Consider the following 53,147-nt stretch of genomic DNA (forward strand, 5'->3'; position numbering starts at 1 on the left):
AGACCAACGACATCGCCGGCGACGGCACCACGACCGCGACCGTTCTGGCGCAGTCGATCGTTCAGGAAGGCCACAAGGCCGTTGCCGCCGGCATGAACCCGATGGACCTGAAGCGCGGCATCGATCTGGCCGTGACCGAAGTCGTCGCGGCCCTCGGCAAGGCTGCCAAGAAAATCAAGACCTCCGAGGAAGTCGCCCAGGTCGGCACGATCTCGGCCAATGGCGACGAGTCGGTCGGCGCCATGATCGCCGAAGCGATGCAGAAGGTCGGCAACGAAGGCGTCATCACGGTTGAAGAAGCCAAGACCGCCGAGACCGAGCTGGAAGTCGTCGAAGGCATGCAGTTCGACCGCGGCTATCTCTCGCCTTACTTCGTCACCAACGCCGACAAGATGGTTGCCGAGCTCGAGGACGTCTACATCCTCCTGCACGAGAAGAAGCTGTCCAACCTCCAGGCCATGCTGCCGGTTCTCGAAGCCGTCGTGCAGACCTCCAAGCCGCTGCTCATCATCTCGGAAGACGTCGAAGGCGAGGCCCTGGCCACGCTGGTCGTCAACAAGCTGCGTGGTGGCCTGAAGATCGCCGCCGTCAAGGCGCCGGGCTTCGGTGATCGCCGCAAGGCCATGCTGGAAGACATCGCCATCCTCACCGGCGGCCAGGTCATTTCGGAAGACCTCGGCATCAAGCTCGAGAACGTCGGCCTCAACATGCTCGGCCGCGCCAAGAAGGTGTCTATCTCCAAGGAGAACACCACCATCGTCGACGGCGCCGGCAAGAAGGCCGAGATCCAGGGCCGCGTTGCCCAGATCAAGCAGCAGATCGAAGAGACCACGTCGGACTACGACAAGGAGAAGCTGCAGGAACGTCTCGCCAAGCTGGCGGGCGGCGTTGCGGTGATCCGCGTCGGCGGCGCGACGGAAGTCGAAGTCAAGGAAAAGAAGGACCGCGTTGACGATGCGCTGAACGCGACCCGCGCGGCCGTGGAAGAAGGCATCGTTGCAGGCGGCGGCGTTGCCCTGCTGCGCGCTTCGGCCAACATCAAGGCCAACGGCGTCAATGCCGACCAGGCTGCCGGCATCAACATCGTTCGTCGTGCGCTGCAGGCTCCGGCCCGCCAGATCGCGTCGAACGCCGGTGCGGAAGCCTCGATCGTTGCCGGCAAGATCCTTGACAACAAGGGCGCCACCTTCGGCTACAACGCCCAGACCGGCGAGTATGGCGACATGATCGCCATGGGCATCGTCGACCCGGTCAAGGTCGTTCGCACGGCTCTCCAGGACGCGGCTTCGGTCGCCGGCCTGCTCGTCACCACCGAAGCCATGATCGCGGAGGCTCCGAAGAAGGAGTCGGCTGGCGGCGGCATGCCAGGCGGCATGGGCGGCGGCGGCATGGGCGGCATGGGCGGCATGGATTTCTAATCCAGCCTATCTGGCTTATGCATACGGAAAGGGCGCCGAAAGGCGCCCTTTTTGTTTGACAGGCACGGCGACCAGCGCCCGCAGACTTGTTCAGACGACGGCATGCGCATGTTGGCTTGCCTTGCCAGACAGCACCGCGCCTTCAACCAGCGCCGCGACCTCATCGGCTACCGCCTGCAACGGCGCGCGGTCGCGGGTGGCGCGGGCGATCACCATCAGCCCTTCCAGCGAGGATTCGACCAGCAACGCCAGGGCATGCGCGCGGCGCTCGGGCACCCCTGCCCTGATGAAAGTCTGTTGCAGCAGACCTATCCATTGCTCGAAGGCCGACCGGCACAGTTCGGCTAGTTCCGGCACGTCCGTCGGCGAATCCAGCACGACGGGCGCGACCGGACAGCCCAGCGAAAACTCGTTTTCCTCCAGCATGCGTCCGACCGACTGATAGATGTGATGGACGGCCACTGCCGGATCGCTCTCGGCGGCCAACGCTTCGCCCAGCCGTTTTGTCACGTCGGCGACGCTGTCCCGCGTCACCTCGATGACCAGTTGGTCCTTGCCGCCCGGAAAATGGAAATAAAGCGAGCCGCGCGGGGCACCACTGGCACCGAGAATGTCGTTAAGCGAGGTGCCGTGATAGCCGCGCTGCCTGAGCAGCAGCGCCGTCGTCTCGAGTATGCGGGTGCGGGTGTCGTTCGCCATGTCAGCCTCTGTCAGCAGTGGCCATTATAGGGCTTGCGAAAAATATGACAACCGGTCTATATAATATGTAGATCGGTCTATATACACGAGAGTGATCAATGCGCAGCTATCGTATCGAAGGGTTTGGTCGAACCGAATCCCTAGTGATGCGCGACGAGGCGCGGCCGGAACCGAAACGGCACGAGATCGTGGTGCGCGTTCGCGCCACCTCGCTCAACCGCCGCGACACGATGATCCTCAACGGCTCCTATCCGCTGACACCGTGCCAGGGCGTTGTGCCGCTGAGTGACGGCGCCGGAGAAATCGTCGCTGTCGGCGGTGCCGTCACCCGCTTTGCCGTCGGCGACCGCGTCACCGGCAGCTACTTCGCCCGCTGGATCGGTGGCCGCATCAATGCCGGACTGATCGACCAGCTCGGCTGTACGCTGGACGGGATGCTGACTGAGTATGCCGTGCTCGACGAGCAATGGGCGGTGCGGCTGCCCGATCATCTCAGTTGGCAAGAGGCAGCGACGCTGAGCTGCGCCGGCGTGACAGCCTGGAACGCCGTGACGGCGGCCGGGATTCTCAAGCCCGGCCAATGGGTTCTGGTTATCGGCTCGGGTGGCGTGTCGCTGTTTGCGTTGCAGTTCGCCAAGCTCGCGGGCTGCCGCGTCGTGGCGGTCACCTCGCGAGCCGGGAAGGCCGACAGGCTGCGGGCGCTGGGCGCCGACCTCGTTGTCTCCAGCACCGACACGCCGGAATGGGGCGGCTGGGTGAGCGAGCAGACAGGCGGTATCGATCTCGTCATCGAAACCGGCGGACCGCCCACCTTTGCACAATCTCTGATTGCCAGCACGCTTTATGGGCACATCGTGCTGCTGACACTGCAGGACGCCAAAGGCAGATCGATCGAGATGCCGGCAGCGCTTTACCAGCGCAGCCTCGCCACCATCAGCCGCCTGTTCGTCGGCAGTCGCAGCAACCTCGAGGCGATGCTGCGCGCCGTCGAAGCACGTCGCCTGAAGCCGGTCGTCGACAAGGTCTTCCCCTTTGCCGAAGCCCCCGAAGCGTATCGCTACTTCCAGCAGGGCGATGTGTTCGGAAAGGTCGTCATCGACGGCGCCTGACTCGTTTGCCCTTTCAACCCCAAACCAGGAGAACGACCATGACCATCCGTGAAGCTTCCGCAGAATGGCAAGGCACGCTAAAGGAAGGTTCGGGCCGCTTGCGGCTCGGCAGCGGCGTCTTCGAAGGCGCCTATTCCTTTCCGTCGCGGTTCGAGAACGGTCCTGGCACGAATCCGGAAGAGCTGATTGCGGCGGCCCATGCAGGCTGCTTCTCGATGGCGCTTACCGCCATCCTGGGCAGCGAAGGGCACACGCCCGCCAGCATCCGCACGGTGGCCAAAGTGCATCTCGGCGCAACCACGGCCGGTCCGACGATCACCCGCATCGAACTCGAAACGGAAGCCGACATCGCCGGCATAACGCCAGAGGATTTTGAGCGGCTGGCGCAGAAGGCCAAGGCGGTCTGCCTCGTCTCGCGGGCTCTAGCCGGCGTCGCCACCATCACGCTGAGGGCCAGCCTCGTCGACTAGCGATCATTGAGAAACGGAAGGAGATAAGTCCATGACCCAGGAAATCATCATCGACGTCACCACGGCCAAGCGCTCCGGCGATACGGCCGAAATCATGCGGCGCTATAACGACGTGTTCCAGCATCACGATCCCTCCGCGCTGGAGGACCTTTTGGCCGAAGACTGCGTCATCGAGAACACGACACCGGCACCGGACGGCGCCCGCCGCATCGGCAAGGCTGCCTGCGTCGAATTGTGGTCGACGATCGCCACCGCGCCCGGCACGCGCTTCGAGCTCGAAGAGACGTTCGTCGCCGGCGACCGCGCGACCATCCGCTGGCGTTTCTGGATGGCCGACGGCAATTCCATCCGCGGCGTTAACCTGATGCGCGTCGCGGATGGGGCGATCGTCGAGGCGATGGGCTACGTCAAAGGATAGCCGCGCCCGGTCTTTCCTACCTGTCCGCCAGCGCCAGTTTGGCGCCGAGCATGACGAAGGCGCCGGCGAACGTGCGGCGCATCCAGGTCAGCACCATCGGCCGCGACACGACATGGCTGCGGATCGAGGCGGCGAAGATGCCGTAACCGACGAAGACGACGAAGGTCAGCAGCATGAAGACGCTCGAGAGTTCGAGCATCTTGGCGAATGCGTTCGGTTCGGTGGTGCTGACGAATTGCGGCAGGAAGGCAAAGAAGAAGATCGACAGTTTCGGGTTGAGGATGTTGATCAGGATGCCGGAGGTGATGACTTTGGCTGCCGAGCGGGGTGCTACGCTTTCATCGACGCTCAAGCCGCCCTTCTCCTTCAGCGTGTTCCAGGCCATGTAGAGGAGATAGGCGACGCCAAGATACTTCAGGGTCTCGAAGGCGACAGCACTTGTGTGCAGCAGCGCCGCCAGACCGGTGATGGCGGCGGCCATATGCGGGATGATGCCGAGCGTGCAGCCGAAAGCGGCAATGATCGAGGCGCGCACCCCGCGCGAAAGCCCGGCGCTCAGCGTGTAGAGAACGCCGGTGCCGGGCGAAGCCACGACGATCAGCGACGTCAACAGGAATTCGATGCTCATGGATCCTCCAACGCCCTGCCCGGCGCGGAACGTATCGGGAGCTGTGGGGATGAGCAAGCGGGGTGAGCGTAATCTCCCCCTCAAGGGGGGAGATGGGTCAGCGGCATCCCGTGCGCCTTGCGCGCCATCAGGCAATCGTCGCCGCCAGGCATGCAGGCGCGGCAGACGTCGGGGCGGATCTCGTAAATGCCGCAGGCCGTGTGCTTGCCGACCTCGCCGGTCAGCGCCATACAGCGCACGCCCTCGCAACGCATGCCGGACAGGTTGGCCGCCACGAACTTTTCCGGAATCCGATCGAGCTGCGCATCGTCCTCGGTCGAAAAGCGCGGCCATTCGGCCGAATAGGAGCAGCAGGCGCCACAGCTCTGGCAGTCGAAAATTGCGACTGGTCCGGCTTCTTCAGCCAGGCCGGCGGGCGCAATCGAGGGATAACCGGCATCTCGGGGCAAGGCGCTATTTCTTCTTGCCCGCCTTGCCCTTCGATGCTTCCGCTGGCGACTTGAACAGGTCGGTCGCGGCCTCAGCGGCCTTCGGCGCTGCAGCGGGCTTGGCCGGCTTTGCGGCGGCAGCCGGTGCTGCCGGCTGGTCTTTGGCAGAAAACTTTATGGCCATGTCAGTCCTCGTCGGAAAAACGCGATGATGGTGCGCGCGGATTGCGCAAGCGGCCGATCAGCGCCGAGACCGCCGTGATGTTCATTTCCTCGGGCGACCAGTTCCTCGCCTCGGCGATGTGATGCGGCGCCAGCTCGCGATGCGTGCTGCCGCTATAGGCGGCATCCTGGTAGGTCATCCGCTCCTGGGTCTTCTTGTCCTCACGGACATATTCGATCAGGTAGTTCGGGGCCTCGGCGCGGCCGCGCACGCCGACGCGCACCTGGGCGTCGCCATGTGCGCGCTTGCAGCGCTCGAGCTTTTCCAGCACGCGGCGGACATATTCGACCGGCTTGTCCAGGCCTTCGACCATGGACGCAATGGTCGAATCGGCATCGATCGGTTTAGGCGGTACGCGCTTGGTAGCCATCAGCGTTTGCCTGCCCGCTTCGGCAACGCCGCAAGGGCCGCCGCCGCTGCCATCTCGTCGGCTTCCTTTTCCTTGCGCAGTTCGCGCAAGCGCGCGGTCTTGGCTTCGCGAGCCTCGCTGACGGCATCGCGCTCGGACAGGATGCGGTTGAGCGACATCGACTGGGTTTGCGTCTTGCTGAACAGCGACACGGCCTGGTCGGCGGTCTTCGATTGAGTGGTCAAAACTTTCTCCTGTCGGGAGCCTGGTGCCGATAGAGCGAGACCGGTCTTCGGTCACAACCAAAGCAATACGGCATCGGAGCAATACGGGCGGCTCAGATTGCTGGAGCGTCCCTTAGCACGTTCCGGCCGGCGTGCAGCGCACTTTTCGCGGCATGGCACGCAAAATGAAAAAGGCCAGGCACCGCCTGACCTTCCATGGAAAGCGCCGCGCATCCAGTTGGATGCGCAAGGCACTCCTCTCAGCCTTTCGTCGGTGCCAGTACATCCGTGGTCACCGGAAGGCCGATTTCGTATCAGGCCGCCTTCAACTGATCGGCGGACATCTTGCCCGACTTGCTGTCGCGGGTCATCTCGTAGCCGAGCTTCTGGCCCTCGACGATGTCACGCATGCCGGCGCGCTCTACGGCCGAAATGTGGACGAAAACGTCGGCGGAGCCGTCGTCAGGCTGAATAAAACCAAAACCTTTGGTGGCGTTGAACCATTTCACTGTGCCGGTGGCCATGAAGAACCCTTTCCCTGGCAAATATTCGTTCACCATTGTGCGACTGCACAACAGCGTTTGTCTCGATTTTTGATGGGGAAGTTCGTCAAAGGCGCGCATGCGTGCGCGGATAACAAAAGTCGGTCAAACAAATATCGACGTATTCCTTGTAGACGTCTTTTGATGCCGAGTCAATTTCTGGTTTTCCCGCAGATGGAATTCAACCTGGGGATGCCGGGTGCATGAGGCCTCAACTGGCCAGCTGCCGCGGCGGAAGGCGCGCGTAAAAAAATGCATCAGGCCTGGAACCAATTCCAAGCCGGCGCATTTCTATGGTGCCAGCAATTTGGAGAGAAATCTCAAGAATGCTGGCAAAAGGACGCCTCCCGCACATTAAATGGTGCGAGAGGCGTTCTTGTATGTGCCGGGCTTTTTCGTCTGCGTTCGACCGCCTGTCTTAGACCCTCTCCCGGGTCATCGTGATCGCCGGCGGCTGGACAGAGTTCGCTTGCACCGCGCGGCGGGCGGCCTGGAATTGCTCTCGGGATGTCGTCAAGTCGACCTATTCGTCCGGGCCGGGTTCCGGCCACGTCTCCTTCGCCGCTTCCGCATACCAGTGCCGCATTGCCGGCGTTGCCAGCACGGCATCGACATAGGCGCGTGTATCCGGCGCCAGTTCGCCGCCATAGGTGTCGAACCGGGTGACGACCGGCGCGTACATGGCATCGGCCGCGGTGAAATGACCGAACAGGAACGGACCGCCCTTGCCGTATTGTTCCCGGCACCGGCGCCAGATCGTTTCGATCCGTGCCCGCTGGAGCTCGCCTTCGGCGTCGAGCGGCTTATGCCCCTTTGGCCGGCGCAAATTCATCGGCCAGCCATAGCGCACGTCACGAAAGCCGGAATGCATCTCGGTCGCCACCGAGCGGGCCAAGGCACGGGCGCCGATATCCTCGGGCCAGAGCTTTTTCTGCGGAAACAGGTCGGCCAGATATTCAAGAATGGCAAGGGTTTCCCAGACGATCCTGCCATTGTGATTCAGGATCGGCACAAGGCCGGTTGGCGACACTTTCGCCAGATTGGCAAAGGTCTCGGGCGTGCGCAGGCGCACAAAACCTTCCTCGAACGGGATCTCCAGATGCTTCATCGCCACCCATGGCCTCAGCGACCACGACGAAAAACACTTGTTGGCGATGATGAGCGTGAATTCGGCCAAGACGGTCTCCCCAAAATTTTCGTCACACTAGCCACACGATGAGACGGCGGCAAAGCGTTTCGGCGACCATATAAGCGACCAATGCGACGATGACCGGTAGCACAGGGAACCTATGCCACGCCTGCCCGTTTGCCTCCTGCAAATGAAATTCCAGGAGATGCAAAGATGGTGAGCAAGGATCAGGTCGCTGGCGTTGCCAGGCAAACCGAGGCCGAAGGCACGGCCGACAAGATCGCCGGCAAGGTGCAGAAAGCCTATGGCGACGTGAAGGACAAGGTCAACAAGGCGCTCTGATCCGATCATTGCAGGCAATGAGAAGGCGGCTCAAGGCCGCCTTTTTCTTGAGAGTCGTCAGAAGGTCAGCTTCTTGCTGAAGGCATTGGTGAACTTGACCTCGCCATGGTCACCGGTGGCCTCGCCCAGCACCACGTCCATGGCCTCGCTGGTTACCCTCGCCAGCGCGAAGCCACCCATATAGGCCGCCTTCGGCTTGAACAGGTCGAGACCGTCGCTGTTGTAGATCATCGGCACTTCGTGCTGGTGGCCGTGAAAGACGGCAATGACATTGTAGCCCTTCAGCGCCGCCAGCAGCGCCTGCCGGTCAGCTTCGCTCCACCAATGCGGCGCGCCTGTGCCATCATCGTCAAACGTGCGTTTGGCCGGGTCCCAGCGTTCGACCGAAAATGTGTCCCAGCCATAGTGCTGGAACAGGATGACCGGACGGCCGTCGGCGGCGTAGGTCGCCAGATCCTGCTTCAGCCACGGCAGGCTGCTCACCGCGCCATGGCCGGTGTCACCGGCAAAGCGATGCGTCTGGATGAGATGCAGGCCACCCCAGTCCCAGGAATAACAGTCGGTGTCGACATCGTATTCGGTGGCCGGCACCGGCGGCTTGAAGAACACGCCCGGGCGGTGGTTGACCTCGACATAGTCGCGCAGCTCACGCCGGTACCAGTCGACGTGGGGCGGCGAGCCGTTCTGGTCGAGATCGTGATTGCCGAGCCCGACATAGACCGGCATGTGCACGCGATCCGGGCCGACGCCCTGGCTGTAGCGCTGGCTGAATTGCAAAAGCTGCGTGCCTTCGCTGGGCTCGGTGATCTGGCCGCCGCCATCGTCGGTGATGTCGCCGCCAACGACGAGGCCGAGCGGCGCATCGATGCGGCTGCCGGCCGAACGCAAGCCTGTGGCAACGCCGTCGATCTCGGCCGGCCATTGCCGGTCGGCCAAGCCATTGAGAGCCGCGACATTGCGCAACAGCGCGGCGTCGGTCTTGCCTTCCTGCAGGCAATTGGGGCTCAGGCCGCTCGCCATGCGACAGGCATGGACATCGGCGATGAACAGGAAATTCGCGTCGATCGGCTGGATGCGCTTTCCGGTCTGGCCGATAGCGGCGCGCGGCAACAGGCCAGCCATGGCAAGGCCGGCTGCCTGTGCGAGGAAATTGCGCCGGGTCGAGATGCGATTCATGGTCTGAGTTTCAGCACAGCCGGCGCCCTGCCGTCCAGTTGCCACGCGTAGCAGGTCGACACAGCATTGTAGCTCTGGCATTTTTTCCGCTCCGGTGCTCAGTGCGCGGGCAGAGGAGGATGTCATGAAAGTTGCTTCGATAGGCATGGTGCTGGCTGGCTTGCTGCCGGCGGGTGTGGTGCATGCCGCCGATTGCATCGACGCAAGATCGGCCAAGGCCGGCTTCGTGCTGGAAATGCCCGGCATCCGCAGTGAGTTTCGGCCGGCGGCCGGCGGCATGATCTCCGTCGCCAACACCTACCAATCGCAATCGCCGCAGACACAGTTCCTCTTCGCCGGCCTGGTCGAAGTGTTTCGCGACAGCGATACCGGACGGGTGGCGACGATCCCGTTTTCCGATCTGCGAAAACTGTTTCCGCTGAAGACGGGAGCAAAGAGCACGATTGAATTCGTCGAGCTGTCGCCGAACAAGCAGCCGAAGAGCACCAAGACGCTGAGCCTGGTCGTGAAGGGCAAGGAGACGTTCAGCGTCGGCGGCTGCAAATACAGCGTACTGGCCGTCAAGGAGACGTTCAAGAACCGGGCCGGCGAGACGCTGGACACATTCACCGCGCTCTATGCGCCAGACCTGCAAGCGGCTCTCGCCCGGCGCTACGACGAAGGCACCAGCGCTGAATCGGTGAATGGTTACGAGACGATCAAGCCGCTTGCCAACTAGGAAGCGGCCTTCCGCCTCAAGGTTTTCCCGGCCGCAGGAGAACCCTGCGACGCCGCTTCGCTCCACCGGGGAATGGCGGCGTTGGGCTGGCCTCAAGTTCGGCCAGGCAATCGCGCAACACACTCGCATCCTGCGACGTCTTGGCCATCGACATGGCGCCGGAATAGGCAGCGATGACGAGTGCCGCAAAGCGCTCGGGATCAGTGCCCCGCTCTCTTCCCGCCTGCTGGTCGGCGCGCACCTTGTCGGCGATCGCCTGCCGCCACCCTGCAAAGATACCGGCCAAAGCGAGGCGGAAGTCCGGATCGGCGAGCGACAATTCATGCGCAAGATTGTTGAGCGGGCAGCCGTGCACGAAACCTTGCTGCTCCAGCTCAGCCGCCACCGCTTCGAACACCGCGCGCACGCCTTCGCGCGCCGAACCCGCCGCCCGTACGGGCGTGATCCAGGTCTCGTCGAGGGCGGCAGCCACCCGCTCCTCGATCACCGCCAAGGCGAGCGCCTTCTTGGTCGGGAAATGGTGATGCAGCGCGCCGCCGGTGACACCGGCCGCCGCCATCAGTTCGCCAAGGGCGGAGGCGTGATAGCCGCGCGTCTGGAACGACGCTTCGGCGACATCGAGCACCTTGTTGCGCAGGCCTTCGGGATCGTTGGTGCGTTTTCGCGGTGGCCCTTTTTGGACCTGAGCAATCTCTGCTGACATTTGCGAACGATAGCAGATTGACAAAACAGGACAACCGGTCTGTTTTATAAACCGGATGATCATCCTGTTTTGGAGACGACACAATGACCGTGCCCCTGAATGTGCCTGCAACAGCCAGTCTGCGCGCCTCACCGGTCGTCGAGTTGCGGCAATACACGCTGAAACCCGGCCGGCGCGAGACGCTGATCGACATTTTCGACAGTCGGTTCATCGAAGGCCAGGAAGATGCCGGGATGACCATCATCGGCCAGTTTCGCGACCTCGACCGACCCGACATGTTTGTCTGGCTGCGCGGTTTTGACGACATGGCCGCGCGGAAGGAGGCGCTCACCGCCTTCTATGACGGGCCGATGTGGGCGGCGCACCGCGATGCCGCCAATGCGACGATGATCGATTCCGACGATGTGCTGCTCTTGAAGCCGGCATGGCCAAGCGCCGGGTTCGACCTGTCGGGCTCCCAGCGAGGCGCTCTGGCGGAGCATGGAAAGCCAAGCGCACACAATCGCTTGACCGGGATCGTTGTCATCCAGATTCATCATCTGCGGCCCGGCGCCGAGGCCGATTTCGCCGGCAGCTTCGAAAGGGATGTCGTTTCGCTCCTTACCGCCGGCGGAAGATTGCTCGGCGCCTTCATCTCCGAACACGCCGAAAACAGCTTTCCCCGCCTGCCAGTGCGCCTGGGCGAAAACGTCTTCATCGCCATCACAGGTTTCGACAGTGTCGAAGCGCATGCCCACCAGGAAGCAGCGCTTGCCGCCTCGCCTCGGTGGCAAGCATTTCGCGAAGCGATCGATATGACCAGACCGACCGAAACCTTGCGCCTCTCGCCGACGTCGCAATCGCTGCTGCGGTAGTGGATCGGCACGCAGCCAACCGAAGTTCATACTGTGTGATAGACTGATGGCTTGACTGCGGCGGCCGGCATGCGGTGCTGTGCCGGAGCGGGCGGCGTGACCAGCGGGATCGTTCGATGAGACTTGGCCTTCCATGAGACTTGACCTTCGATGAGACTTTCTGGCAAGCGGGCGCTGGTCACCGGCGGTTCGGACGGGATTGGTCTGGCGATCTCGGAGGCGTTTGCGCGTGAAGGCGCCGATGTACTGATCGTCGGTCGCGATACCGGCAGGCTGGAGGCGGCGCGAAACGCGCTTGCCGCGACGGCCATCGGTGGCGCCACGATCGAAACGCTGTCGGCCGACCTCGCCACCAGCGCTGGTATTGATGCCGTCGTCGCGCATGTGCAGCAATCCGAACGGCCGCTCGACATCCTCGTCAACAATGCCGGCGTCGCCTATCTCGTGTCGTTCGAGACCGTCACCGAAGACCAGTTCCAGCAATCCTTCGCGCTCAATGTAACAGCGGCGTTCTTCCTCACGCAGCGACTGCTGCCGCATTTCGGGGCGAGCACGTCGGTCATCAACATCTCGTCCTACTTCGCCAACAAGATGATCCCGAACCGGCCGTCTAGCCTGTATTCCCTGTCCAAGGGCGCGCTGAATTCGCTGACCAAATCGTTGGCCTTCGAGCTCGGACCGCACGGCATCAGGGTCAATGCGATCGCGCCCGGCACGGTCGACACCGCCATGCGGCGCAAGTCGATCGAAAACCTGTCGGCTGCGGCGCAGGCGGAGCTCAAGACCTATGTCCAGCGCAGCTACCCGCTCGGCCGTATCGGCCAGACCAATGACCTTGCCGGCATCGCGGTCTACCTCGCCAGCGACGAGGCGGCCTGGACCAGCGGTGGCATTTTTGCCGTAGACGGCAGCTATACGGCCGGCTGATGTTCGACTCTCTTCAACCCGCGACGCTTGACCAAAGCCCCAATCCGACGTCTGTCTGAAGATCGAGCAATGTTTGCGACATTCGTGGTGCCATGCCGTCAAACGATCCACTGGTTCTTTTCTACTCGACCGTCTTCGGCAAGCCTGTCGACACAGCATCGATAAGGTGTGAGCTGCCCGGCCGCTGGACAACGGACAAAAGCCGGATTTCCGAGGCAGCGGCAGTCGTCTTTCATCTTCCGGACTTTCGCGAAATCGGCGATGCCTACAAATATCCCGGCCAGTATTGGGTGGCCAGGTCGATGGAATGCGGCCAGAACTACAGGCGCACCGCCGACCCGGAGTTCACGCGGCACTTCGACATCACCATGACGCATGAAACGCGATCCGATGTCTGGACGCCCTATCTGCCGCCCGCCAGTTGGTGGAAGGAAACGCTGGCCAGACCGATCATGCCGAAGACGGAGACAGCGTCGATCGCGCTCTTCCAATCGGCCGGCACGAATTCCAGCAGACGGGTCGATCTGGCGACCGAACTGACGCGCTACATCAAGATCGATTCCTATGGCCGCTACCTCAACAATCGGTCGGTCGCAGGCCCCGATCTCGGCCCGAAAACCAAGATAGAGACCATCGCGCGGCACAAATTCTGCTTCGCCATGGAGAACGCGATCGAGACCGACTATGTCACGGAAAAAATCTATGACGCCTTCATGGCCGGCACGGTGCCGATCTACCTCGGTGCGCCGAATGTGGATGAGTTCGTGCCGACGCACTCTTATGTCGACGCTGGCGCCTTCGCCAACGCCGGGGAGCTCGCAGCTTACCTCCGGCACCTGATCGAGACGCCGCAGGACTACGAGGCCTACTTCGCCTGGCGCGCAATGCCATTGCCCGACCACCTCGTCAAACGCATGCAGATGCTGGAAACACCCGTCTTGTGCAGGCTGATGAAGCTGTTGCACCAGCGGCTGGACGAGCGGAAGAGCCCGCCATCCGGGCGGCGAACGCTTCCCTTCGGCCGCATGTCTTACTTCAGGACAAAGTTGCGCCGCTGGCAGAAAAAGGTTCCGCGTTGACGAGGCAAAACCCTCAACCGATGTTTGCCTGCGGCCATCTAACCGATTTGCATCCTTAACCGCCGCAATCTCTGCTTGAAGGCCATTGTGCAACGCGATACGCCGTTGCCGAATTCGATCGTCGGAGAGACCCGTGACCGCTGCCAGGACCAGAACCGAAAACGACACGTTCGGCCCCATCGAGGTTGCCGCCGACCGTTATTGGGGCGCGCAGGCGCAGCGTTCCCTGGGCAATTTCAAGATTGGCTGGGAAAAGCAGCCGGCCTCGATCGTGCGCGCGCTGGGCATCGTCAAGCGGGCGGCAGCGGAAGCCAATATGGAGCTGAAGCGGCTCGATCCCTCGGTCGGCAAAGCCATCATCGAGGCCGCGCAAGAGGTCATCGACGGCAAGCTCAACGACCATTTCCCGCTGGTCGTCTGGCAGACCGGCTCGGGCACGCAGTCCAACATGAACGCCAACGAGGTGATCTCCAACCGGGCGATCGAACTTCTGGGCGGCGTCATGGGCTCGAAGAAGCCGGTGCATCCCAACGACCACGTCAATATGAGCCAGTCGTCGAACGACACCTATCCGACGGCCATGCACATCGCCTGCGCCGAGCGCATCGTGCACGATCTGATCCCGGCGCTACACCATCTGCACAAGGCGCTCGACGCAAAGGCCCGCGCCTTCAACCATATCATCAAGATCGGCCGCACCCACACGCAGGACGCCACTCCCCTCACGCTGGGTCAGGAATTTTCGGGCTATGCGGCGCAAGTGGCATCCTCGATCAAGCGCATCGAGATGACCCTGCCCGGCTTGCAGGAGCTGGCGCAGGGCGGCACCGCCGTGGGCACCGGCCTCAATGCGCCGGTCGGCTTTGCCGAAAAGGTGGCCGACCGCATCGCCGCCATCACCGGCATCGCCTTCGTGACCGCGCCGAACAAGTTCGAGGCGCTTGCAGCCCACGATTCCATGGTGTTCTCGCATGGCGCGATCAACGCGGCCGCCGCAGCACTCTTCAAGATCGCCAACGACATCCGCTTCCTCGGATCCGGCCCGCGCTCGGGCCTCGGCGAACTGTCGCTGCCGGAAAACGAGCCGGGCTCCTCGATCATGCCGGGCAAGGTCAACCCGACCCAGTGCGAGGCGATGACGCAGGTCTGCGTGCAGGTCTTCGGCAACAACGCCTCGCTGACCTTCGCCGGCAGCCAGGGCCATTTCGAGCTCAATGTCTACAACCCTCTGATGGCCTACAATTTCCTGCAGTCGGTGCAGCTGCTCGCCGATGCCTCGATCTCCTTCACCGACAATTGCGTCGTTGGCATCGAGGCGCGCGAGGACAACATCAAGGCGGCACTCGACCGCTCACTTATGTTGGTGACGGCGCTTGCGCCCACAATCGGCTACGACAATGCCGCCAAGATCGCCAAGACCGCGCACAAGAAAGGCACCACCTTGCGCGAGGAAGCGCTGGCGACCGGGCTGGTCAGCGAGGCCGATTACGACCGGCTGGTGCGGCCGGAGGACATGACCCATCCAGGATAAGCGATTCCGGGGAAGTGCGTAGCGCTTCCCCTTGAGGAACTGCGTCGCCAGATGCCAGGGATTTGGTGGCGGGAGAATTTGCTCCCACTTCGCCATTGCCCGACATGAATTTCGCGTCCCCAGCCCGATCACCAAAATGTGCGCACTGTGAACAATGTGTCGCCCGATAGACGGCTTTGGTGAACAGTCGGCTTACTCTACTTGATGGGTCATTCAACCCTATCTGGAGTACCGCCATGACCATCAGCTCTTCCACCGCAGGCGCCGGCACCGCGTCCAACAGCTCCACCACCATCCTGCTCGGCCGCATCCTGCTCGCCGCCATCTTCCTGCTTTCCGGTTTCGGCAAGCTCACCGCGATCGCCGGCACTGCTGGTTACTTCGGCAGCCTCGGCCTGCCGCTGCCGACCGTGACGGCCATTGTCGTCGGCCTGATCGAACTCGTCGGCGGTCTCGCCATCCTCGTCGGCTTCCAGACGCGGATCGTCGCCTGGGTGCTGGCCATCTTCACCGTAGCCACCGGTCTGGTTGCCCATATGAACTGGGCCGATCAGATGCAGATGATCAACTTCCTCAAGAACCTCGCCATTACTGGCGGTTTCCTCGTGCTGGCCTCCTCGGGCGCCGGCGCCTATTCGATCGACGCCAAGCGCGGCTGAACCGTCTCGAAATAGCTGGAACAAGAAGGCGGCGCGGAATTTTCCGCGCCGCTTTTTCGTTATCTGTCTAGCCACGCATCCCGAATTACCTCCATTTCTGCTAGGATCGGGACGTACGGAGGAGGAACAGAGCCACCCGGCCCTGCCCTTCGGCATCGGAGGTACGGCATGCCCCGCGACGTATTGCTTCTGCTTTCCAGGCTGCTGCTCGCCGCCCTGTTCGTTCCTTCCGGCTACCACGCGCTTGCCGACATTGCCGGCACGACCGGCTACTTCTCCGGCCTCGGCCTGCCACTGCCGGCGCTGGCCGCCTGGGGAACGGGCCTGTTCGAGCTGATCGCCGGCCTCTTGATCCTGGTCGGCTTTCAGACACCGCTGGTCGCGCTGCTGCTTGCCGCCTTCTGCATCGCCGCCGGTTCAATCGGCCACTACGGCCAGGGCGGCGACGACCCGATGCTCGCCTTCCTGCACCAGCAGATGCTGATGAAGGACATCGCCATCGCCGGCGGCTTCCTGGCGCTGGCCATGGCTGGTGCCGGCGCCTGGTCGATCGATGGACGAATGGCTGCTGGCCGCGCCTGAAGCTTACTTCACCGATACGCTGGGTCCGCCCTCGACCGCCAGCACCAGCCGGCGGTTGGTGACCCGCGCCAGTTGCGCCAGGCGCCCGGCCGGGCGCTCGCCGTAAAGATCGGAAAGTGCTGCCGGCAGCACCAGCGCCAGCGTACCGTTACCGCGGTTTTCCCATTTCAGCCGCGGCATGACCCCAGGCATTGCCGCGGTCAGCAGGTAGACGACGCGCAGCATCGCCGCCAGCACGCGGGCCCGCTCCAGATAGCGCGGCGTCGCCAGTCCGCGGATTTCCGGCGCTGCCTCGTTGAACACACCCTCGTGGCGGAACAGGCCGACCAGCGCCAGGAAGGCGCGACCGGGATGGTCTACGCCGATGAAGGAGGCGTGGGCGATGATGTTGAGCGACTGCTTGCCGCGATATTCCGGGTGCGCGCGCCAGCCGATATCGGCCAGCAGGCAGGCGGCATGGCGATAGCGTGCCTCGTCCTCGGTCTCGTCGATGCCGAAAGCGGCAAAGGCTCTGCCCGTCCATTCGACAAGCTCATGGGCATGGGTGACCGAGCGCGAGCGCAGCTGGGCCAACTCCTCCGAAGCCGAGATCAGCGGATCGGCCTTCTGCTCGGCCGCACCCAGCAGCGAATAGAGAAAGCCCTCGCGCACGCCGAGCGCCGAGACGATGATCTTCGACGGCTGCATGGCCGCCATGATTTCCTGGAGCACGATGGCGCCATAGGGCAGCAACGAGCGGCGGTTCTTGGAGACGCCCTCTATACCCCTGACCTTCTCGATCTCGGCTTTCGCGACCTGCTTGAGGAAGTTCGCCGCACTGTCGGCGCTGATTTCGTAGTGGTGCATGACACCGAGCGGATAGTTGCTCATTTCCATGTGCAGCCGGGCAAGATTTCGCCAGGTGCCGCCGACCGCATAGAAGGCCCTGCCCTGCCCGCCCTTCAAGAGCTTCGCCCGCGCCAGTTCCTCGCGCGCGATCTTTGCCGCCTGGGCAAGCGAGTTCTTCGCCATGTCCTGCAGGCGCAGGCCGCCAAGCGGCAGCGTGATGCCGTCGCCGATCGCCTCACCGTTGACGTCGATCAGTTCCAGGCTGCCGCCGCCAAGGTCGCCGGCAATGCCGTTGGCCGGGTGGAAGCCGGAAATGACGCCGAGCGCCGAATAGTGGGCTTCCTGGCGGCCGCTCAGTACCCGGATCTCGGTCTTGAGCACGTCTTCGGCGCGGTGAATGAAGTCGGGGCCGTTGACCGCCTCGCGAGCGGCGGCGGTGGCCAGCACATATATATGCTCGGCGCCGACTTGATCTGAAAGGGCGCGGAACCGCCGAAACTCCTCCATCGAGCGCGTTACCGCCTCGGGATCGAGCTTGCCGGTCGAAACGATGCCGCGGCCGAGGCCGGCCAGCATCTTTTCGTTGAACAGCGTGGTCGGCGAACGCGCCAGCCCTTCATAGATGACAAGGCGGATCGAGTTCGAGCCGATGTCGATGATGGACAGCGGTCGGCGATCCTGAAGCCGGCCCTGGGAAGTTGCAATCATCAGCCGGACGCTGCAGCGTTTTTCTTGCGGCGCTTGAACTGCGCGATGCGCTTGGGCGCATGCGACTTCAGCGCATCGCCCCGTCCGGACAGGCTAGGATTGGTCATGAAATATTCCTGCGCGTTGAACGGTTCCTCACCCTCCTCCAGCACCACGCGCCGGGAGGTTCCGTCAGCCAATACGTCGAAACTTTGCTGGTTGTCCATGATGTTGCCCAGCATGATCTGGCCAAGTATCTGTTCATGCACAGTTGGATTGGTGATCGGCACCATGGTCTCGACACGGCGGTCGAGATTGCGCGGCATCAGGTCGGCCGAGGAGATGTAGACGATCGCCTCGTCCGAGGGCAGGCCATGGCCGTTGCCGAAGCAATAGATGCGACTGTGTTCGAGGAAACGGCCGACGATCGACTTGACCCTGATGTTTTCCGACAGGCCCGGCACCTGCGGCCGCAGGCAGCAGATGCCGCGCACGACGAGGTCGACCTCGACGCCGGCGCGGCTGGCGTCATAGAGCGCGTCGATGATGTTGGGATCGACGAGCGCATTCATCTTCATCCAGATGCGCGCCGGCCGGCCAGCCAGGGCATAGGCGATCTCATCGGCAATGTGCTTCAGGATGCGGCTGCGCAGCGTAAACGGCGAGATCGCAATCCGCATCTCGTCGGTCGGCTCGGCATAGCCGGTGATGAAGTTGAACAGTTGGGCGACGTCGCGGGCAATCGTCGGATCGGTGGTGAAGAAGGACAGGTCGGTGTAGATGCGCGCGGTGACCGGATGATAGTTGCCGGTGCCCAGATGCACATAGTTGCGCAGCTTGCCGTCTTCCCTCCGCACCACCAGCGACATTTTCGCGTGCGTCTTCAGTTCGAGGAAACCGAACACGACCTGGACGCCGGCGCGCTCGAGATCGCGCGCCCAGCGGATGTTGGCTTCCTCGTCGAAGCGCGCCTTGAGCTCGACCAGGGCGGTCACCGACTTGCCGGCCTCGGCGGCATCGACCAGCGCGCGCACGATCGGGCTGTCGTTGGAGGTGCGGTAGAGCGTCTGCTTGATCGCGACCACTTCCGGATCGGCCATCGCCTGGCGCAGGAACTGCACCACCACGTCGAAGGATTCATAGGGGTGATGGACGACGATGTCCTTCTCGCGGATGGCCGCGAAACAATCGCCGCCATGTTCGCGGATGCGCTCGGGAAAGCGCGGATTGTAGGGCCTGAACTTGAGGTCGTCGCGCGGCACGGCGACGATCTCGGAAATCTGGCTGAGCGCCAGCGGGCCGGTCAAAACGCTGATGCGGCTCGAAGAGACGCCAAGCTCGCCTGCAACGAAGTCGCGCAACTCGCCGGGCATCAACTTGTCGAATTCGATGCGGATGACCGAACCGCGGCGGCGGCGCTTCAGCGCCGTCTCGAACAGGCGCACGAGGTCCTCGGACTCCTCCTCGACCTCGATATCGCTGTCCCGGATGATGCGGAAGGTGCCGGAGCCCTTGACCTCGTAGCCGGGGAACAGCTTGCCGATATAGAGGCCGACCGCCTCCTCGAGCGGAATGAAGCGGACGTGCTGCTTGCGGTCGGGCAGGCGGATGAAGCGCTTCAGTGCCACCGGCAGGCGCAGAAGCGCGCTCATCTCCTCGCCATTCTTGCGATGGCGCAACTGCAGCGCCATCGAGAAGCCGAGATTGGGAATGAACGGGAATGGATGCGCCGGGTCGATCGACAGCGGGGTCAGCACCGGGAACACCTGGTCCTGGAAATGGTCTTCCAACCAGACCTTCTCGTCCTTGGTCAATGCATCGCGGGTGATGCTCTCAATGCCTTCCTTGTTGAGCAGCAGCATCAGCGCCGACAGGCTGTTCTGCTGGTCCTCCTGCAGCCGCTCGACCTCGCGCAAAAGCTGTTCGAGCTGCTGCTCGGGCGTGCGCCCGTCGGGGCTCTTGAGCGCGATGCCTTCGCGCACCTGGCCGGCAAGGCCCGCGACGCGAACCATGAAGAATTCATCGAGATTGGCGGCCGAGATCGACAGGAAACGGACACGTTCGAGCAGCGGATGGTGCTCGTTTTGCGATTCCTCGAGAACGCGCCGGTTGAACTGCAGCCAGGAGAATTCGCGGTTGACGAAACGGTCGGGATTGCCGCCCTCGGGGCTCGCCACCTCGATGTTGATGAATTCGCTCTGCACCGGCTTCAGTTCATTCATGGTTTCCTGCCTGCAACCGTTCCTTTTGGAGCACCGCATATGCCGAGATGGCCATGGACGCTCTAACATCAATTTGTAACGCGTGATCCGTCGCGGAATCGCTCGGCTTCCGGGGTCATGCGCTTAACCGGCTCAACTTATCCTCTGCCAGCCTTTTGCGACAGTTTCATTTCATCGATCTTGCAAACAGAGCTGTTATGATCCAGATGCAGACGAGACTGCGTTAAGGAGACGATGATGGCAGGCGGTTCCATTCCCCATTTCCAGAACGATGCCGGCCATCCGGCGATCGACATCGGTGTCAGGGAATTCATGTGCACCGGCGCCAACCCACCTTTCGATCATCCACACGTGTTTCTCGACATGGGCGACGACAATGAAAAGGTCTGCCCTTATTGCTCGACGCTCTACCGCTATTCGGCGAAGCTGAAGGCGACGGAAACCCAGCCGCCCGGCTGCCTCTATATCGACCAGGCCGCCTGATCTTCCGCGGCAAAGCGCCGATGGAAGACGTCAGGTCCCGGCAGGTCATAATCGCCGGGGCTGGCGTCGCCGGGTTGACGGCTGCCCTCGCCTTCGCCGAACGCGGGTATCCGATAAAACTGTTGGAACAGGCGTCGCGGCTCGAAGCGGCCGGCGCCGGCATCCAGCTTTCGCCCAACGCAACGCGCATTCTTCGAAAACTCGGCGTGCTCGACCGGCTGCTGCCGGCGGCCTTGCGGCCGGAAGCGGTGGCGCTGAAGGACGCGGCGACGCTGCGCGAACTGGCGCGGGTGCCACTTGGGCAAGCGGCCGAAGCGCGCTGGCAGGCGCCGTATCTTGTTGCCCACCGCGCCGATCTGCAGGCGGCACTGCTGGCGCAAGTCGCAGAACAGCCTGGGGTTGAGCTCGTCACCGGCGCGCGGGTCACAGGTATCGCCGTCAACGCGCAAGATGTTGCCGTGACCGCCGAGGTGGATGGCCGCGCGATCGAGGCACGCGGCCGGCTCCTGGTCGGCGCCGATGGCGTCTGGTCATCGGTTCGGGCGCAGCTTACGAGTAAGGAACCGGCTTTCGGCAAAAGCCGCTTCTCGGGCGAACTCGCCTGGCGGGCCACAGTTGCGGCCGAGAGTGCCGCCGGAGAAGCCTTTGCCGCCATCGCCGCCGCCGACTGCGTCACCACGTTCCTGCACCCCGGCTTCCACATGGTCGCCTATCCCGTCAGCGAAGGTCGCGCCTTCAATCTCGCCGCCTTCACCAAGGGCGAGCGCATTGCGGAGAGCTGGTCGGGCCATGCCGACCCAGCTGTTCTCGACGGCGCCGCGCGCGGCACAGCGCCGGGCCTGGCGAAGCTTGTGGCGCTGGCCGGCCCCTGGACGGCGTTTCCGATCCATACCGTCGAACAAACGCGGTGGACGAGCCCGCAAGGCATCGCGCTGATCGGCGACGCCGCGCATGCGATGACGCCGTTTGCGGCACAAGGTGCGGCCATGGCGATCGAAGACGCAGCCACGCTTGCCGCCATCGTTGCCGATTTCCCTGCCGATCTGGCTGGGAGTTTACAGATCTGGGAGAACCTGCGGCGGCCCCGTGTCGCAAAGGCCGCACGTCGCGGCGCCGTCAACCGCCTGGCCTGGCATGCTGCGGGGCCGGTGGCGTTGGCGCGCAACCTGTTCCTGAAGATGCGCTCCCCGGAAAAGCTCGCGGCCGATTTGGACTGGCTCTATGGGTGGGAGCCGCAGAAAATCATCCGGCGCTAGACGTCGTCGGGATGCCTACCGTTTTCAGCTAATTGTAAAGCCGCATCGACAGGCTGAGCGACATCGGCAGCGGGTTCCACCAGCCGGTGCGAAGGCCGGCGGTGCGCAGACCCGCAGCCGTCCAGGTGTTGCAGCCGACCAGCGCGTTGAAATGGCCGTTCGCCTCGTAGAAGCGGTCAAAGCTGGAATAGGCTGCGTTCTCGATGACGATCGGACCGTTCGGCCCTTGCTGGAAATTCGCGTCGATGTAATCGAGCAGTGCCGCAAAACGCTTCTCATCAATGTCGAAGCCGGTGACATCAGGGTGCGGTTCGGCGATGGCGCCCGCGATATCGACATGCATGACCGAGGCATCCAGGGTCAGTGCTTTGAGCACCGGCACTGCTCTCAGCTCAGACCAGCTCGGCGTCTCCAGATAGAAGGCGCGGCCACCCCAGCCAAAGACGATGTAGCGCACCTCGGGAGCGTCCGCGGGGATGCCGGCATCGACCAGAAAACGAAAACGCTGGCGCACGGCATCATCGACGGGAATGGCGATGTCGGTGTGGATCGGGTTCTTCAGCACCAGAATGTGACGCGTGCCCTCACCCGCAGCGGCCGCCGGCCAGAGCGGGCGCGGCACCAAAGTGCCGAGTGTTGCGGCAAGCACGCCCGCGACAACCAGCATGGCCAGGAAACGCAGGGCTTTTCTCATGCGGCGGCTTTGCGGTCTCCCCGCGTCATCGTCCGGCCCCAGATAGCAAAAAAGCCCGGCCGCATTGCGCCCGGGCTCTTCTGGTTTGAATGAAAATGCTCAGTGCAGGATCTGTGACAAGAAGAGCTTGGTGCGCTCATGGCGCGGATGGTCGAAGAACTCGGCCGGTGTGTTCTGTTCGACGATCTGGCCCTGATCCATGAAGATCACCCGGTTGGCGACCTTGCGGGCAAAGCCCATCTCGTGGGTGACGCACAGCATGGTCATGCCTTCCTCGGCAAGGCCCACCATCGTTTCCAGCACTTCCTTGATCATTTCGGGATCAAGCGCCGAGGTCGGCTCGTCGAACAGCATGATGCGCGGGTTCATGCACAGCGAACGCGCGATCGCCACGCGCTGCTGCTGGCCGCCCGACAGCTGGCCCGGATATTTGTTGGCCTGCTCCGGGATTTTCACGCGCTTGAGGAAATGCATGGCGATTTCCTCGGCCTGCTTCTTCGGCGTCTTGCGCACCCAGATCGGCGCCAGCGTGCAGTTCTCCAGGATGGTCAGGTGGGGGAACAGGTTGAAGTGCTGGAACACCATGCCGACCTCGCGGCGCACCTCGTCGATCTTTTTGAGATCGTTGGTCAGTTCCTTGCCATCGACGATGATCTTTCCCTTCTGGTGTTCCTCCAGCCGGTTGATGCAGCGGATCATGGTCGACTTGCCGGAGCCCGAGGGGCCGCAGATGACGATGCGCTCGCCGCGCATCACCTTCAGGTTGATGTCCTTCAGCACATGGAACTCGCCATACCATTTGTGCATGCCGATGATGTCGATGGCGACATCGGTGGCCGAGATGTGCATCTTCTTGGCGTCGACCTTGATCTCTTCGGCGCTGACGGCGTTTTCTATGGCCATGGCAGGTTCCCCTTTTTGTTCTTAGCGTTTGTGGCCGGTGTCGAGCCGGCGTTCCGTGTACATCGAATAGCGCGACATGCCGAAGCAGAACAGCCAGAAGACGAAGGCTGCGAAGATCAGGCCCGACTTGGTGGTCTGCGGCGTCGCCCAGTTGGGATCGGAGAAGTTCTGCTTGACGACACCAAGCAGGTCGAACATCGAGATGATGATAACCAGGCTGGTATCCTTGAACATGCCGATGAAGGTGTTGACGATGCCGGGTATGACCAGCTTCAGCGCTTGCGGCAGCACGATCAGCACCATCTTCTGCCAGTAGCCGAGGCCGAGCGAATCCGCGCCTTCATACTGACCCTTGGGGATGGCCTGCAGGCCGCCGCGCACCACTTCAGCCATATAGGCAGCGGCAAACAACGAAACGCCGATCAACGCCCTCAGGTACTTGTCGAAGGAAACGCCCGGGGGCAGGAACAGCGGCAGCATGACGCTGGCAAAGAACAGAACAGTGATCAGCGGGATGCCGCGAACGAACTCGATGAAGATCACGCACAGCATCTTGACGATCGGCATCTTCGAGCGCCGACCGAGCGCCAGCACGATGCCCATCGGCAGCGACACGGCAATGCCGACGAAAGACAGGCTCAGCGTCACCAACAGGCCGCCCCACAGCTGCGTCTCGACATGCGGCAGACCGAACATGCCGCCGACCAGCAGCACGAAGGCAACGATCGGCAGCACCAGGAAGAGCAGGATGGCGTTCAGCCCCTTGCGCGGCACGCGCGGGATCAGCAGCGGCACCAGCAGCGCCACGAACAGGATGGCGACCAGGATCGGCCGCCAGCGCTCTTCGATCGGATAGCGGCCGAGCATGAATTGGCCGAACTTGGCGTTGACGAAGGCCCAGCAGGCGCCGGACCAGCCGTCGGGCTGAATGCCGCCTTGCGCCGCCGTGGCGCATACAGTGCGATCCGGCCCCACCCACTGGGCGCTGATGAATGCCCAGTTGATGATTGGCGGCAGGATCATCACCACCAGTGCGATACCCAGGACGGTCAGGATGACGTCGCCCACCGAGCCGACCAGGTTCTTGCGAACCCAGGCGACAGGCCCACGCACACCAGCCGGCGCTTGTTGCGCCAGCGCCATTTCGGTCCGCACCCAGGCGGTATCATGTTTCTGCATGGCCGTTACCTCTCCACCAGCGCCATTCTGGCGTTGACCACGTTCATGACTGCCGAGGTCACCAGGCTGATGACGAGATAAACCACCATCATGATCAGCACGCCCTCGACCGCCTGACCCGTCTGGTTCAGCACGGTGCCGGCTGTCGCCGTCAGGTCGGGATATCCGATGGCGATGGCCAGCGACGAGTTCTTGGTCAGGTTGAGATACTGGCTGGTCAGCGGCGGGATGACGATGCGCATGGCTTGCGGGACGACGACTAGCCGCAGGATCGATCCCGGCCGCAGCCCCAGCGCTCCTGCCGCCTCGGTCTGGCCCTTGCTGACGCCGAGAATGCCAGCGCGCACGATCTCGGCGATGAAGGCCGCCGTGTAGCAGGACAGTGCCAGATAGAGGGACAGGAACTCCGGCTTGACCTGGAAACCGCCGGTCAGGTTGAAAGTCGATTGCTTCGGGAAATCGAAGGTCAGCGGAAAACCGCTCAGCACATAGGCGAGCAAAGGCAGGCCGACGATCAGCGCCAGCGAGGTCCAGAACACGGGAAACTGCTGACCGGTCGCCATCTGTCGCTGACGTGCCGTGCGGGCGACGAACCATGCCATGGCGATGCCGACAAGCAAGGCGACCAGGATCAGCCAGGAGCCGTCGCCCCAGATGGCGCGTGGGAGATAGAAGCCGCGCTGGTTGAGAAAAGAACCGAACGGCAGGTTGATGCTTTCGCGCACCACGGGCAAGACCGCCAGCACGCCCGAATACCAGAAGAAGATCACCAGCAGCGGCGGGATGTTGCGGAAAACCTCGACATAGACCGTGCAGATCTTGCGGATCAGCCAGTTGTGGGACAAGCGGCCGATGCCGATGACGAAGCCGATGATGGTCGCGGTGATGATGCCGGCGCCGGCGACGATGAGGGTGTTGATCAGCCCGACGACAATGGCACGGCCGTAAGTGCTGTCCGAGCTATAAACGATGGCGCTTTCGGAGATGTCGAAGCCGGCGCGGCTTTTGAGGAAGCCGAAACCGGAAGCAATGTGCAGGCGCTGCAGATTCTCGATGACATTGTGGACGATCCACCAGACGCCCGCCACCAGCAGGATGACAACCACCGCCTGGAAGAAAACCCCGCGGACTTTTGGATCGTTGATGAAGGAACCTCGGCTCGGCTCCTCGCGAAGAACTTCCTGCGACGCCATTGGACTTTCCCCTGGAAAGAGAAACCGGAAGGCAGACGATCTGCCTTCCGGATCACATTTCGATCAGCGGATCGGCGGAGCGTATTGCAGGCCGCCCTTGGTCCACAGCGCATTGATGCCGCGCGCGATCTTCAGCGGGCTGCCGGTGCCGACATTGCGCTCGAACATCTCACCGTAATTGCCGACGGCCTTGACGATGTTGACGACCCAGTCATTGCTCACGCCGAGATCGGTGCCGATCTTGGTTTCGGCTTCCTGACCGAGCACGCGCTTGATCTCGGGATTGTCCGAGTTCTTCATCTCTTCGACATTGGCCTGGGTGATGCCCAGTTCCTCGGCCTGCAACAGCGCGAAGTAGGTCCACTTGACGATGTGGTACCACTGGTCGTCACCCTGGCGCACGGCCGGGCCGAGCGGCTCCTTGGAAATGATCTCGGGCAGCACGACATGATCAGCCGGCGCGCTGAGCGTCAGGCGGATACCGTAGAGGCCCGACTGGTCGGTGGTGTAGACGTCGCAGCGGCCGGCGTCATAGGCGGCGTTGACCTCGTCCAGCTTTTCGAAGACGACCGGATTGTATTCCATCTTGTTCGCCTTGAAGTAGTCGGCGAGGTTGAGCTCGGTGGTGGTGCCGCTCTGCACGCAGACCGCCGCGCCCGAAAGCTGCAGCGCCGAATTGACGCCCGGCAGTTTCTTGGCGTTGATCATGAAGCCCTGGCCGTCATAATAGGTGACGCCGACGAAGTTCAGGCCAAGCGCGGTATCGCGGTTGATGGTCCAGGTGGTGTTGCGCGACAGGATGTCGACTTCGCCCGACTGCAGCGCGGTGAAGCGCTCCTTGGCGCTGAGCGGGGTGAACTTGACCTTGGTGCCGTCACCGAAGACGGCGGCCGCGACGGCGCGGCAGAAATCCACATCGATGCCCTTCCATTCACCCTTGTCGTCAGGCGCGGCGAAGCCGGCAAGACCGGTGTTGGTGCCGCACTGGATGAAGCCTTTCGCCTTGACGTCGTCGAGCGTGCTCGCCGACGCGGCCGAAGCCATAAATCCGAGAGCGGCGGCTCCAAGGATGCCAATTGCAATGTGTCTCATAACCCACAGACCCTTTTCTGTTTTCAGGTAAACCCTGATCCTCAGGCAAATCCTGATCTTTTTCCCGTGTGAACCCGGCTCCCATCCGGTGCATTCCGGAACCCCGCGTCGTAACCGACGCCCGGCCCCTCCCATTCACGAACTGCATCGAAGGCGATTATTCCTGTGAGGTCAAGGGAAATGACCGATTCACGACAGCTTTGAAAAGCAATTGCCGCGAATGCCTGAAATGCACACAAGAGCACCAGGAAATCGGCAACCCGTGCAAACAAGTCAGTCAAAAAAGCAGCCGCACAAGTTCATGGCTTCAGGCAGATTTCGCCGTCACTTAGCTATGCTTTGTTGGAGGCGCGAACCCATGGATTGGCCCATGTAAACCCCACCGCTTGGCGGACCCACGGCTGTTGCGCAGGCTTTGCCGCCGCCTTATGGCTGATCTCCTGACATCCTTTGACAGGCGGCAAACCATGACGACAGACGGCAGCGAACTGGGCATAAACACGCGGCTTGCCCATTCCGGCAACAATCCGCACGACTATTTCGGCTTCGTCAATCCGCCGGTCGTGCATGCCTCGACCGTGCTTTACCCCAACGCGACGACGATGGCGGCGCGCAGCCAGAAATACACCTACGGCACGCGCGGTACGCCGACCACCGACGCACTGGCGCATGCGATCGACGCGCTGGAAGGCTCGGCCGGCACCATAATCGTGCCGTCGGGCCTGGCGGCGGTGACGATCCCATTGCTGGCTTTCCTGTCGGCGGGCGATCACGTCCTGATCGTCGATTCGGTCTATCACCCGACGCGCAATTTCGCCGATACGATGCTGAAGCGGCTGGGCGTCGAGGTCGAGTATTACGACCCGCATGCCGGCGCCGGCATCGCCAAGCTGATCAAGCCCAACACCAAGGTCGTGCTCACGGAATCGCCGGCCTCAAACACCTTCGAGGTGCAGGATGTGCCGGCCATCGCCAAGGCAGCGCACGCGGCCGGCGCCATCGTCATGATGGACAACACCTGGGCGACGCCGCTCTATTTCCGCCCGCTCGACCATGGCGTCGATATCTCGATCCATGCGGCGACAAAGTACCCGGCCGGCCATTCCGACGTGCTGCTGGGCACGGTGTCGGCCAATGCCGACTGCTGGAAGCAGCTTTGCGAGACGTTCTACACGATGGGCTGCTGCGCCGGCCCAGACGACGTCTACCAGGTGCTGCGCGGCCTGCGCACGATGGGTGTGCGGCTCGATCACCACCAGAAGAGCGCGCTTGCCATCGCCGCCTGGCTGGAAGGCCAGCCCGGCGTAGCGCGCGTGCTGCACCCCGCGATCCCCAGCCATCCCGACCATGCCGTGTGGAAGCGCGACTTTTCCGGCTCGAGTGGCATCTTTTCCATCGTTCTCAAGGGCGGCGGCCAGAAGCAGCAGCACGCCTTCCTCGATGCACTGAAGATCTTCGGCCTCGGCTATTCCTGGGGCGGCTATGAGAGCCTTGCCGTGCCGGTCTTCCTCGGCGACCGCATCGTCGCCAAAGGCCCCTATGACGGCCCGCTCATCCGCCTGCAGATCGGGCTCGAGGATGTCGAGGACCTCAAGGCCGATATCCTGCGGGGACTGACCGCTGCCGCAGCTGCCTGAGCGGCAGCCTGCCGCGCCGAATCCGCAAACCGGCAAGGGACTGAAAAGACTGGCCACGAGGCTTATGAGACGCTCGATGTCGCAAAGCCGCTCATTGCCTCATCGCGCGCAATGTTATTTCCCCAATACGCGCTTTTTCGGATTGGATTGACTTTCAAAGTCGACAGTCGAGCGTCATTTCAGAGCGCTTCGAGCCGAACTTTCCGCTATTCCCGAGCTTGCCATGGCCTTTCGTCTCTTTGTTCCCATTCTCGCAGGCGCGACGCTGCGCGAGCGCATCATCGCTTGTATCGGCGCGATGATCGGGATCGCGCTGACCGGCGCGATTGGCGGGCTAGTGTTGGGCAGCGGCCCGCATGTGCCGCTGCTGGTGGCCCCGATGGGCGCGTCGGCGGTGTTGCTTTTCGCGGTGCCGGCGAGCCCGCTGGCGCAGCCGTGGTCGATCATCGGCGGCAATACTCTATCCGCGCTGGTCGGCGTGATCGTCGCGCATTTCGTGCACGAGCCTGTCCTGGCCGCCGGCATCGCCGTGGCGTTGGCGATCGCCACCATGTCGTTCGCGCGCTGCCTGCATCCGCCGGGCGGGGCAGCGGCGCTGACGGCGGTGTTCGGCGGACCGGCCGTGACCAGCGCCGGCTTCCTGTTTCCCTTCGTGCCGGTGGCGCTGAACTCGATGGTGCTGGTGGCGCTCGGCTACGGGTTCCACAGGCTGTCGCGACGCAGCTACCCGCACAGGCCCACGCCTGCCGCCAACAGCCACGGAACGGCAGACCCGCCGGCCGTGCAGCGCGTGGGCTTCCGGCCCGAGGACGTCGATGCCGCACTCAGCACATTGGACGAGACCTTCGACATCGACCGTGGCGATCTCGAACGGCTGCTGCGCCAGGTCGAACTGCAGGCGATGGTACGCTCGCACCGGACGTTGCTTTGCGCCGACATCATGTCCCGCGATGTGGTGTCGGTGCCTGAACAGGCCTCGGTCGACGAAGCCCGGCAGCAACTCCTCGATCACAATATCCGTACCTTGCCGGTGATCGACGCAGAGGCGAAGCTGGTTGGCACCGTTGGCCTGCGCGAGTTGACGAAGGCCACCGACACGGTGAAGGGGGTCATGTCGAATGCCGGAACCGCCTCGCCCGACACACCGGCGATGAGCCTGCTTCCCGTGCTCACCGACGGACGCAGCCATGCCGTGGTCATCATCGACAGCGAGCGGCGCATCCTCGGCCTGATCACGCAGACCGATCTCCTGGCCGCAGCGGCACGGGTGCAGGCGGCAGACAAAGGACTGGCAGCGGCCTAGTATAGGCGGCTTTAGGCAGACTGGCAGAAACAAGCCGGGAACCTTTCCCTGGCCTGCGAGTCCAATGTCCAGGCCAAGCATCTGTCTGGAGGTCCGGTCACGATGAACAAGTTTGCAATACAAGCCGCGGCATCCGACACTGTGTCAGGCGACATGGCGCTGGTGCGCCGGGCGATGGCGCGCGAGGCCGGCGCCTTCCGCGCCATTGTCAAGACGCACAACCAGCGTCTCTACCGCATCGCCCGCGGCGTGGTGCGCAATGACGCGGAGGCCGAGGACATCGTCCAGGAGGCCTACGTCAGGGCCTTCGCCAGTCTAGGCGCCTTTCGCGGCGATGCCTTGCTGTCGACCTGGCTGTCGCGCATCGTTATTAACGAGGCGCTGGGCCGGCTGCGCAAGTCCAAACGCCTGGTTTCGATGCCAGAAAATCCGGAAGCGCAGATCATCCGCTTCCCTTTGAACGCAAGTGATTGGAACTCAGGCGACGATCCGGAGCGGACAATGGCGCAGCGGCAGATTCTCGGGCTTGTCGAACGGGCGACCGACAGCCTTCCCGATGTTTACCGCACCGTCTTCGTGGCGCGTGTCATCGAAGGGCTGAGCATTGAGGAGACTGCTGATCTTCTCGGCGTCAAGCCAGAGACCGTCAAGACCAGGCTGCACCGCGCCCGCGGGCTTTTGCGCAAGGCGCTGGACGACGAGATCGGCCCGGTGCTGCTCGATGCCTTCCCCTTCGCCGGCAGGCGCTGCCAGCGGCTGACCGAGACGGTCATGAAAAGGCTTGGTTTCAAGGACTGAGGTGGCCGAGCCAGACACCCTTTTCTGGGAACGTTTCGCGCTCCGCGGCATCCAATCATCGTCAACCCAGATGAAGCCCGCTGCCATTCGGATCCGGGCCAAGGAGATGCCATGTTTACCCGACAGACTGTTGCCCTCGCCACCCTGCTCCTCATCGGCGTCACGCCACTGGCGCAGGCGGCCGACAAACCGACCGATCCGCAGATAGCCCATATCGCTTATACCGCCGATATAATCGATATCGAAGCCGCCAAGTTGGCAATCGAGAAGTCGAAGACCAAAGAGGTTGTCGATTTTGCCAACGACATGGTGCGCGACCACGAAGCCGTGAACGTTCAGGCGCTCGACCTGGTCAAAAAGCTGAATGTCACGCCTGAGGACAATGCCACCAGCCAGGCGCTGGCCAAGGCGGCCGCCGACGAACGGGCCAAGCTCGCCAAGCTTGAGGGCGCCGAATTCGACAAGGCCTATGTCGAGAACGAGGTTGCCTATCACAAGCAGGTCAATGGAGCGCTAGAAACCCTGCTGATCCCGTCGGCTCAGAATGCCGAGTTGAAGAGCCTGCTGGAGACCGGCCTGAAGATATTCCAGGGCCACGAACAGCATGCCGAACATGTCGCCGGCATGCTGAAGTAAGAGCAGGAGCATGTCGAAACGACTTCTGTGGATTGCAGTGGCGCTCACCATCGGTATCGTCCCGGTGCAAGCCGAAACCATCCAGGTCACCATCGACAAGCTGGCGTTCTGGCCGACGAATGTCGAGGCTAAGGTTGGCGACACGATTGAGTGGGTGAACAAGGACGCGTTCACCCACACGGCGACGGTCAAAGGCGGTTGGGAGGTGATGATCCTGCCCAAGAAGACGGCCAGCCGCACGCTGACGGCAGCCGACACCGTCGACTATTTCTGCCGCTTTCACCCCAATATGAAAGGGCATCTGACAGTGTCGCCTTAACGCGATCCTGCAGGCAGGTCGTGCTCCAGCGCGACCCGCCTCGCCTCGTCCGGCCGCGTGATATGCGTCCACGAGCCGTCATGGCCTGGCTCTCGGCGCTGGATCCAGGCATCCAGCCCTTCGCGCAGATCGGCTGTCGAGGCCATGCGGGCAAACTGCTCGGCCTCGACCAGCAAACCCTCCGCTATGCTTTGGTTGAGGCCGCGCGCCACTGCGGTGAGAATCGAGGCAATTGCTGCCGGCGAGTGTCTGACGATGCGTCGAGCGAGATCGAGCGCGGCCGGTATCAGCTGCTCATGCGGCACCACCTCGTTGACCAAGCCGAGTTCGAGGGCGCGCGGCGGCGGAAACCAATCGCCGGTCAACAGCAACTCCAGCGCATGCTTGCGTCCGGCCAGCCTCGGCAGCCGCTGCGTGCCGCCGAAGGCAGGCAGCATTGCGAGGTTGATCTCAGGTTTGGCGAACAAGGCGCGGTCGCTGGCGATGGCGAGCGGCACGGCTTCGGTGATCTCGCAGCCGCCGCCAAAAGCGATGCCGTTGACTGCGGCGATGACCGGCTTGCGGAAGGCTTCCAGCCTTGCCGTCAGCCGCTGTCCGCGCATGACGAAATCGCGCAAGGCGACATCAGCGCCATTGGCCACACTGCCCGAGAATTCATGGATGTCGCCGCCGGCGGAGAAGGCGCGCTCTCCTGCTCCGGTGAGGATGATGGCGCGGATGGCATCGTCTATCTCCATCGCATCCAGGAGCGCAAGCAAACGATCGATCAACGCATAGTTCAATGCGTTGAGTTTTTGGGGGCGATTGAGTGTGAGGATGGCGATCCCATTGCGGGCTTCGACAAGCACAAGCTCGGTCATGTCTCTTCCCTTCCCTGCATTTATCATCGGAAAGGATCAGGCTTTCGATTGTATGTATATTCACTAGTCGGTATACTTGATGGATGAGCGAAGCACCGATCCCCACCCGCAAACGCATTGTCGATGCCGCAACGAAGCTGTTCTATGCCGAAGGGATCGGCCGTGTCAGCGTCGATGCCGTGGCTGAAAAAGCTGGGCTCACCAAGCGCACGCTCTACTATCACTTCAAGAGCAAGGACGATCTGATCGCCGCCTATCTCGACGGTCGCGACCAGCCGAACATCAGGCAGATGGCCGGTTGGTTCGAGGCAGCCGACGGTGATGTCGAGCGCAAGGTCGAAGCGATCTTCACCAATCTGGCGCAGGTGGCGAAGAATCCGAAATGGAAAGGCTGCGGCTTTCTGCGCACGGCAGCCGAACTCGCTTCAATGCCCGGACATCCCGCCGTCAAGGCCGGGTCACGGCACAAGAAGAATTTCGAGACCTGGCTGACCGGTGAGCTCTCCGGCCACGGCGTCGCAGAGCCGCAGACCCTGGCGCGCGAAATCGTGCTTTTGATGGACGGCGCCTTCTCGATCATGCTGATCCACCGCAACCCCGACTATGTCGAGGCGGCGGGACATGCCGCTGCAACGCTGGTTCGGGCACGGTCGGGACGAAACACCGGCTCCTAAAAGCCAGCCGCCAGCCAGGCCGTGCCGGCAGCAAGGGTCAGCAGCGTCAACGGCAGGCCGACCTTGAAGAAGGCTGTGAAGGACAGCTGTTTGCCAGCGGCCCGCGCCTGTTCGGCGACGATCAAATTGGCGACCGAGCCGAGCAAGGTGAAGTTGCCTGCCAGCGTCGAACTCATGGCAACCACCAGCCAGGCCCGCTCGGGGTTTTCAAGGCCGGGTATGAACGGCCTCAGCGCCAGTACCGCCGGAACATTGCTCATGATGTTGGAAAGCACAGCCGTAAAGCCGGACAGCCGCCAGACGTCGTCCAGGCCAAGGTTCCTGGCGGAAGCGATCATATCAGGCGTGAGCAGTGTTTTCTCGGCGCCAGCGACCACAATGAACAGGCCGGCGAACATGAACAGCAGCGGCCCGTCTATCTCACGGTAGATTCGTGCGGGCTTGATAGCGCGGGTGAGCAGCAGGATGGCGCCGCCGATGAGTGCTGCCTTGGCAACCGCAACGCCGGCGAAGAACGCGACCGCCAGGCCGAGGCAGACAATGACCGCCTTCAGCACCTGTCCGGGCAGCATGCGGCCGCGATAGACTTCCGGGCTGAGTTCGGCACTGCGCGCGAATTCGCTGCGGTAGACGATGCGCACGATGACGATGACGGCGACGAGGCCGAACAGGGCAACCGGCGCAAGCGCGGTCGAAAAGGCCGGATAGGAAATTCCCGACAGCGCGCCGATGACCATGTTCTGCGGGTTGCCGGTGATGGTAGCGACGCTGCCGCAGTTGGACGCGGTGGCGGTAGCGATCAGATAGGGAATGGGATTGCGGTTGATGACACGGGTGACGTGGACGACAATTGGCGCCATGACCAGGCAGATCGCGTCGTTGACCAGAAACGCCGACAGGACGCCGGTGAGGAGCGTCACCATCACCAGAAGTATGAACGGCGCGTGCGCATGCTCGATAGCGTAGGCGCCGAGGGCCCGGAAGGCACCCGAGACCTTCAAATGTGCAACGACGATCATCATACCGAGCAGCAGCGTGATGGTGTCGAAATTGATGGCGCGATAGGCGTCTTCCATACTGAGCGCGCCGATGGCGATCATCGCCGCACCGCCGAGCAAGGCGATCCCTGCCCGGTCGAGACGCAGGCCCGGGATGCGGCCGATGGCAACGCCGGCATAGGTCAGGATGAGGATCAGCAATGCCGCGGCGCCCATCGATGTCATGGCAGACCATTCCTGTTCAAACGAACCGACGCCGGAATGGATTGTTCCCGCTCAGGCATTGGCCGCGCAGCTTTAACGCCGCTCCAGCAAAGCGAAAGCGCCTATGATCATCCGGATGTGAAAATCGGTGGGCAAAATCACGGGCCGATCGACGCCGGGAGCGGCCGGAACATTGTCCTGACAACGGCCGAGATTGCGAATGAGACAAGCGCTGTGGCCTGCCGCGGCCCGACATTTCCATTCGCGAAGCTTCGCTGTTGCCAAGGTCATGGATTATATAATTAAATTCTAATTTATCCTTTTCGGGTATGGATAGCTTAGCCGTATTTCGGCCTTGGGGTTTTCAGATGGTCCTTGAGAGGGAATGCCGCGTTTCGGAGAACGACACCTTACTTACGCGCCCGATGGAATGTTCGCGTTGCCAAGGAGCCCGCAAGGTCTTTGTCTGCGCCCGGTGGATGAGTTCGAATGGCCATTGCTGCCCCGGAGGAACACACCGGCTCAGCTGCCCAGGTCACAGTGTCGCGTGCCTGGAGTGCGGCGGACGGGACTCGTGAGCTGATTTGAAAACGATCCCGACAAGGTTGGCGTGAGACGTCCAGCATGTTCCGTTTCGGCGTGCCGGTGCGCAAATCTCGCGGAAACGAAAAAAGCCGGCCCCGGCGAACCGGAGCGGGCTTACAGCCATAGCGCTAAGTGTCCCGGCGCGAGCAGGCCGCGAGCGTTTTCCGCTACACGGCCGCATATAACTGATGACGGCACTTCCAGACGAGGCGATCGATGGTTGGTCGCCGCCGGATTACTCGCCCGACTGTGCGTCGCCATTGGCGCTGCTGCTCAGAATTCCAAAGTCCTGCGACTTTGTTCCTTGTCCAGCAGTCAGGAATCCATCCGCATCCAGGCCGCGCCGCAGCAATTCCCGCACTGCCGCGGACCGGCTTGGCATGCGCTTTTCGAAGCGCCAGTTTTCCAAGGCAGCCAATTCCTCGGCTGTCAGCATGATCTGCAATCGCTCCGGTCGTTCCAGATCGGCCATTTTGCGCTCCAACCGCCGGGACCAAAATAAGACGAGTTAGTATGTGCCTCAGGAACAGTATAATTAGTACTGTCCGCATAGCGCGTCAAGAGCGGCTGATTGGCAACCGACATTCAAGACCAACGATGCGAACGAAGCGTCGATTGCACAACCCTCATCATCTACTAACTAATTGATTTATTTGTGTATATTTACGATTTTGCTTGCCATCCGATATTGGTGGGCGCATGTTGATCAAGAAGGACAAACGGCTCCTGAAAGGGAGGGGTTCCATGCGATACGGATATTCAGCTCAGCTGCGGGAGGATCTCAATTCACGGGTCCTGGCGGCCCTACGATCCCGCGGAATGGTCAACATCGCTAGTGTGGCAGAGGACGTGCGAACGCATAATTTGGACGAGAACGTCGCTCTTGAGGACGTCGAGCGGCTCGTGATGCAAGTGGCCCAACTCTATGGCGCGGCGATGGAACTCGACGGCCTGACTGCCGTCGAGGCGGGGAGATTCACCCCGCATGCGGACGATCCGCGCGAACTGCATGGCATCGACAGGTGCGACTCCGTCAGTGGCCAGGCTGCGCCACCTACCATATGGAAGGATAAGCGCGTGCGCGGAGAGCGCGAGCCGCTTTAATCCGCTACAATATCGGCGAAAGAGGTTTGGACGGAGGCCAACGGCGCTTCGAGAGTCCAGACTACACCGTCTTCTTTGAACTCCAACAGTCCGGTGCCGCTGAGAGCCAGTGGCGCAACCCGCTTAAGCACAACAGAGCCGAAACCACGGCGCGCAATTACGCCCAGGCGCGGCCCGTCCAGCTCACACCATATCAGACGAAAGATTTCGGCGCCGTTGGCTGCCCGTATCACGTCCCATTCGACTTCGACTCGTCCGCCGTGGCGCGAAAGTGCTCCGTGCTTTGCCGAATTGGTGGCCAGCTCGTGGAAGGCGATGCCGAGATACTGGACGGCATTTGGCTGAAGTGTGATCGCTGGTCCAGCCATCGACAGGCGATCCTGCGCCGCAAAAGCGTTGAGTTGCGCTTTGATCAAGTCGCCAACGGTGGCGCCGCGCCATTCAGCGTCGACCAGGAGATCATGGGATTGCGAAAGCGCCGAGATGCGCTCTCGCACCTGCTCTAGAAAAATCGCCGGCGTGCCAGCCGATTTGCTGGTCTCGCGGATCATCGAAATGATGACCGAATATTGGTTCTTCACGCGATGGTTGACTTCACGCATAAGCAGGCGGATACGCCGCTCGCTTTCCTTGTGAGAGCTGATGTCGCGGGCGATCTTGGAAGCGCCGATGATACGCCCGATGCCATCGCGGATCGGCGAGATGGTCAGCGAGACCGGGATGGGGGTGCCGCCCTTGCGCAAGCGAATGGTCTCGTATGTCGGCACGCGCTCTCCGGCACGTATGCGGGAGATGATCGAGGTCTCCTCGCCGAGACGGTCAGGCGGAATGAGCATTGTCACCGGCCGGCCGATTGCCTCGGAGGGCGTGTAGCCGAACAAATGTTCCGCCGCATCGTTCCAGCTGGTGATGATGCCGTTGATGTCTTTCGAAACGATCGCGTCCATGGACGATTCGACAATCGCGGCCAGTCGCATTCGCGCCTCGTCGGCCTGCGTCTGCATGCGCAGATCGAGCAGCGTGTTGATGGCGCCGACAACCTGACCCGATTCGTTGCGAAGCAGGCGGGGGTAAGCCCTGAACGGAATGAGTTCGCCATCTGGCTGCTCCGCAATTGCCTGGCCCCACGGAATATCGCGTTCTTCCAGCATGGAAACCGCCATTGGGCACTCGCCATGCGCCATCGGCCGGCCGTCGAAATGACGGAGCTTCCACGAGCCGCACCACAGGTCTGTGCCAATAACCGGCTTATGTCCCCACAGATCGGCCGCGGCATCGTTGAAGAATGTGATACGGCCCTGTCTGTCGATGGTGTAGACAGCGACCGGGAGCGCCCGCATCAGATCGGCGGAGGGAAATCCCGCAATTCCTGCCTCCATTTGTTGGATGGAGTCCGCATGTTCCCCTGCCACGTAATCCCCTGTCTGTTCGATTTTCAACGGCCTACATCGACCACTGAATGCGCGCGAGAGGTTTCGGTTCCAGCCCGACACCAACTCTGGTCTCGGCGGCGGCAATTGTGGCCGCCGGAGCAATGTTGCGGCCGTGCTTTCGAACCATCCCCTTCGCGCTGACAGGAACCAATCGACAGTCCAAGCGTTTGCGGCTGCGTACTTTTTTCAGATATAGCCAAATGGAGTGAGGGACATGGCTTCATCGGTACTTATCGGCATCCTGATCACCTTTCTGGTGATCATCCTGGTGCTCTATCTCGTCCAGCGCTTGCCTCTCGATGGCCGCACGAGACAGATCGCGCAGATCGTTGTCATCATCATCGGCATCATTTCGTTGCTGAAATATCTGGCGGTGTTCTAGTATAGGACCGCTATGACATTCCAAAGGCTCGCATGGATCGTCGCAACAGCGTTGGTTGCCGCAACAACCACGGCATACGCGCGACCGGACACGCGCACGATGACTTGCGATGAGACGCAGCGCCTGATCCAGAGCCATCGCTCGGCGGTGCTGACGACAGGCCGAAACACTTACGATCGCTACGTCCGCCAATTCGGCAACGACTGCGACTGGCCGGAGGTGCCAGTCGCCGCCTCCGTTCCAACACGTGATGGGCAATGCCGCGTCTATTGGTGCCGGGAGCCGGTGTTCGACTTTCCGAACGGATAGAACCAACTGGGTGCTGAGGGCGCCAGCAAACGCAGTCCGGGCGGCGACATGGAACCCTTGCGCTCCGCGTGAATTGATTCTGCGCATGGCGCTGCGAGGTATAGCGGTGTGATGCCCAACAAGTCGGAGGAGCGGTCATGGCCAATGATACGAGGCGAAGCGGCAGCTGCCTTTGCGGCGGCATCCAGTTTTCGGTGATGGGGGACCCGTTTCGGGTTGGCCTTTGCCATTGCAAGGACTGCCGGAAGGCGAGCGGGTCGACTTTTTCGGCATTCGCGGTGTGGCCGCTCGAGGCGTTTGAAACGGCGGGTATCGTCAGCAGCTATGGCGACAGAAGCTTTTGCCCAACCTGTGGCGGCCGGGTCCCTTTGGTTCGTGAGAATGAGGTCGAGGTGACGATTGGCAGCCTCGATGAGGTTCCCATCGAAGGACTGGAGCCCAGCTATGAACTCTGGGTCAACCGGCGCGAACACTGGTTGCAACCGTTGCCTGGTGCCCGGCAGTTCGAGCATGACCGTGTGGAAGACGAGGCGAAAAACGATGGCCTGACAGCTGATCTGATTCCTGACGGGGCCGAGACACTCGCAAGCAACTTGCCGCAACGCAAATTGGCCTAGCGCACGCGATGCAGACGGCCTTGGCCGGTCGACAAGCAGGAATTCGCTCTCGAACACCGCCCGATGCGCTGTCCGATCGCCGCGCAACCATGGGAAGGCCCATGGCTGGCTCCAGGCAAGTGTCCTTTTGCAACCGGCGATCGATCTACTGGGGGGTTGGCTGCGGTCACTTGGATTTCGTCTTGCGGTTGCAGAGCAGCGCTGCGTTTTGTTTAAAAACGAGAGCTTAGACCACGCAAAATGGTTACGTCAATTAAGCTGCCCAAGTATGTTTTTGGCATGACATAACGAAATCTTGTCACCTCGTACAAAAGGACAATTTGTTTATTTCCTTTTTTGTTACACAGTGTGGCGAATCTTAACGCCGAATGGGCGGTTTTCATGCAGCCAGCGCCTGGGCAGGGTTGCGGTCCGCACGTGCAGTATCCACCGATTGACGGGTTCTGGACCTGGGTTATCAAGCGCAACCGTGTTTACGGCGACGCCAATCTTTCCGACCATCTCGGGCTGACGCTCGACGAGTTTTCGCATGACGCATCGATCGAAAGATGCATGCAGAGCGTCGGCGCCGAAGATCGACTCCGTGTGCATGAGGCGCAAATCGGCTTGGAGCAGACCTTGTTAGCTTGTGCGGGAAACCTTGCCGAGGCCGCGGAGTTCAGCCGTCACCATGCGGGCAAAATGGCTTTGAGGCGAGCGGCGCTCCAGCAGGGCGGCGCGCTCAAGAGCAGCGTCGCCGTAAAACTTGACCAACACAGCCGCGGCGCTGGCGGCGTCGCCCCTGAGCTGGCCAAGATCGTGCCCGTCCCGATTGGACGATACGCTGCCGGCAATGACGTCCAGCATGGCCTGCAACTTGTCGGAGAAACTGCCCTCGTCTTCGTGCATCGTCGCGGTCCGATTGGCGGCGCAAAATATCGACATTTTTGCAAAAAGCGCAATAGGTTCGTTGATCGAGCGCTAATACAACCTGATACAGCTCCACCGTGAGCTTCACCGCAATCTTCATGCAAGCATAGCCAGCGCAAAGTTCATGCGCAGACATTGGGGGCACCGATGAACCAGCCGAGCAAGATGGAGAACCTGCAGTTCGCGCAAGGGATACTGCGGGAACTTCGGCAGAAAGCCGAAGCCGATGGCGAGAAGCTTCTGACCTATCTCATCGACATGGCTTACCTTGAAGCCAGCGATCGCATTCGCGCGCACTGGGTCGGCAATCACGAGCCCGAAAGCCGCAGGGCCAAGGGGTAACGCCGAAACGGAGCGATGGCGGCGCCCCTCACGGGCGCGTTTTGGATGAGGCGCTGGAGCCCTCCAAACCACCGTCAGCTGTGAATGCCGGATGAAAGGCCAGCCAGCGCCTCCCTCACCCGGGTTTCGCTGATCCCGCGCGTATCCTTGACCCAGCTGGGCGTCGAGAGCGGTGGCTCGATAAAGCGAACATGGTTGTTTACAGGACCGTGTACGTAGGGGCGATTTAGCCCGTAGATAAGCGCACATGGGACGTTCAGGGCAGCGGCGGCGTGCGAAATGCCGCCATCAACCCCGAGGAATATGGTCGACGCAGCGATCTGGCACATTGCGTCAGCAATCGACGGGGTCGAGGTGAAGTCGATTGCCTCAGGAATGGCGGCGCGGATTTTTGCAGCGCCGGCGCGCTCGCGCGGTCCGCCGACAATCCAGATTGCCCAGCCGCGATCGTGATGGTCCCGGGCGACCGAGATGAAGCGCTCGATGGGCCACGAGCGGAAATTTTCGATGTCTGCCGTATACAGTGCCAGCGCCGGCTGGCCGGCATCGATCTTCTGGCACCGGCGCCATTCGTCCAGCTCGGCCGGATCGACGACAAGCCGGGGCGCCGGCCATTCCGTCCCCGCAGCCGGCTTTTCGCCAAGAGAGGCAATCGAGCAGACCTCCTCGAAGAGCCGCGTCTTGCGCGGGCCGAAAGCCCATAGATGCGCCAACCAGCCGGCAGGGAAGCGATTGAGGAGGCCGAACTGCAATTCCTGCGGATAGCCGACGCGCTCCTTAATGCCGGCCATGAACGCCATCAGCGCCGCCTTGGTGCTGCTGGTCATCAGATAGGCCGTCCCGTAGTTCTCCTTTCGCAACTCGCCGACAAGACGGCCGCGCTCTGCAAAACCTGGCCGCTGATGACGCTTGGCAAGCGCCCAGCCTTTCCGGACATGCGGCATCAGCCGCGCCAGCGGCGCGGCGACCGGTGAGGTGACGACATCGATGGGGCGATCAGGAAATCGCTCGGCAATGATCTGGATGGCGGAGTGGCAACGGACGAAGTCGCCGACTGCCGGAAAGCCGACGAAGAGGATTGGATCACCGGTCGTCAAGGAAGCGCTTCGCCGTCAAGGATGCGGGCATAGAGATCCAGATAGCTACGCGCCGCTTTCTGGATCGGAAATCGCGTCGCAGCCGATTCGCGGCATTGCTGAGGCGTAAGGTCGGCTACGGCTTCGAACGCGGCCGCAAATTCTTCATCGGTCTCAAAGAAGCGCCCACTGTCGGCATCGACGGTCTCGGGCAACGCTCCTCGCGGAGTCGTCAGCACCGGAGTGCCGCACAGCATGGCTTCGACCGGTGCGTTGCCGAACGGCTCCTCCCAGGCGATCGGATTGAGGAAGGCTCGCGCTTCGCCAAGAAGGCGAAGCTTGGGCTCACCGTCAACGATGCCGTGGAAACGGTATCGGCTGCCAAGGCTTTTGAAAAACAGACCTTCGCGGCGGGTCTGACTTCGGCCCAGCAGCTTCCAGCGCGAACCACCGGCTATATCGAGACCGAAGTCGAACTTTTTGGCGAGATCGACGGCGCGGTTGAGGCCTTTGCTCGATCGCGCAATGCCGGCGAGAAACAGCAGGCGGTCGCCCTTTGCGGCAGACAAACGATAGTCGTCTACCGGAAAGCCATTATAGACGAAGGTCTTGCGCCCATGCTGACGTGCATGATTGGCGCTGATAAAGCTCCAGTTCGCAACCGGCATAGGCTGATCCGGCATAAAGCCGCGCTGCGTATTCAGCGTTGGAAATGGCACCTCGACAGGCCAGCTGTGTGTGTGGACGATTTGTGTGTCGCGCGGAATGGCCGCCCGGCATTCGGCATCGGTCGAAGCGTGTCGGACTTCGAAGAGCGGGTGGCTGGAGCCAGGACCGGCGACAACCACGACATGGTGGCCGAGACGAACCATCTCAGTTGCCAGCCATTCGACCTGACGCTGAATCCCGCCGTAACCCCGGCAGGGTATTACGCCCTTCAAAACGAGCGTCACCCGCATTGACCTTGCCTCGCAGTCCTCTCAAAGACGGTTCAGTTGCGTCACGGGCTTGGCATTGTCAAGGTCGAGCCAGAATCGCGAAAAGCCGCGCCCACTGCCAGTGTTGCGCCTCTATCACCGGGTTACGGAATCGTTAATCAGCGCTTGCTACTATGCCCAATGACCAAGAATCTCGGCAATGCATCCAGGACCATCCCCAGGCAACAGCCAAAGAGTTCCGTTCTTGGTCGGCTGGCGCCTGCGCTGTTTCCGCTGGTCGTCGTCGCGCTTGGATACATGATCGGCCATCAATTCTTCGGCTTCTAGGCCAACCCTCTCCAGATGCGCTCGCGGCGGAAACGCCGCGAACAAACGCAAAAAACGCCACACCCTTCGGGTGCGGCGTTCTCAACTCTGAACCGATACCGGTATCGGCCGGTTGTGGCTGGGCTATGAAACTGCCTTTTCGCGGACCGGAAGCTTCCAGCCCGGCCTGACAAAGTGGCAGGTGTAGCCGTTGGGATATTTCTCGAGATAGTCCTGATGCTCGGGCTCGGCCACCCAGAAATCGCCCACCGGCGCCAGTTCGGTGACGACCTTGCCCGGCCATAGCCCGGAGGCATTGACATCGGCAATGGTGTCCTCGGCGACGCGCTTCTGCTCGTCGCTGGTGTAGAAGATCGCCGAGCGATAGCTCATTCCGACATCGTTGCCCTGACGGTTCCTGGTCGTCGGATCGTGGATCTGGAAAAACGATTCGAGCAGCGTGCGAAAGCTGATCCTGGCAGGATCGAAAACGATCTCGATGGCCTCGGCATGGGTGCCGTGGTTGCGGTAGGTAGCGTTGGGCACATCGCCGCCGCTGTAGCCGACACGGGTCGAGATCACGCCGGGATAGCGCCGGATCAAATCCTGCATGCCCCAGAAACAGCCGCCGGCAAGCACTGCACGTTCGGTGGACGTCGCCATATGATACCTCCTTTGGATTGCTCCTTAAGTAGGCATTGTCGCTGGCTTCTTCCAGCACCTCAAGTGCATCACTTGTCGCCGACCGGCCTGAACCGCCGCACGATCACCTCGAAGACGATGTCGGAAATCCACATGGCCGAGACGCCGATCAGGAAGGCGGCGGCGAGCGTCGTGGTGTCGTCGGCGGGATCAGGGATAGGCAACCCTGTCGCCTTGAACCAGGCAACGGCGGGCAGCGTCAGATAGGCCGCCGCCAGCGCGCCGCAGATCGGCGAGGCGATCATCTCGCGCAGCTTGTAGCGATGGCGCGACAGCGCCCGCAGCACACCGCCGGCCAAACCGGCGGCGACGACGGGGCCCTTGATGCCAAGCATGTCGAAGAGGTCATGCATCATGGCCTCCATCCGCAAAGCTTTTGTCCCTTGCGGTTGTGCGCCAAAAGCGCTCTCGCCTCGGCATCCGACAGCGCATCGACGGCTTTGGACGACAGGCGCAGCGGGCTCGTGACCGTGCAGAAGCCGCCCGAAGCAGTCGTGCAACCGGCCAGCGCCGCGAGCAGCGCAATCATCAGCCCCTTGCCCATGATTTCAGCTCCTTTCGAACGGCGTCCGCCGGCAGTGCGCCGATATCGTTCTGCACCTGGTCGGCGACCGCGCGCGCCGCGGCTTCGGCGGCCGCCTGTCTGCCGCGCTCGGCCCTGGCCCCAGCCAGACGCTGGTGAAAGCCCCAGCCCAGGGCGGCAATGACGGATGCGAAGAAGCCCAGCAGCGCTTTGTTGCCGAGCAGGAAGGCCAGCAGCGCGCTCACAGCAGCCACCCGGCGACGATTCCGGCCGCAAAGCCGATGGCATAGGGTCTGGCGGCTTCGAGATAGGCGATGAGCAGTTGTTGAAACCCTTCCATGTCAGTGCTCCCAGCCGAATTTGCGAGAAAGCCAGTGCCAGGTCTCGGTGACTGAGGCGATGGCAAGACCGGCGGCGATTTCCAGACCGGCCTGGATGTCGGGGTCGGAAGAAAACGCTGCCGCGTCATCTGCGCCAAGCAGGCCGCGCGCCACCAGAACACCGGCGCCGTAGCGCAGGATAATGCGGATGAGAACGGCGATCATGTCGGGCTCCTTGCGAAGATGGATTGCAGGATCTGAAACAGCGCCCGCCAGAATGAGAGGCGTTCAGCAGGGGGCATGGCGGGCGCGGACGACGGCGTAATGTCGGGCACGGATGACGGAACGGGCGGACTGGCTGGACCCGGTGGATCCGCCGAGGACGCCGGAGCGGACTGAGAGGCAGACATCAGCAGCGCCTGCGAACGGACCGACCGGACGCGGTCGCTCCAGGCCTTGCCGAAAACCGGCCAGGTCGGCAGCCGTCGCAGGAATGCCAGGCGGGCGTCGCAGAGGTCGTCGATGACTGCGCCCGTCGGCCTGGCGCCGACGGCGCTCAGCGTGGCCGGGCCGACCCTGCCGTCCTGCACCGCGCCTACCGCAGCCTGCAGATATTTCGTCGCCCTGCCCGGCCCGCTGTTCACGGCAAAGTCGAACACGGCATAGTCGACGCCGCCGGGAAGCTCCGCGCCGGCCACCGCATCCCAGTAGAAGCGGCGATAGACCGTCGCCAGCTGAGCGTCGGTAATTTTCTTCAGATCCGCTTTGGTGGCGTCCGCCTTCACGTAGCGACAGAAATTGGCAAGCGTGACGCCCTTCATCGTGGCGCCGCCTGGATCGGCTGGGTTGTCCGACCAGCCGCCTTCGGATTTAAGCACGAGCGAAAGCGCCCGCGCGAAATTGCGGTCCATAGCGTTGCCTCTTTTGCTGCTGTTGGGTTTCAGTTAAATGAGCCGAATGCGCTCATGTTTTTTCTTGGCTACTGACGCCAAATATTTGCCTTACGCCTGCCTGGCAGCGTGTCGTATTCTTGATGTCTCGAAGCCGATCGATGGACATTTGCTCTACACGAGCGCTGATGAAGCCAACCTAGAGACGGCCAAGCGCCTGCTCAATGGCCGCGTGACGCTGGTCGATATCGCCGATTACATGCGCGATCACGGCTTCGCCTTCGGCACTTACAGCATTGCTGCATACGCTCGCCTATTCGCGGATCGCATGCCGATTTTTGAGCACTATGACCGCATTGCCTACACCGACTGCGATGTCCTGTTCAACAGAGACATCGCTGATCTGGTAGGCCAAGAGCTCCGGGCGCCGCTGCTCGCAGCCCACGACGATTACATGTATTTCAGACCCAAATATCGCGAAAAGCTGAACCTCAAGCCGGGCGCTCCATATTTCAATTCTGGCGTCGTCGTTTTCGATATGGCAGCGGTGCGTTCGGGCGGTCTGTTGGAGCAGACTAGGCAGACAGCAACACAAGGCAAGATGAACGATCAAAATGCTCTGAACGTAGCTTTTGAGGGTAAATGGCAGACGATGCATCCGAACTGGAACCTGCAATCACTAGGGACCAGAGAAATACGATTTGCCGATGCATTCGCCCGCCATTTCGCGGGTGGCAAGCCATGGGGCACACAAATCGGTGTTGAGCTCGATGCGCTGAAGGTATGGCGCGATCTGGCAAAGGGCACCCCTTGGGGTAGACCATTTCGCCAACGCATTCCGTTTGAGCGCGGTGTAGTCAAGCGTTTCCGCCGCAGGTTCGATGCTGTGGCCGGCTTACTCGGCGAAGATGTTGCCCGCCGCCGGGCAAAGTATGACGGCACGAAAATGCATAAGATCTACTCAGAACAGGCATTAGCCAACGCTATGGCCATGCAATTTCCGGAGATTGCGGGCGACTTCGCTTAAGGTGCAAGGATCGTAGCCGATCGAGCCCGAGCGCGCGAACCAGTCCAACGGCGTCGGGATCGTCGCAGTAGACCTCCGGGCGGTCGGGAGCGAACCAGCGGGCGAAATAGACCGCGTTGCCTGTCAGCATGGCATAGGCCTGCTGCATTTTGCCGGCGTCGATAATGCGAGCTTGAACGATCGATTTCAGCACCATTTGGCGAACGGTCGGTGCGATACTCCATTTGCCGTTCTGCCAGATCTGCCGTGCATCGTCCGGCGCTTGGGGCACCTCGATCGCGCTATTTGGCGGCTCAGCGCCGTCGAAGCCACCGAGATAGAAACCTTGCGCATCAACGAAATATCTGGTCATTGTTGTTCCTAGGGGTCGTTTGGGGTGATGCATGTTGTTGGGCTTCGCAATTGGATTTGGACTTGGAGTGTCCATCATCGCAGCTTTGAGTGTTTGGGCGGGGATGTTGCCTTTCGACGAGAGGGATTTGTACTAATGTCCTTCTACGTCGCTATGGCTTTAGGCTTAGTTCTCGGCCTCTATTTGCCGTTCTCGCTCGCACGCTGGTACAATCGCCGCTAGACCCAAGCCCTCACAACAATCTTCCAGCTGGCTGGCGTTAGAACAACTCCGCTGCCGCTACCTTTGTTTAGATAATCGGGCGCCGTTGTTCCTATCCTAACGTTCATGTTAGTTGCGTCGGGCCAAACAGCCATGCCTTTATTGCCTGCACCGTTGCTCATATACACGGGGATTTCATCGCCGATCGCCCAGCCGCTGTCGGCTGTAGTGCATTGCAGAAACAACCCGTACAGTTTGGGTTTAGCGCCTAGGCCGTGTGCCAGTGTGAGAAGTCCGCCCAGGGTGATGGTCTGCTGCGCGCTTTCATAGGACTTCGAGAAGGGCAGCCCGGTGATTGCAGCCGCCAGTTCGGCCAAGGTGTCGAGTGAGGCTGACACGCCGCCCAGAACGACATCCATCGCCGCCTTGACAAACCCTGTCGTCGCAAGCTGCGTTGTGTTGGTACCCGGCGCTGCCGTAGGTGCAGCCGGCACTCCCGTGAAGGTCGGGCTCGCTTTCGGCGCCAGGCTCGATACCGCAACCCCGCTGTCCTTGGCCGACTTGCCCGTAGTTCCGTTGAAGGTCGCGATGTTGTCGGCGACGGCGGAGGCCGGGCCGGCTATGAGGTCGCTCGCCTTGATCCCGCTGTCCTTCCCCACCTTGCCCGTCGTGCCGGCGAAGGTGACGATGTTGTCGGTCACCGAGGACGCCGGCCCCGAAAAATCCCCCGTCCCCGTCCCGTCCGCTCCCTTGTCTCCTGCCCGGTCGAACATCAGCCAGATGCCGTTCACCGTCGTCGGCAAGTTGCCGACGCCGCTGATGTAGGTGAGCGTCAGTTTGCGATAGGGATCGCCCTCATAGCGGCGCCAGTTGAAGGTCGACACCGGGAAGGAGCGGAAACCGCTTTCCCTGACGATCTCCTCCTCGTCCTCGATGACGTGCCAGGAGCCGAACGCCATGTCGAGATATTGGGTGCTGCCGCCCTGCCCGTACATCCGGCGCTCGTCGCGCGGCTGGACGCACTGGATCAGCGAGATCTTGGTCTCGCATTTTGCGGGATCGTCGACCAGCGTCTTGATGCGCGCCGGCAGTTTGTCGTAGCCGAGCAGCTGTGCGGCCTGCCTTGCGGTGCGCTCGTAGCGGCGGTGGAAAATATCGACCTGGCCCCAGCGGTTGCGCGCCAGATAGCCTTCGGCCACAGGGATCGAGGCATAGCGGATCAGCGTCGCGCCAAAGCCTTCCTCGGCATAGAGATAGGCCGGGCCGTAGCGCACGACATTGCGCAGGCAGGCCTGCGTCGCCGGCACGAAATTCGAATTGGCGGAATAGCGCAGCGCAAACAGGAAATCGCGCAACCCTTCCGCCCACTCCTTCTCCTCGTCGGTCTCCACGTCATTCATTTCGGCGGTGGTCAGCCCGTGCCACTTTTCCGACTGCGGAATGATCAGGCTTTCCAGCCCGGCGGCGAGCCGGTTGGCGGCCGAGTTGATGGTGTTGGCGTAGACGCGGGACCCGCGTCGCTCCTGCCGCTCGGCCTGCGAAGTCGGCCCGCCGGTGCGCCGCCCGCTCCAGACATCGGGCGCATCGGGATCGCAGAATTCCGCGACCTGCTCCCACACGGCCTCATACTGGCTGCGTTCGGTCTCGAGCTCGGACTGGCGGGAGAGAATATCGCGGGCACGGCTGATCGAGCCCTCTGCATTGGCCATGTGAGGCTCCTGGGTGTGAGTTGAGTGTGCGCCGCAAAACTTTCTTGTGCATCGCAGCAATCAGTGCGTAGATAGGCACAGTAAAAACTGACGGAAACGGGATGACCGAGACGCGAGATTCAAGGACCGCCCACTTCGACGCCCTGCATGGACTGAGGGGTATTGCTGCCGTCTTGGTGATGCTCGGCCACTTCGCCGAATATACGGGCCGGCGATATGATCTGGCGCCTTCAGGGTTCCTTGCCGTGGACCTGTTTTTTCTGCTGAGCGGCTTCGTGATCGCCCACGCCTACGACGACAAGTTCCGAAAAGGGATGTCATTCCGGGGCTTCGCGGAGACCCGTCTTCTCAGGCTCTACCCGCTCTACTTCGCCGCACTCGGCCTGGCCATGATCGGCGTTGGCGCAGTCATCGCAACACAAGGGCTCGGTGCGTATTCGCGGCTGGATTTGCTTGCAACCCTCGGGTTTTCCGTTCTTTTTCTGCCCACGCCGCCATCGCTCTCGACGGCTCCCGACCTGCTTTTCCCGCTTGATGGCCCGGCATGGTCGCTGTTTTATGAACTCGTCGCCAATGCCTTTTTTGCCGCGTTGGCCACAAGGCTGGTTGCGCGCTCGCTGGCCGTCATCGTCGGCGTCGGCTTGCTGGCCCTGGTGCTGATGGCCTGGCATGGTGTCGCACTTGGCGGCGGCGCCTACTTCGACAACACGATCGCGGCTCCCGCCCGGATCACCTTCTCGTTCTTTCTCGGGGTCTTTCTCAACCGGTATGCGACCGGGGACAGCAGGGATGGCAATCTCTATATGCTGTTCCTGCTGGTGCTGTGCGGAGCGCTGATGACCTTCGATCCCGGCGAACATGTCCAGCTATACAGCCTGGTGGTTATCGTCCTGATCTGGCCCTGGCTCGTTCTCGTGGCCTCGCGCCTGCGGCTTTCCGGCTTCTGGCGCTGGATTGCGCTCTTCTCCGGCAACATCTCCTACGCCATCTATGTCCTTCACACGCCGCTCATCCGCCTTTCGAACGCCGCGGTCCAAGCGGTGAGCGATATCTCATGGAACGAGCACGGCCTGCCGTTCGTCCTGGCGACATCCACCCTGATCATCGCGGTCTCGGCATTCGCCCATTATGTCTACGACAAGAATATCCGGGCCCTGCTGCGGCATTGGCTTTCACTTCGCCGCGGGCGCGAGCGCGTGACACAGTTCTAGTCTAGTTCGAGGAGATCGGCTGGCTCCGCGCCCTACTCCGCCGGCGTTCTCTCCAGCGCCGCCGCGCCGCCCTTTCGGCCAAAGCGTTGGACGACGAAGCGGCCCGCCTTCTGGCCGGGGACCTCGATCAGGTTGTAGGTGATCCAGGACATGAGGGTCACCGTCGGCAGCACCACGGCAACGACGATCGCGAAGCGCAACGGCGCCGACAGTTGGTGGCCGTATTGGCTGATGACGAAGGCTGCGACGGGCTGAAGCACCAGCAAATGGATCAGGTAGATGCTGAAGGAAAGCTCTCCCATCAGGTGGAAGAACCGGTTGCTGAGCGTCACGGCGATCGTCCGCGCCAGCATTCCCGCCTTTCCCGGCAGCATGCGGTAGAGAACCAGCGCAAAGAAGCCCGCCACCAGCGCTTCACGCACCAGAAGCTTGCCCAGCCCCTGCTCGCCGCCAAAGGGCAGCGCCGCCAAAAGCAGCGCCAGTGCCAGGTACAGGATAGGCCGGGGCTGGCTCCGATGCACGATGCCGGCAAGCAGCATCCCGCACAGGAATATCTGCATCTTCAGCGGCAGGAACGACGGCATCGGAAAATGGATCGACAACAGCCGCATCGCAAACACGATGGCGCAGCCGACGGCCGCGACCAGGATGGCGCTCCTGATCCAGTCCAGCCTGCGCACCAGCAGCATGACGGCCGGGAACACGGCATAAAACTGCATCTCCAGCCCGAGGCTCCAGTCGGGCAGCGGCGTGCGGTAGGCGAGGTTCGGCACCAGACCGAACAGGAAGGTGAGATGGGCAACGATGTTCTTCAGGCTGCCGTCGAGGTAGCGTTCGGGCGCCTGGTGCGATCTCGAGAGGAAATCGTCGATGATGATCCTGCAATCGTAGACATAGGGGCCAAGCGCCAGCGCCAGGAAAAGCATGACATAAAACAGCGGCGCGATCCGGAAATAGCGGCGCGTCCAGAATTTCAGCCAGGTTTGCGGCCTTTGCCAGGGCTCCTTGTCCTGGCGCAGCTGATAGTGGAACACCATCAGGAAGCCGGACAGCATGATGAACAGGTCGACGCCAAGATCCGGCTCGCCGACGATCGGAATTCGCCAGCCGGTCAAAAGCAGGCAGTGCCCGACCAGCACCCAGATCGCCGCAAGCGCGCGAAGCCCGTCCAGGCATTCGATGCGCGACGACCTGATATCCGTGATGCTGGTTTCGTAGCTGGCCATGTTGCACTGCAGCATGGCGCTTGAGGAGCGATTGTCAACCCGTTGAGAGATGACGAATTGCGGTTGGATGTTATGGTTTAGGAGATCGTGTTCTCCCATAGCGTTGGCCATTGCGAGATGAAGAGGAAGCGCGGCGGTGATTAGCAATCTCCCCCCTTGTGGGGGAGATGTCCGGCAGGACAGAGGGGGGCGTGAAGGATCGCAGCGTCACCGCCCTTTCAGATGCAATGCCGTGGAAGGCTAAGCGGATAGGTCGGCGGGACAGCGCCCCCCTCTGCCCTGCCGGGCATCTCCCCCACAAGGGGGGAGATCAAGCTCACCCTCGCCGTTTCAGCAGCCTTGCATGCCGGCGCCAGTACCACCACGCCAGCACGCGTTTCCTGAAACTGCGCTTCATCGCGGTCATGGTCATACCCCCAGAAGCACGCGGCGCTGGCCGGTGAGGTCGCCGGGGGCGAGATCGGTTTTCACAGTGCTCGCCGTGCCCTGGTTGCGTTCGAGCTCGGCCCTCAGCGCCGCCTCGCGCGCCTGCACGTCCTTGTCTTCAGGCGTCGGCACCGGCGGCAGCGGCTTCAGGGCGGGTGGTTTTTGAAACAGACACATGGTTCCAGCCTTCTCTTGTCCAGTCGTAGAGGAAAAAATCTTCGCCGTTCCTGCCGTAGCCCGGCAGCCGGCAGCGCTGCGTGGCGCCGAGCCGGCCGAGCCAGCGCAGCGCCAATTCATTGGCGGCAAGCGCCCGCGCCTCGACCCGCCACGCGCCCCGCGCCGCGACCTGAGGCCCAAGCACCGCATGGAAGTGTGCGGTGATGCCAGGCACGCAGCGCCGCATGCGGCGCGTGCCCCAGCTCCAGGCGATCCACAGCCCGCCGCGCTGTTCGGCGGCGCCAAAGCCGGCCTCCGGATTGCCGTCGAGCTCGGCGACCCAGGCAAAGCCCTGCAGCGCCGTCAGCGCCAGCAGCGCCGGCGACCAGTGGTCAAGCTGACAGTCGATCTCGGCCCGGTCCTCAGGGCGCAGATTGGCGGCGATGTAGGAGAGATCGCGCAAAGTGGCGGGAATGATGCGAAGGGTCATGCAGTGGCTCGAGCATGGAAGTTCGCTGCCGCTGGCGGGCCGCGGAGAGCCGCGGCCTTGACCGGCCCGCTTGCCAATGACCTATTTCGGATAGCGAACGCGTAAACTAGCAGTTGGGCGACTGGAGGAGACGGGCGAATGGACATTCGATCGACACTGACGGAGCTATGCGAAGCCTTCAACGCGCACGACCTCGATCGCATCATGGCGCATTTCGCCGACGACTGCGTCCTGGAGATGCCGAGGGGAAGCAACCCCTGGGGCTCGCGCTTCGAGGGCAAGCAGAACGTGCGCGACGCGCTGGCGACACGCTTCGAAGGCCTGCCCGATGTCCACTACGGCGACGGCGAGCATTTCGTCGATGCGGCTGCCGATACCGGCATGTCGAAATGGATCCTCACCGGCACCACCCGCGAAGGCGTGAAAAAGGAGGTCCGGGGTTGTGACTTCTACACGTTCCGCGACGGCAAGGTGATCCGCAAGGATTCTTACTGGAAGATCGTGGAGTAAAGCGGCGCGTGCCGCAGCTCCAGGCGATCCACAGCCCGCCGCGCTGCTCGGCGGCGCCAAAGCCGGCCTCCGGATTGCCGTTGAGATCGGCGACATAGGCAAAGCCCTACAGCGCCGTCAGCGCCAGCAGCGCCGGTGCCGCGGGTAGTCGGGAGCGAAAGCGACGGGCGCCTCGCCCCTACCTGAACGCCCCCAGCGGGTCGCTCTGCCCCGCCGGCCGCCGCGCGCTCTTGAATTCCGCGGGGTCCACAACCGCCTGCATCATCACGCCATACCGCGTCGCGGCCATCAGGTCGTCGCGCAGCTTCACCACCTCCTGGCGGCGGTGGAGGCGGAATGCCTCAAACCAGTTGCTCAACGGCCAGTATCCCCTTGGGAGGTCGGATGGCGATCGGAACCGAACGCGACTTTCGGGATGCGGACCCTACACAGGCCAGGCTGATGCGAGGAAAAGAAGGACAATTCCAACAAACGCGACGTTCCAGACGAGCGAGCGGAGCAGGAAAACGCCCGCTGCGTAGAGCAGAAGGTAAACAACCCTGGCCGAAAAATAGAGGCCAGCTCCCCATTGGCTCAGGCTGCCCTCGCGGCCGAGCACATGGACAAGGAAGACACCGGCCACAAATACCGGAAACGTCTCGAGGAAGTTTCGAAGCGCTCTTTCCAAGCGCCCTGCCACGCCAGTGAGCGGAGGGACTTCGGCGTCACGAGAGCTCGCCGTCCAACGATAGCCCCGCTGAAGGCTGGTTGCGTGCGAGGAGATGACAATCTGAATCAGACAGAGCACGCAACTCGCTACAAGCATGGCCAGCTCGAAGGTCATTCAACCCCTCACCATTTTCCATGGAGCTTACCAGATCGGCGCGTTGTGTGTCTGCCCGGGCCGACGGGTCGGTAGTGTCTCAGTTTGAAATTCCACCGCAGCTAAGCAAGATATCGTCGGTATTCCGCAGCCATACCATAGCGGAAGCGCACGCCATCGGTTGCGAGCCTCTTTGAGATTCCAGACAGAACCGGCTCTGCAGTCGGAGCAGGCTCGTAGCGGAATCGAAGGACAATCGACACCTTGTCTAACGAGGTTTTTGGATACCTCTTTCGAAACTGATCGCTGCCCGCAATCTGCAGGTAGGAGTCCGCTCTCGTCGATATGATCTCTAAGTGCGCAGCCGTCGCTTCTTCATCTGTCCAACCTAACATATCAGTGATGACGAACCGCAGAAGATTGTTTC

General features: G+C 62.1%; 65 protein-coding genes (1 of these 65 running past the window's edge). 28 read left to right on the forward strand and 37 right to left on the reverse strand.

From position 1 onward, the window contains the following. The coding region (groL, locus tag ACWGTO_RS27175; RefSeq protein ID WP_454577881.1) for a chaperonin GroEL at positions 1 to 1,418 on the forward strand (1,418 nt) is incomplete at its 5' end. 90 nt (positions 1,419 to 1,508) lie between these two features. Here groL and ACWGTO_RS27180 read toward each other — a convergent pair. Then, complete coding sequence (locus tag ACWGTO_RS27180) at positions 1,509 to 2,117, reverse strand: TetR/AcrR family transcriptional regulator (RefSeq protein WP_454577882.1); 609 nt, start codon at positions 2,115 to 2,117, stop codon at positions 1,509 to 1,511. A gap of 98 nt (positions 2,118 to 2,215) precedes the next feature. On the opposite strand from ACWGTO_RS27180, the gene ACWGTO_RS27185 reads away from it, so the two are divergent. The 3 genes from ACWGTO_RS27185 to ACWGTO_RS27195 are packed head-to-tail and all read left to right on the forward strand — an operon-like array spanning position 2,216 to position 4,114. Then, positions 2,216 to 3,226 carry a zinc-dependent alcohol dehydrogenase family protein gene (locus tag ACWGTO_RS27185; protein ID WP_454577883.1) on the forward strand — a complete coding sequence of 337 codons (1,011 nt, stop codon included), beginning with the start codon at positions 2,216 to 2,218 and terminating at the stop codon, positions 3,224 to 3,226. Between the two features lie 38 nt (positions 3,227 to 3,264). Continuing rightward, complete coding sequence (locus tag ACWGTO_RS27190; protein WP_454577884.1) at positions 3,265 to 3,696, forward strand: OsmC family protein; 432 nt, start codon at positions 3,265 to 3,267, stop codon at positions 3,694 to 3,696. A gap of 31 nt (positions 3,697 to 3,727) precedes the next feature. Then, the gene (locus tag ACWGTO_RS27195) at positions 3,728 to 4,114 is read left to right on the forward strand and encodes a nuclear transport factor 2 family protein (RefSeq protein WP_454577885.1); all 387 of its coding nucleotides are present in this window, start codon (positions 3,728 to 3,730) and stop codon (positions 4,112 to 4,114) included. A 16-nt stretch (positions 4,115 to 4,130) separates the two neighbouring features. Here ACWGTO_RS27195 and ACWGTO_RS27200 read toward each other — a convergent pair whose 3' ends face one another. From ACWGTO_RS27200 to ACWGTO_RS27230, 7 genes are all read right to left on the reverse strand, one after another. Then, complete coding sequence (locus ACWGTO_RS27200) at positions 4,131 to 4,742, reverse strand: LysE family translocator (protein WP_454577886.1); 612 nt, start codon at positions 4,740 to 4,742, stop codon at positions 4,131 to 4,133. Positions 4,743 to 4,822: 80 nt separating this feature from the next. Continuing rightward, the gene (locus ACWGTO_RS27205) at positions 4,823 to 5,164 is read right to left on the reverse strand and encodes a YkgJ family cysteine cluster protein (protein WP_454577951.1); all 342 of its coding nucleotides are present in this window, start codon (positions 5,162 to 5,164) and stop codon (positions 4,823 to 4,825) included. A gap of 31 nt (positions 5,165 to 5,195) precedes the next feature. Next, positions 5,196 to 5,354 (reverse strand): hypothetical protein, encoded by a 159-nt coding sequence (locus tag ACWGTO_RS27210; protein WP_454577887.1) that lies wholly within the window; start codon positions 5,352 to 5,354, stop codon positions 5,196 to 5,198. Position 5,355: 1 nt separating this feature from the next. After that, positions 5,356 to 5,763 carry a hypothetical protein gene (locus ACWGTO_RS27215; protein WP_454577888.1) on the reverse strand — a complete coding sequence of 136 codons (408 nt, stop codon included), beginning with the start codon at positions 5,761 to 5,763 and terminating at the stop codon, positions 5,356 to 5,358. After that, entirely contained in the window at positions 5,763 to 5,987 is a 225-nt protein-coding gene (locus ACWGTO_RS27220; protein WP_454577889.1) for a hypothetical protein, read from the reverse strand. The genes ACWGTO_RS27215 and ACWGTO_RS27220 overlap by 1 nt, the downstream gene beginning before the upstream one ends. Positions 5,988 to 6,280: 293 nt before the next feature. After that, positions 6,281 to 6,490, reverse strand: coding sequence for a cold-shock protein (locus ACWGTO_RS27225; RefSeq protein ID WP_454577952.1), 210 nt, complete (start codon positions 6,488 to 6,490; stop codon positions 6,281 to 6,283). Between the two features lie 541 nt (positions 6,491 to 7,031). Next, positions 7,032 to 7,685 carry a glutathione S-transferase family protein gene (locus tag ACWGTO_RS27230; protein WP_454577890.1) on the reverse strand — a complete coding sequence of 218 codons (654 nt, stop codon included), beginning with the start codon at positions 7,683 to 7,685 and terminating at the stop codon, positions 7,032 to 7,034. A 165-nt stretch (positions 7,686 to 7,850) separates the two neighbouring features. Between ACWGTO_RS27230 and ACWGTO_RS27235 the strand changes: the two genes are divergently transcribed. Continuing rightward, complete coding sequence (locus ACWGTO_RS27235) at positions 7,851 to 7,979, forward strand: CsbD family protein (protein ID WP_454577891.1); 129 nt, start codon at positions 7,851 to 7,853, stop codon at positions 7,977 to 7,979. Between the two features lie 57 nt (positions 7,980 to 8,036). Here ACWGTO_RS27235 and ACWGTO_RS27240 read toward each other — a convergent pair whose 3' ends face one another. Beyond that, complete coding sequence (locus ACWGTO_RS27240) at positions 8,037 to 9,155, reverse strand: metallophosphoesterase (protein ID WP_454577892.1); 1,119 nt, start codon at positions 9,153 to 9,155, stop codon at positions 8,037 to 8,039. A gap of 124 nt (positions 9,156 to 9,279) precedes the next feature. Here ACWGTO_RS27240 and ACWGTO_RS27245 point away from each other — a divergent pair, with 124 nt between their 5' ends. After that, entirely contained in the window at positions 9,280 to 9,873 is a 594-nt protein-coding gene (locus ACWGTO_RS27245) for a hypothetical protein (RefSeq protein ID WP_454577893.1), read from the forward strand. 16 nt (positions 9,874 to 9,889) lie between these two features. Here the strand turns inward: ACWGTO_RS27245 and ACWGTO_RS27250 are convergent, their stop codons facing one another. Then, positions 9,890 to 10,576, reverse strand: a complete 687-nt coding sequence (locus ACWGTO_RS27250; RefSeq protein ID WP_454577894.1) for a TetR/AcrR family transcriptional regulator — start codon at positions 10,574 to 10,576, stop codon at positions 9,890 to 9,892. Between the two features lie 83 nt (positions 10,577 to 10,659). Here ACWGTO_RS27250 and ACWGTO_RS27255 point away from each other — a divergent pair, with 83 nt between their 5' ends. The 6 genes from ACWGTO_RS27255 to ACWGTO_RS27280 all read left to right on the forward strand — a co-directional run bounded on the left by ACWGTO_RS27255 (position 10,660) and on the right by ACWGTO_RS27280 (position 16,208). Further along, the gene (locus tag ACWGTO_RS27255; protein ID WP_454577895.1) at positions 10,660 to 11,430 is read left to right on the forward strand and encodes an NIPSNAP family protein; all 771 of its coding nucleotides are present in this window, start codon (positions 10,660 to 10,662) and stop codon (positions 11,428 to 11,430) included. Positions 11,431 to 11,580: 150 nt separating this feature from the next. Further along, on the forward strand, positions 11,581 to 12,357 hold the full coding sequence (locus ACWGTO_RS27260; RefSeq protein ID WP_454577896.1) for an SDR family NAD(P)-dependent oxidoreductase: 777 nt from the start codon (positions 11,581 to 11,583) through the stop codon (positions 12,355 to 12,357). Between the two features lie 92 nt (positions 12,358 to 12,449). Further along, complete coding sequence (locus ACWGTO_RS27265) at positions 12,450 to 13,436, forward strand: glycosyltransferase family 10 domain-containing protein (RefSeq protein WP_454577897.1); 987 nt, start codon at positions 12,450 to 12,452, stop codon at positions 13,434 to 13,436. 133 nt (positions 13,437 to 13,569) lie between these two features. Next, positions 13,570 to 14,967 carry a class II fumarate hydratase gene (gene fumC, locus ACWGTO_RS27270; RefSeq protein ID WP_454577898.1) on the forward strand — a complete coding sequence of 466 codons (1,398 nt, stop codon included), beginning with the start codon at positions 13,570 to 13,572 and terminating at the stop codon, positions 14,965 to 14,967. A 236-nt stretch (positions 14,968 to 15,203) separates the two neighbouring features. Continuing rightward, entirely contained in the window at positions 15,204 to 15,626 is a 423-nt protein-coding gene (locus tag ACWGTO_RS27275) for a DoxX family protein (protein ID WP_454577899.1), read from the forward strand. 168 nt (positions 15,627 to 15,794) lie between these two features. Continuing rightward, on the forward strand, positions 15,795 to 16,208 hold the full coding sequence (locus ACWGTO_RS27280; RefSeq protein ID WP_454577900.1) for a DoxX family protein: 414 nt from the start codon (positions 15,795 to 15,797) through the stop codon (positions 16,206 to 16,208). 3 nt (positions 16,209 to 16,211) lie between these two features. On the opposite strand, the gene ppx is transcribed toward ACWGTO_RS27280, so the two are convergent. Both ppx and ACWGTO_RS27290 read right to left on the reverse strand, forming a co-directional pair. Continuing rightward, positions 16,212 to 17,744: an exopolyphosphatase gene (ppx, locus tag ACWGTO_RS27285; RefSeq protein WP_454577901.1), complete on the reverse strand. Its 1,533-nt coding sequence runs from the start codon at positions 17,742 to 17,744 to the stop codon at positions 16,212 to 16,214. Further along, positions 17,744 to 19,945: an RNA degradosome polyphosphate kinase gene (locus ACWGTO_RS27290; protein WP_454577902.1), complete on the reverse strand. Its 2,202-nt coding sequence runs from the start codon at positions 19,943 to 19,945 to the stop codon at positions 17,744 to 17,746. Before ACWGTO_RS27290 ends, ppx begins: the two co-directional genes overlap by 1 nt. 237 nt (positions 19,946 to 20,182) lie before the next feature. Here ACWGTO_RS27290 and ACWGTO_RS27295 point away from each other — a divergent pair, with 237 nt between their 5' ends. Then, positions 20,183 to 20,428 carry a zinc-finger domain-containing protein gene (locus tag ACWGTO_RS27295; protein ID WP_436259442.1) on the forward strand — a complete coding sequence of 82 codons (246 nt, stop codon included), beginning with the start codon at positions 20,183 to 20,185 and terminating at the stop codon, positions 20,426 to 20,428. Positions 20,429 to 20,448: 20 nt separating this feature from the next. After that, the gene (locus tag ACWGTO_RS27300) at positions 20,449 to 21,684 is read left to right on the forward strand and encodes an FAD-dependent monooxygenase (protein ID WP_454577903.1); all 1,236 of its coding nucleotides are present in this window, start codon (positions 20,449 to 20,451) and stop codon (positions 21,682 to 21,684) included. Positions 21,685 to 21,712: 28 nt separating this feature from the next. Here the strand turns inward: ACWGTO_RS27300 and ACWGTO_RS27305 are convergent, their stop codons facing one another. From ACWGTO_RS27305 to ACWGTO_RS27325, 5 genes are all read right to left on the reverse strand, one after another. Beyond that, positions 21,713 to 22,378 (reverse strand): TIGR02117 family protein, encoded by a 666-nt coding sequence (locus ACWGTO_RS27305; protein WP_454577904.1) that lies wholly within the window; start codon positions 22,376 to 22,378, stop codon positions 21,713 to 21,715. Between the two features lie 99 nt (positions 22,379 to 22,477). Then, a complete protein-coding gene (locus ACWGTO_RS27310; RefSeq protein ID WP_454577905.1) occupies positions 22,478 to 23,281 on the reverse strand; it encodes an amino acid ABC transporter ATP-binding protein in 804 nt (267 codons plus the stop codon). Between the two features lie 21 nt (positions 23,282 to 23,302). After that, positions 23,303 to 24,460 carry an amino acid ABC transporter permease gene (locus tag ACWGTO_RS27315; RefSeq protein WP_454577906.1) on the reverse strand — a complete coding sequence of 386 codons (1,158 nt, stop codon included), beginning with the start codon at positions 24,458 to 24,460 and terminating at the stop codon, positions 23,303 to 23,305. A gap of 5 nt (positions 24,461 to 24,465) precedes the next feature. Then, on the reverse strand, positions 24,466 to 25,653 hold the full coding sequence (locus ACWGTO_RS27320; RefSeq protein ID WP_454577907.1) for an amino acid ABC transporter permease: 1,188 nt from the start codon (positions 25,651 to 25,653) through the stop codon (positions 24,466 to 24,468). Between the two features lie 63 nt (positions 25,654 to 25,716). Further along, positions 25,717 to 26,745: an amino acid ABC transporter substrate-binding protein gene (locus tag ACWGTO_RS27325; protein ID WP_454577908.1), complete on the reverse strand. Its 1,029-nt coding sequence runs from the start codon at positions 26,743 to 26,745 to the stop codon at positions 25,717 to 25,719. 467 nt (positions 26,746 to 27,212) lie between these two features. Between ACWGTO_RS27325 and ACWGTO_RS27330 the strand changes: the two genes are divergently transcribed. From ACWGTO_RS27330 to ACWGTO_RS27350, 5 genes are all read left to right on the forward strand, one after another. After that, positions 27,213 to 28,382, forward strand: coding sequence for a cystathionine beta-lyase (locus tag ACWGTO_RS27330; RefSeq protein ID WP_454577909.1), 1,170 nt, complete (start codon positions 27,213 to 27,215; stop codon positions 28,380 to 28,382). 223 nt (positions 28,383 to 28,605) lie between these two features. Continuing rightward, positions 28,606 to 29,685, forward strand: a complete 1,080-nt coding sequence (locus ACWGTO_RS27335; RefSeq protein ID WP_454577910.1) for an HPP family protein — start codon at positions 28,606 to 28,608, stop codon at positions 29,683 to 29,685. Positions 29,686 to 29,787: 102 nt separating this feature from the next. Beyond that, positions 29,788 to 30,483: an RNA polymerase sigma factor gene (locus ACWGTO_RS27340; RefSeq protein ID WP_454577911.1), complete on the forward strand. Its 696-nt coding sequence runs from the start codon at positions 29,788 to 29,790 to the stop codon at positions 30,481 to 30,483. A 111-nt stretch (positions 30,484 to 30,594) separates the two neighbouring features. Next, positions 30,595 to 31,119 (forward strand): DUF4142 domain-containing protein, encoded by a 525-nt coding sequence (locus ACWGTO_RS27345; protein WP_454577912.1) that lies wholly within the window; start codon positions 30,595 to 30,597, stop codon positions 31,117 to 31,119. A 10-nt stretch (positions 31,120 to 31,129) separates the two neighbouring features. Then, a complete protein-coding gene (locus ACWGTO_RS27350; RefSeq protein ID WP_454577913.1) occupies positions 31,130 to 31,438 on the forward strand; it encodes a cupredoxin domain-containing protein in 309 nt (102 codons plus the stop codon). Here ACWGTO_RS27350 and ACWGTO_RS27355 read toward each other — a convergent pair. Beyond that, a complete protein-coding gene (locus ACWGTO_RS27355) occupies positions 31,435 to 32,298 on the reverse strand; it encodes a crotonase/enoyl-CoA hydratase family protein (RefSeq protein ID WP_454577914.1) in 864 nt (287 codons plus the stop codon). The genes ACWGTO_RS27350 and ACWGTO_RS27355 overlap by 4 nt on opposite strands. 83 nt (positions 32,299 to 32,381) lie before the next feature. Between ACWGTO_RS27355 and ACWGTO_RS27360 the strand changes: the two genes are divergently transcribed. Next, entirely contained in the window at positions 32,382 to 32,972 is a 591-nt protein-coding gene (locus tag ACWGTO_RS27360; RefSeq protein WP_454577915.1) for a TetR/AcrR family transcriptional regulator, read from the forward strand. On the opposite strand, the gene ACWGTO_RS27365 is transcribed toward ACWGTO_RS27360, so the two are convergent. After that, entirely contained in the window at positions 32,969 to 34,195 is a 1,227-nt protein-coding gene (locus ACWGTO_RS27365; RefSeq protein WP_454577916.1) for an anion transporter, read from the reverse strand. The genes ACWGTO_RS27360 and ACWGTO_RS27365 overlap by 4 nt on opposite strands. Positions 34,196 to 34,994: 799 nt before the next feature. Then, positions 34,995 to 35,231, reverse strand: coding sequence for a hypothetical protein (locus tag ACWGTO_RS27370; protein ID WP_454577917.1), 237 nt, complete (start codon positions 35,229 to 35,231; stop codon positions 34,995 to 34,997). 227 nt (positions 35,232 to 35,458) lie between these two features. Between ACWGTO_RS27370 and ACWGTO_RS27375 the strand changes: the two genes are divergently transcribed. Beyond that, a complete protein-coding gene (locus ACWGTO_RS27375; RefSeq protein WP_454577918.1) occupies positions 35,459 to 35,863 on the forward strand; it encodes a hypothetical protein in 405 nt (134 codons plus the stop codon). Here the strand turns inward: ACWGTO_RS27375 and ACWGTO_RS27380 are convergent. Continuing rightward, entirely contained in the window at positions 35,860 to 37,356 is a 1,497-nt protein-coding gene (locus ACWGTO_RS27380; protein ID WP_454577953.1) for a PAS domain S-box protein, read from the reverse strand. The genes ACWGTO_RS27375 and ACWGTO_RS27380 overlap by 4 nt on opposite strands. A 154-nt stretch (positions 37,357 to 37,510) precedes the next feature. Between ACWGTO_RS27380 and ACWGTO_RS27385 the strand changes: the two genes are divergently transcribed. From ACWGTO_RS27385 to ACWGTO_RS27400, 4 genes are all read left to right on the forward strand, one after another. Beyond that, positions 37,511 to 37,678, forward strand: coding sequence for a Thivi_2564 family membrane protein (locus ACWGTO_RS27385; RefSeq protein ID WP_023694668.1), 168 nt, complete (start codon positions 37,511 to 37,513; stop codon positions 37,676 to 37,678). Positions 37,679 to 38,124: 446 nt separating this feature from the next. Further along, the gene (locus ACWGTO_RS27390; protein WP_454577919.1) at positions 38,125 to 38,604 is read left to right on the forward strand and encodes a GFA family protein; all 480 of its coding nucleotides are present in this window, start codon (positions 38,125 to 38,127) and stop codon (positions 38,602 to 38,604) included. Positions 38,605 to 39,021: 417 nt separating this feature from the next. Beyond that, complete coding sequence (locus ACWGTO_RS27395; protein WP_454577920.1) at positions 39,022 to 39,594, forward strand: hypothetical protein; 573 nt, start codon at positions 39,022 to 39,024, stop codon at positions 39,592 to 39,594. A 66-nt stretch (positions 39,595 to 39,660) separates the two neighbouring features. Further along, positions 39,661 to 39,855, forward strand: a complete 195-nt coding sequence (locus ACWGTO_RS27400; RefSeq protein ID WP_112562371.1) for a hypothetical protein — start codon at positions 39,661 to 39,663, stop codon at positions 39,853 to 39,855. Positions 39,856 to 39,929: 74 nt separating this feature from the next. Here ACWGTO_RS27400 and waaF read toward each other — a convergent pair whose 3' ends face one another. From waaF to ACWGTO_RS27440, 8 genes are all read right to left on the reverse strand, one after another. Further along, complete coding sequence (waaF, locus tag ACWGTO_RS27405) at positions 39,930 to 40,952, reverse strand: lipopolysaccharide heptosyltransferase II (RefSeq protein ID WP_454577921.1); 1,023 nt, start codon at positions 40,950 to 40,952, stop codon at positions 39,930 to 39,932. Next, positions 40,949 to 41,890, reverse strand: a complete 942-nt coding sequence (locus ACWGTO_RS27410; protein ID WP_454577922.1) for a glycosyltransferase — start codon at positions 41,888 to 41,890, stop codon at positions 40,949 to 40,951. Before ACWGTO_RS27410 ends, waaF begins: the two co-directional genes overlap by 4 nt. 429 nt (positions 41,891 to 42,319) lie before the next feature. Beyond that, the gene (gene msrA / locus ACWGTO_RS27415; protein ID WP_454577923.1) at positions 42,320 to 42,838 is read right to left on the reverse strand and encodes a peptide-methionine (S)-S-oxide reductase MsrA; all 519 of its coding nucleotides are present in this window, start codon (positions 42,836 to 42,838) and stop codon (positions 42,320 to 42,322) included. Between the two features lie 68 nt (positions 42,839 to 42,906). After that, the gene (locus ACWGTO_RS27420) at positions 42,907 to 43,230 is read right to left on the reverse strand and encodes a hypothetical protein (RefSeq protein WP_454577954.1); all 324 of its coding nucleotides are present in this window, start codon (positions 43,228 to 43,230) and stop codon (positions 42,907 to 42,909) included. Further along, positions 43,230 to 43,421 carry a hypothetical protein gene (locus tag ACWGTO_RS27425; protein WP_454577924.1) on the reverse strand — a complete coding sequence of 64 codons (192 nt, stop codon included), beginning with the start codon at positions 43,419 to 43,421 and terminating at the stop codon, positions 43,230 to 43,232. Before ACWGTO_RS27425 ends, ACWGTO_RS27420 begins: the two co-directional genes overlap by 1 nt. Continuing rightward, the gene (locus ACWGTO_RS27430; protein ID WP_454577925.1) at positions 43,406 to 43,645 is read right to left on the reverse strand and encodes an ABC transporter permease; all 240 of its coding nucleotides are present in this window, start codon (positions 43,643 to 43,645) and stop codon (positions 43,406 to 43,408) included. The genes ACWGTO_RS27425 and ACWGTO_RS27430 overlap by 16 nt, the downstream gene beginning before the upstream one ends. 96 nt (positions 43,646 to 43,741) lie before the next feature. Then, the gene (locus tag ACWGTO_RS27435) at positions 43,742 to 43,945 is read right to left on the reverse strand and encodes a hypothetical protein (protein WP_454577926.1); all 204 of its coding nucleotides are present in this window, start codon (positions 43,943 to 43,945) and stop codon (positions 43,742 to 43,744) included. Beyond that, positions 43,942 to 44,631 carry a glycoside hydrolase family 108 protein gene (locus ACWGTO_RS27440; protein WP_454577927.1) on the reverse strand — a complete coding sequence of 230 codons (690 nt, stop codon included), beginning with the start codon at positions 44,629 to 44,631 and terminating at the stop codon, positions 43,942 to 43,944. The genes ACWGTO_RS27435 and ACWGTO_RS27440 overlap by 4 nt, the downstream gene beginning before the upstream one ends. 37 nt (positions 44,632 to 44,668) lie before the next feature. On the opposite strand from ACWGTO_RS27440, the gene ACWGTO_RS27445 reads away from it, so the two are divergent. Beyond that, positions 44,669 to 45,637: a glycosyltransferase family 8 protein gene (locus ACWGTO_RS27445; protein ID WP_454577928.1), complete on the forward strand. Its 969-nt coding sequence runs from the start codon at positions 44,669 to 44,671 to the stop codon at positions 45,635 to 45,637. Here ACWGTO_RS27445 and ACWGTO_RS27450 read toward each other — a convergent pair. Both ACWGTO_RS27450 and ACWGTO_RS27455 read right to left on the reverse strand, forming a co-directional pair. Continuing rightward, entirely contained in the window at positions 45,594 to 46,022 is a 429-nt protein-coding gene (locus tag ACWGTO_RS27450) for a hypothetical protein (protein WP_454577929.1), read from the reverse strand. The two genes, ACWGTO_RS27445 and ACWGTO_RS27450, sit on opposite strands and share 44 nt — an antisense overlap. Positions 46,023 to 46,207: 185 nt before the next feature. Continuing rightward, the gene (locus ACWGTO_RS27455) at positions 46,208 to 47,899 is read right to left on the reverse strand and encodes a portal protein (RefSeq protein WP_454577930.1); all 1,692 of its coding nucleotides are present in this window, start codon (positions 47,897 to 47,899) and stop codon (positions 46,208 to 46,210) included. A gap of 101 nt (positions 47,900 to 48,000) precedes the next feature. Here ACWGTO_RS27455 and ACWGTO_RS27460 point away from each other — a divergent pair, with 101 nt between their 5' ends. Beyond that, positions 48,001 to 49,110 (forward strand): acyltransferase family protein, encoded by a 1,110-nt coding sequence (locus tag ACWGTO_RS27460; protein ID WP_454577931.1) that lies wholly within the window; start codon positions 48,001 to 48,003, stop codon positions 49,108 to 49,110. Between the two features lie 32 nt (positions 49,111 to 49,142). Here ACWGTO_RS27460 and ACWGTO_RS27465 read toward each other — a convergent pair whose 3' ends face one another. The 3 genes from ACWGTO_RS27465 to ACWGTO_RS27475 form a co-directional block, all read right to left on the reverse strand. Next, the gene (locus tag ACWGTO_RS27465; protein WP_454577932.1) at positions 49,143 to 50,336 is read right to left on the reverse strand and encodes an acyltransferase family protein; all 1,194 of its coding nucleotides are present in this window, start codon (positions 50,334 to 50,336) and stop codon (positions 49,143 to 49,145) included. Positions 50,337 to 50,744: 408 nt separating this feature from the next. After that, positions 50,745 to 50,894, reverse strand: coding sequence for a hypothetical protein (locus ACWGTO_RS27470; RefSeq protein ID WP_454577933.1), 150 nt, complete (start codon positions 50,892 to 50,894; stop codon positions 50,745 to 50,747). Further along, positions 50,881 to 51,408: a hypothetical protein gene (locus tag ACWGTO_RS27475; RefSeq protein ID WP_454577934.1), complete on the reverse strand. Its 528-nt coding sequence runs from the start codon at positions 51,406 to 51,408 to the stop codon at positions 50,881 to 50,883. Before ACWGTO_RS27475 ends, ACWGTO_RS27470 begins: the two co-directional genes overlap by 14 nt. A gap of 138 nt (positions 51,409 to 51,546) precedes the next feature. Here ACWGTO_RS27475 and ACWGTO_RS27480 point away from each other — a divergent pair, with 138 nt between their 5' ends. Then, complete coding sequence (locus ACWGTO_RS27480; protein ID WP_454577935.1) at positions 51,547 to 51,918, forward strand: nuclear transport factor 2 family protein; 372 nt, start codon at positions 51,547 to 51,549, stop codon at positions 51,916 to 51,918. 178 nt (positions 51,919 to 52,096) lie between these two features. Here the strand turns inward: ACWGTO_RS27480 and ACWGTO_RS27485 are convergent, their stop codons facing one another. The 3 genes from ACWGTO_RS27485 to ACWGTO_RS27495 form a co-directional block, all read right to left on the reverse strand. Next, positions 52,097 to 52,276, reverse strand: coding sequence for a hypothetical protein (locus tag ACWGTO_RS27485; RefSeq protein WP_454577936.1), 180 nt, complete (start codon positions 52,274 to 52,276; stop codon positions 52,097 to 52,099). Positions 52,277 to 52,342: 66 nt separating this feature from the next. After that, the gene (locus tag ACWGTO_RS27490; RefSeq protein WP_454577937.1) at positions 52,343 to 52,741 is read right to left on the reverse strand and encodes an MAPEG family protein; all 399 of its coding nucleotides are present in this window, start codon (positions 52,739 to 52,741) and stop codon (positions 52,343 to 52,345) included. A gap of 101 nt (positions 52,742 to 52,842) precedes the next feature. Beyond that, positions 52,843 to 53,147: the 3' portion of a DUF6572 domain-containing protein gene (locus ACWGTO_RS27495; protein ID WP_454577938.1), read on the reverse strand. 61 nt of this gene lie beyond the right edge of the window; 305 of the gene's 366 nt are visible here — the last part of the coding sequence; the start codon falls outside the window, past its right edge — the gene reads right to left on this strand; the stop codon is at positions 52,843 to 52,845.

Source organism: Mesorhizobium sp. PL10, assembly GCF_053714315.1.

Bases quoted from the DNA above. Each gene is read 5' to 3' on its own strand.
- ACWGTO_RS27180 (WP_454577882.1), bottom strand. From the start codon at position 2,117: ATGGCGAACGACACCCGCACCCGCATACTCGAGACGACGGCGCTGCTG.
- ACWGTO_RS27185 (WP_454577883.1), top strand. From the start codon at position 2,216: ATGCGCAGCTATCGTATCGAAGGGTTTGGTCGAACCGAATCCCTAGTG.
- ACWGTO_RS27190 (WP_454577884.1), top strand. From the start codon at position 3,265: ATGACCATCCGTGAAGCTTCCGCAGAATGGCAAGGCACGCTAAAGGAA.
- ACWGTO_RS27195 (WP_454577885.1), top strand. From the start codon at position 3,728: ATGACCCAGGAAATCATCATCGACGTCACCACGGCCAAGCGCTCCGGC.
- ACWGTO_RS27200 (WP_454577886.1), bottom strand. From the start codon at position 4,742: ATGAGCATCGAATTCCTGTTGACGTCGCTGATCGTCGTGGCTTCGCCC.
- ACWGTO_RS27210 (WP_454577887.1), bottom strand. From the start codon at position 5,354: ATGGCCATAAAGTTTTCTGCCAAAGACCAGCCGGCAGCACCGGCTGCC.
- ACWGTO_RS27215 (WP_454577888.1), bottom strand. From the start codon at position 5,763: ATGGCTACCAAGCGCGTACCGCCTAAACCGATCGATGCCGATTCGACC.
- ACWGTO_RS27225 (WP_454577952.1), bottom strand. From the start codon at position 6,490: ATGGCCACCGGCACAGTGAAATGGTTCAACGCCACCAAAGGTTTTGGT.
- ACWGTO_RS27235 (WP_454577891.1), top strand. From the start codon at position 7,851: ATGGTGAGCAAGGATCAGGTCGCTGGCGTTGCCAGGCAAACCGAGGCC.
- ACWGTO_RS27240 (WP_454577892.1), bottom strand. From the start codon at position 9,155: ATGAATCGCATCTCGACCCGGCGCAATTTCCTCGCACAGGCAGCCGGC.
- ACWGTO_RS27245 (WP_454577893.1), top strand. From the start codon at position 9,280: ATGAAAGTTGCTTCGATAGGCATGGTGCTGGCTGGCTTGCTGCCGGCG.
- ACWGTO_RS27250 (WP_454577894.1), bottom strand. From the start codon at position 10,576: ATGTCAGCAGAGATTGCTCAGGTCCAAAAAGGGCCACCGCGAAAACGC.
- ACWGTO_RS27255 (WP_454577895.1), top strand. From the start codon at position 10,660: ATGACCGTGCCCCTGAATGTGCCTGCAACAGCCAGTCTGCGCGCCTCA.
- ACWGTO_RS27260 (WP_454577896.1), top strand. From the start codon at position 11,581: ATGAGACTTTCTGGCAAGCGGGCGCTGGTCACCGGCGGTTCGGACGGG.
- ACWGTO_RS27265 (WP_454577897.1), top strand. From the start codon at position 12,450: ATGCCGTCAAACGATCCACTGGTTCTTTTCTACTCGACCGTCTTCGGC.
- ACWGTO_RS27275 (WP_454577899.1), top strand. From the start codon at position 15,204: ATGACCATCAGCTCTTCCACCGCAGGCGCCGGCACCGCGTCCAACAGC.
- ACWGTO_RS27280 (WP_454577900.1), top strand. From the start codon at position 15,795: ATGCCCCGCGACGTATTGCTTCTGCTTTCCAGGCTGCTGCTCGCCGCC.
- ppx (WP_454577901.1), bottom strand. From the start codon at position 17,744: ATGATTGCAACTTCCCAGGGCCGGCTTCAGGATCGCCGACCGCTGTCC.
- ACWGTO_RS27290 (WP_454577902.1), bottom strand. From the start codon at position 19,945: ATGAATGAACTGAAGCCGGTGCAGAGCGAATTCATCAACATCGAGGTG.
- ACWGTO_RS27295 (WP_436259442.1), top strand. From the start codon at position 20,183: ATGGCAGGCGGTTCCATTCCCCATTTCCAGAACGATGCCGGCCATCCG.
- ACWGTO_RS27300 (WP_454577903.1), top strand. From the start codon at position 20,449: ATGGAAGACGTCAGGTCCCGGCAGGTCATAATCGCCGGGGCTGGCGTC.
- ACWGTO_RS27305 (WP_454577904.1), bottom strand. From the start codon at position 22,378: ATGAGAAAAGCCCTGCGTTTCCTGGCCATGCTGGTTGTCGCGGGCGTG.
- ACWGTO_RS27310 (WP_454577905.1), bottom strand. From the start codon at position 23,281: ATGGCCATAGAAAACGCCGTCAGCGCCGAAGAGATCAAGGTCGACGCC.
- ACWGTO_RS27315 (WP_454577906.1), bottom strand. From the start codon at position 24,460: ATGCAGAAACATGATACCGCCTGGGTGCGGACCGAAATGGCGCTGGCG.
- ACWGTO_RS27320 (WP_454577907.1), bottom strand. From the start codon at position 25,653: ATGGCGTCGCAGGAAGTTCTTCGCGAGGAGCCGAGCCGAGGTTCCTTC.
- ACWGTO_RS27325 (WP_454577908.1), bottom strand. From the start codon at position 26,745: ATGAGACACATTGCAATTGGCATCCTTGGAGCCGCCGCTCTCGGATTT.
- ACWGTO_RS27330 (WP_454577909.1), top strand. From the start codon at position 27,213: ATGACGACAGACGGCAGCGAACTGGGCATAAACACGCGGCTTGCCCAT.
- ACWGTO_RS27335 (WP_454577910.1), top strand. From the start codon at position 28,606: ATGGCCTTTCGTCTCTTTGTTCCCATTCTCGCAGGCGCGACGCTGCGC.
- ACWGTO_RS27340 (WP_454577911.1), top strand. From the start codon at position 29,788: ATGAACAAGTTTGCAATACAAGCCGCGGCATCCGACACTGTGTCAGGC.
- ACWGTO_RS27345 (WP_454577912.1), top strand. From the start codon at position 30,595: ATGTTTACCCGACAGACTGTTGCCCTCGCCACCCTGCTCCTCATCGGC.
- ACWGTO_RS27350 (WP_454577913.1), top strand. From the start codon at position 31,130: ATGTCGAAACGACTTCTGTGGATTGCAGTGGCGCTCACCATCGGTATC.
- ACWGTO_RS27355 (WP_454577914.1), bottom strand. From the start codon at position 32,298: ATGACCGAGCTTGTGCTTGTCGAAGCCCGCAATGGGATCGCCATCCTC.
- ACWGTO_RS27360 (WP_454577915.1), top strand. From the start codon at position 32,382: ATGAGCGAAGCACCGATCCCCACCCGCAAACGCATTGTCGATGCCGCA.
- ACWGTO_RS27365 (WP_454577916.1), bottom strand. From the start codon at position 34,195: ATGACATCGATGGGCGCCGCGGCATTGCTGATCCTCATCCTGACCTAT.
- ACWGTO_RS27370 (WP_454577917.1), bottom strand. From the start codon at position 35,231: ATGGCCGATCTGGAACGACCGGAGCGATTGCAGATCATGCTGACAGCC.
- ACWGTO_RS27375 (WP_454577918.1), top strand. From the start codon at position 35,459: ATGTTGATCAAGAAGGACAAACGGCTCCTGAAAGGGAGGGGTTCCATG.
- ACWGTO_RS27385 (WP_023694668.1), top strand. From the start codon at position 37,511: ATGGCTTCATCGGTACTTATCGGCATCCTGATCACCTTTCTGGTGATC.
- ACWGTO_RS27390 (WP_454577919.1), top strand. From the start codon at position 38,125: ATGGCCAATGATACGAGGCGAAGCGGCAGCTGCCTTTGCGGCGGCATC.
- ACWGTO_RS27400 (WP_112562371.1), top strand. From the start codon at position 39,661: ATGAACCAGCCGAGCAAGATGGAGAACCTGCAGTTCGCGCAAGGGATA.
- ACWGTO_RS27410 (WP_454577922.1), bottom strand. From the start codon at position 41,890: ATGCGGGTGACGCTCGTTTTGAAGGGCGTAATACCCTGCCGGGGTTAC.
- msrA (WP_454577923.1), bottom strand. From the start codon at position 42,838: ATGGCGACGTCCACCGAACGTGCAGTGCTTGCCGGCGGCTGTTTCTGG.
- ACWGTO_RS27420 (WP_454577954.1), bottom strand. From the start codon at position 43,230: ATGCATGACCTCTTCGACATGCTTGGCATCAAGGGCCCCGTCGTCGCC.
- ACWGTO_RS27425 (WP_454577924.1), bottom strand. From the start codon at position 43,421: ATGGGCAAGGGGCTGATGATTGCGCTGCTCGCGGCGCTGGCCGGTTGC.
- ACWGTO_RS27435 (WP_454577926.1), bottom strand. From the start codon at position 43,945: ATGATCGCCGTTCTCATCCGCATTATCCTGCGCTACGGCGCCGGTGTT.
- ACWGTO_RS27440 (WP_454577927.1), bottom strand. From the start codon at position 44,631: ATGGACCGCAATTTCGCGCGGGCGCTTTCGCTCGTGCTTAAATCCGAA.
- ACWGTO_RS27445 (WP_454577928.1), top strand. From the start codon at position 44,669: ATGAGCCGAATGCGCTCATGTTTTTTCTTGGCTACTGACGCCAAATAT.
- ACWGTO_RS27450 (WP_454577929.1), bottom strand. From the start codon at position 46,022: ATGCATCACCCCAAACGACCCCTAGGAACAACAATGACCAGATATTTC.
- ACWGTO_RS27455 (WP_454577930.1), bottom strand. From the start codon at position 47,899: ATGGCCAATGCAGAGGGCTCGATCAGCCGTGCCCGCGATATTCTCTCC.
- ACWGTO_RS27460 (WP_454577931.1), top strand. From the start codon at position 48,001: ATGACCGAGACGCGAGATTCAAGGACCGCCCACTTCGACGCCCTGCAT.
- ACWGTO_RS27465 (WP_454577932.1), bottom strand. From the start codon at position 50,336: ATGGCCAGCTACGAAACCAGCATCACGGATATCAGGTCGTCGCGCATC.
- ACWGTO_RS27475 (WP_454577934.1), bottom strand. From the start codon at position 51,408: ATGACCCTTCGCATCATTCCCGCCACTTTGCGCGATCTCTCCTACATC.
- ACWGTO_RS27480 (WP_454577935.1), top strand. From the start codon at position 51,547: ATGGACATTCGATCGACACTGACGGAGCTATGCGAAGCCTTCAACGCG.
- ACWGTO_RS27490 (WP_454577937.1), bottom strand. From the start codon at position 52,741: ATGACCTTCGAGCTGGCCATGCTTGTAGCGAGTTGCGTGCTCTGTCTG.